40 protein-coding genes, 1 tRNA gene and 1 pseudogene (1 of these 42 cut by a window edge) are annotated in these 57,671 nt (G+C 37.5%); 21 read left to right on the plus strand and 21 right to left on the minus strand.

Translation table 11 applies throughout. The features are described 5' to 3' along the window. Together PVV60_RS00425 and PVV60_RS00430 are read left to right on the plus strand one after the other, a co-directional pair. Positions 1-300, plus strand: the final stretch of a protein-coding gene (locus PVV60_RS00425) for a translocation/assembly module TamB domain-containing protein (RefSeq protein WP_273722403.1). The gene continues 4,359 nt to the left of window position 1, outside the view; the window shows 300 of its 4,659 coding nt (coding positions 4,360-4,659); its start codon lies beyond the left edge, outside the window; the stop codon is at positions 298-300. Between the two features lie 453 nt (positions 301-753). Further along, positions 754-1,033: pseudogene (locus PVV60_RS00430) on the plus strand (Arm DNA-binding domain-containing protein); the annotation flags it as partial. A gap of 72 nt (positions 1,034-1,105) precedes the next feature. On the opposite strand, the gene PVV60_RS00435 reads toward PVV60_RS00430, so the two are convergent. The 5 genes from PVV60_RS00435 to infC form a co-directional block, all read right to left on the minus strand. Then, complete coding sequence (locus PVV60_RS00435) at positions 1,106-1,348, minus strand: hypothetical protein (RefSeq protein WP_273722404.1); 243 nt, start codon at positions 1,346-1,348, stop codon at positions 1,106-1,108. A 361-nt stretch (positions 1,349-1,709) separates the two neighbouring features. Continuing rightward, positions 1,710-1,934, minus strand: a complete 225-nt coding sequence (locus PVV60_RS00440) for a replication/maintenance protein RepL (protein WP_342752785.1) — start codon at positions 1,932-1,934, stop codon at positions 1,710-1,712. Further along, positions 1,855-2,280, minus strand: coding sequence for a hypothetical protein (locus PVV60_RS00445; protein ID WP_273722405.1), 426 nt, complete (start codon positions 2,278-2,280; stop codon positions 1,855-1,857). The genes PVV60_RS00440 and PVV60_RS00445 overlap by 80 nt, the downstream gene beginning before the upstream one ends. A gap of 1,286 nt (positions 2,281-3,566) precedes the next feature. Next, a complete protein-coding gene (locus PVV60_RS00450) occupies positions 3,567-5,333 on the minus strand; it encodes an ABC transporter ATP-binding protein (protein WP_273722406.1) in 1,767 nt (588 codons plus the stop codon). A gap of 591 nt (positions 5,334-5,924) precedes the next feature. Beyond that, on the minus strand, positions 5,925-6,443 hold the full coding sequence (gene infC / locus PVV60_RS00455; RefSeq protein WP_273722407.1) for a translation initiation factor IF-3: 519 nt from the start codon (positions 6,441-6,443) through the stop codon (positions 5,925-5,927). A gap of 196 nt (positions 6,444-6,639) precedes the next feature. Here infC and PVV60_RS00460 point away from each other — a divergent pair, with 196 nt between their 5' ends. The 3 genes from PVV60_RS00460 (at position 6,640) to dapE (ending at position 9,593) form a co-directional block, all read left to right on the plus strand. Next, positions 6,640-7,449, plus strand: coding sequence for a carboxylesterase (locus tag PVV60_RS00460; protein ID WP_273722408.1), 810 nt, complete (start codon positions 6,640-6,642; stop codon positions 7,447-7,449). 3 nt (positions 7,450-7,452) lie between these two features. Next, positions 7,453-8,193 (plus strand): M48 family metallopeptidase, encoded by a 741-nt coding sequence (locus tag PVV60_RS00465; protein ID WP_273722409.1) that lies wholly within the window; start codon positions 7,453-7,455, stop codon positions 8,191-8,193. Between the two features lie 227 nt (positions 8,194-8,420). Further along, positions 8,421-9,593: a succinyl-diaminopimelate desuccinylase gene (gene dapE, locus PVV60_RS00470; protein ID WP_273722410.1), complete on the plus strand. Its 1,173-nt coding sequence runs from the start codon at positions 8,421-8,423 to the stop codon at positions 9,591-9,593. A gap of 1,541 nt (positions 9,594-11,134) precedes the next feature. Here dapE and hemW read toward each other — a convergent pair. Together hemW and rdgB are read right to left on the minus strand one after the other, a co-directional pair. After that, positions 11,135-12,334: a radical SAM family heme chaperone HemW gene (gene hemW, locus PVV60_RS00475; RefSeq protein ID WP_273722411.1), complete on the minus strand. Its 1,200-nt coding sequence runs from the start codon at positions 12,332-12,334 to the stop codon at positions 11,135-11,137. Next, a complete protein-coding gene (gene rdgB / locus PVV60_RS00480; protein ID WP_273722412.1) occupies positions 12,331-12,978 on the minus strand; it encodes an RdgB/HAM1 family non-canonical purine NTP pyrophosphatase in 648 nt (215 codons plus the stop codon). Before rdgB ends, hemW begins: the two co-directional genes overlap by 4 nt. A 529-nt stretch (positions 12,979-13,507) precedes the next feature. On the opposite strand from rdgB, the gene hrcA reads away from it, so the two are divergent. Together hrcA and grpE are read left to right on the plus strand one after the other, a co-directional pair. Continuing rightward, positions 13,508-14,578 (plus strand): heat-inducible transcriptional repressor HrcA, encoded by a 1,071-nt coding sequence (gene hrcA, locus PVV60_RS00485; protein ID WP_273722413.1) that lies wholly within the window; start codon positions 13,508-13,510, stop codon positions 14,576-14,578. A 124-nt stretch (positions 14,579-14,702) separates the two neighbouring features. Next, the gene (gene grpE / locus PVV60_RS00490; protein WP_273722414.1) at positions 14,703-15,365 is read left to right on the plus strand and encodes a nucleotide exchange factor GrpE; all 663 of its coding nucleotides are present in this window, start codon (positions 14,703-14,705) and stop codon (positions 15,363-15,365) included. A gap of 108 nt (positions 15,366-15,473) precedes the next feature. On the opposite strand, the gene thpR is transcribed toward grpE, so the two are convergent. The 6 genes from thpR to PVV60_RS00520 all read right to left on the minus strand — a co-directional run bounded on the left by thpR (position 15,474) and on the right by PVV60_RS00520 (position 20,528). Continuing rightward, on the minus strand, positions 15,474-16,013 hold the full coding sequence (gene thpR / locus PVV60_RS00495) for an RNA 2',3'-cyclic phosphodiesterase (protein ID WP_273722415.1): 540 nt from the start codon (positions 16,011-16,013) through the stop codon (positions 15,474-15,476). A gap of 635 nt (positions 16,014-16,648) precedes the next feature. Then, positions 16,649-16,942: an HPr family phosphocarrier protein gene (locus PVV60_RS00500; RefSeq protein WP_273722488.1), complete on the minus strand. Its 294-nt coding sequence runs from the start codon at positions 16,940-16,942 to the stop codon at positions 16,649-16,651. A 17-nt stretch (positions 16,943-16,959) separates the two neighbouring features. After that, positions 16,960-17,358, minus strand: coding sequence for a PTS sugar transporter subunit IIA (locus PVV60_RS00505; RefSeq protein WP_273722416.1), 399 nt, complete (start codon positions 17,356-17,358; stop codon positions 16,960-16,962). Between the two features lie 135 nt (positions 17,359-17,493). After that, entirely contained in the window at positions 17,494-17,958 is a 465-nt protein-coding gene (locus PVV60_RS00510) for an HPr kinase/phosphatase C-terminal domain-containing protein (RefSeq protein WP_273722417.1), read from the minus strand. A 23-nt stretch (positions 17,959-17,981) separates the two neighbouring features. Next, the gene (locus PVV60_RS00515) at positions 17,982-19,766 is read right to left on the minus strand and encodes a sensor histidine kinase (RefSeq protein WP_273722418.1); all 1,785 of its coding nucleotides are present in this window, start codon (positions 19,764-19,766) and stop codon (positions 17,982-17,984) included. A gap of 39 nt (positions 19,767-19,805) precedes the next feature. Further along, positions 19,806-20,528 carry a response regulator transcription factor gene (locus PVV60_RS00520; RefSeq protein WP_005774392.1) on the minus strand — a complete coding sequence of 241 codons (723 nt, stop codon included), beginning with the start codon at positions 20,526-20,528 and terminating at the stop codon, positions 19,806-19,808. Between the two features lie 386 nt (positions 20,529-20,914). On the opposite strand from PVV60_RS00520, the gene lysM reads away from it, so the two are divergent. Beyond that, a complete protein-coding gene (gene lysM / locus PVV60_RS00525) occupies positions 20,915-21,370 on the plus strand; it encodes a peptidoglycan-binding protein LysM (RefSeq protein WP_273722419.1) in 456 nt (151 codons plus the stop codon). Positions 21,371-21,478: 108 nt separating this feature from the next. On the opposite strand, the gene PVV60_RS00530 is transcribed toward lysM, so the two are convergent. Beyond that, positions 21,479-22,033, minus strand: a complete 555-nt coding sequence (locus tag PVV60_RS00530) for a copper chaperone PCu(A)C (RefSeq protein WP_273722420.1) — start codon at positions 22,031-22,033, stop codon at positions 21,479-21,481. Positions 22,034-22,997: 964 nt separating this feature from the next. Between PVV60_RS00530 and dnaK the strand changes: the two genes are divergently transcribed. The 5 genes from dnaK (at position 22,998) to lepA (ending at position 32,990) form a co-directional block, all read left to right on the plus strand. Next, the gene (gene dnaK / locus PVV60_RS00535; RefSeq protein WP_273722421.1) at positions 22,998-24,890 is read left to right on the plus strand and encodes a molecular chaperone DnaK; all 1,893 of its coding nucleotides are present in this window, start codon (positions 22,998-23,000) and stop codon (positions 24,888-24,890) included. Positions 24,891-25,047: 157 nt separating this feature from the next. Beyond that, complete coding sequence (gene dnaJ / locus PVV60_RS00540) at positions 25,048-26,190, plus strand: molecular chaperone DnaJ (RefSeq protein WP_273722422.1); 1,143 nt, start codon at positions 25,048-25,050, stop codon at positions 26,188-26,190. Between the two features lie 1,683 nt (positions 26,191-27,873). Beyond that, positions 27,874-28,779: an acetylglutamate kinase gene (gene argB, locus PVV60_RS00545; protein WP_273722423.1), complete on the plus strand. Its 906-nt coding sequence runs from the start codon at positions 27,874-27,876 to the stop codon at positions 28,777-28,779. A gap of 32 nt (positions 28,780-28,811) precedes the next feature. Beyond that, positions 28,812-29,726: a DMT family transporter gene (locus tag PVV60_RS00550; protein ID WP_273722424.1), complete on the plus strand. Its 915-nt coding sequence runs from the start codon at positions 28,812-28,814 to the stop codon at positions 29,724-29,726. Between the two features lie 1,458 nt (positions 29,727-31,184). Next, complete coding sequence (gene lepA / locus PVV60_RS00555) at positions 31,185-32,990, plus strand: translation elongation factor 4 (protein ID WP_273722489.1); 1,806 nt, start codon at positions 31,185-31,187, stop codon at positions 32,988-32,990. A 570-nt stretch (positions 32,991-33,560) separates the two neighbouring features. Here the strand turns inward: lepA and dapD are convergent. Continuing rightward, complete coding sequence (gene dapD / locus PVV60_RS00560; protein WP_273722425.1) at positions 33,561-34,409, minus strand: 2,3,4,5-tetrahydropyridine-2,6-dicarboxylate N-succinyltransferase; 849 nt, start codon at positions 34,407-34,409, stop codon at positions 33,561-33,563. Positions 34,410-34,514: 105 nt separating this feature from the next. On the opposite strand from dapD, the gene PVV60_RS00565 reads away from it, so the two are divergent. Further along, positions 34,515-35,378: an LOG family protein gene (locus tag PVV60_RS00565; protein WP_273722426.1), complete on the plus strand. Its 864-nt coding sequence runs from the start codon at positions 34,515-34,517 to the stop codon at positions 35,376-35,378. A 32-nt stretch (positions 35,379-35,410) separates the two neighbouring features. Here PVV60_RS00565 and truA read toward each other — a convergent pair whose 3' ends face one another. From truA to def, 3 genes are read right to left on the minus strand one after another with little or no spacing between them, the layout of a single operon-like run. Next, entirely contained in the window at positions 35,411-36,154 is a 744-nt protein-coding gene (truA, locus tag PVV60_RS00570) for a tRNA pseudouridine(38-40) synthase TruA (RefSeq protein ID WP_273722427.1), read from the minus strand. A gap of 1 nt (position 36,155) precedes the next feature. After that, positions 36,156-37,085, minus strand: coding sequence for a methionyl-tRNA formyltransferase (fmt, locus tag PVV60_RS00575; RefSeq protein ID WP_273722428.1), 930 nt, complete (start codon positions 37,083-37,085; stop codon positions 36,156-36,158). Further along, a complete protein-coding gene (gene def, locus PVV60_RS00580; protein WP_273722429.1) occupies positions 37,085-37,621 on the minus strand; it encodes a peptide deformylase in 537 nt (178 codons plus the stop codon). Before def ends, fmt begins: the two co-directional genes overlap by 1 nt. 90 nt (positions 37,622-37,711) lie before the next feature. Here def and PVV60_RS00585 point away from each other — a divergent pair, with 90 nt between their 5' ends. Together PVV60_RS00585 and PVV60_RS00590 are read left to right on the plus strand one after the other, a co-directional pair. Beyond that, positions 37,712-38,893 (plus strand): DNA recombination protein RmuC, encoded by a 1,182-nt coding sequence (locus PVV60_RS00585; RefSeq protein WP_273722430.1) that lies wholly within the window; start codon positions 37,712-37,714, stop codon positions 38,891-38,893. A 111-nt stretch (positions 38,894-39,004) separates the two neighbouring features. Then, on the plus strand, positions 39,005-39,592 hold the full coding sequence (locus tag PVV60_RS00590) for a hypothetical protein (protein WP_273722431.1): 588 nt from the start codon (positions 39,005-39,007) through the stop codon (positions 39,590-39,592). Between the two features lie 1,172 nt (positions 39,593-40,764). On the opposite strand, the gene PVV60_RS00595 is transcribed toward PVV60_RS00590, so the two are convergent. Next, positions 40,765-40,840 (minus strand) — tRNA-Ala (locus PVV60_RS00595). Between the two features lie 118 nt (positions 40,841-40,958). Beyond that, entirely contained in the window at positions 40,959-41,339 is a 381-nt protein-coding gene (locus PVV60_RS00600; protein ID WP_273722432.1) for a TIGR02300 family protein, read from the minus strand. Positions 41,340-41,526: 187 nt separating this feature from the next. On the opposite strand from PVV60_RS00600, the gene aroA reads away from it, so the two are divergent. From aroA to pncB, 5 genes are all read left to right on the plus strand, one after another. Further along, complete coding sequence (gene aroA, locus PVV60_RS00605) at positions 41,527-42,855, plus strand: 3-phosphoshikimate 1-carboxyvinyltransferase (protein WP_273722433.1); 1,329 nt, start codon at positions 41,527-41,529, stop codon at positions 42,853-42,855. Then, on the plus strand, positions 42,852-43,499 hold the full coding sequence (gene cmk / locus PVV60_RS00610; protein ID WP_273722434.1) for a (d)CMP kinase: 648 nt from the start codon (positions 42,852-42,854) through the stop codon (positions 43,497-43,499). Before aroA ends, cmk begins: the two co-directional genes overlap by 4 nt. 133 nt (positions 43,500-43,632) lie before the next feature. Continuing rightward, entirely contained in the window at positions 43,633-45,333 is a 1,701-nt protein-coding gene (gene rpsA, locus PVV60_RS00615) for a 30S ribosomal protein S1 (protein WP_026500132.1), read from the plus strand. Between the two features lie 227 nt (positions 45,334-45,560). Beyond that, the gene (locus PVV60_RS00620; protein WP_273722435.1) at positions 45,561-54,131 is read left to right on the plus strand and encodes a GH36-type glycosyl hydrolase domain-containing protein; all 8,571 of its coding nucleotides are present in this window, start codon (positions 45,561-45,563) and stop codon (positions 54,129-54,131) included. Between the two features lie 132 nt (positions 54,132-54,263). Beyond that, positions 54,264-55,568, plus strand: a complete 1,305-nt coding sequence (gene pncB / locus PVV60_RS00625) for a nicotinate phosphoribosyltransferase (protein ID WP_273722436.1) — start codon at positions 54,264-54,266, stop codon at positions 55,566-55,568. A 1,439-nt stretch (positions 55,569-57,007) separates the two neighbouring features. On the opposite strand, the gene PVV60_RS00630 is transcribed toward pncB, so the two are convergent. Beyond that, positions 57,008-57,394, minus strand: a complete 387-nt coding sequence (locus tag PVV60_RS00630; RefSeq protein WP_273722437.1) for a YbaN family protein — start codon at positions 57,392-57,394, stop codon at positions 57,008-57,010. Positions 57,395-57,671: the final 277 nt, after the last annotated feature.

The raw sequence follows: 57,671 nt of genomic DNA on the forward strand, positions 1-57,671 counted from the left end.
GCTCAACTTGCAGCAGCAGTGGCGGATCTTGCAGGTGCTTCTAATACATCTTTATTGAATACTTTACGAACTAAAATTGGACTTGATGATCTTGATGTTATCGTTAATGAGAAGGGTAATACAGGCTTACGTATTGGACGCTACATACACAATAATATTTATTTGGGCTTTGAAGCAGGGTCTGATGGAACGACGAAAGGGACAATTAATTTAGATATTTCGCGTCATCTCAAAGCTAAAGGTGCCATAGGAAATGAACAAAATTCTAGTATTGGTCTCTTTTATGAAAGAGATTATTAAAGATTAAATTTAAAAAACAAATTCTTCGTTTTTTGTCTCTCATTTCTAAATCTGAGGAAGGAGACATAGACTAGAAATCCTACAAAAGAAGAAGCTTTTTTTGAGGCATAAAGAAATATATCTGAAATACTTGATTTTTGTTTATGCTATTCTCTAAAGGGGAAAAATCTTCACAAAAGACAGTGTGTTATTTTGCTGTTATATATTTATTGTAGAGAAATACCTTACCTTGTTCTCAACCCCATCTCATGCTGTTGCCTAAAGAATGTAATGTATGCAATATATTGATTTATAAAAATAATTTATCATTATTCAATTTGAATTAGAACTTTGAATATCATATGATTCTCTCATTGCGAATCTTTCTTATGTTGAATCAATCAAAAACCATTCGCCTTGCATGTTACAAGCGGGGAATCCTGTGTGGATAAAACTATTAAGAAATGACTAAAAATGCCTCTTATGAACCATTTCGAGAGTTAAGGCTGTCGCAACATTAGGGGCTGGCAAAATAGCGTGAATGGTGCGGGCTTGTTACTCCACAAGATTAAAGATAGGAGGTAATGGATTTATCGTTATACAATTCACGGACGTTATCGCGAAATGGGCTTGGGGAGGATTTTGAGGGAGGTCTCTTTAAAACAAGCATCTGAATTTGCAACACAATGACATTCTGTTTTTGCGTGAAGGACATGATTCCATTAAAGAACGTGATAAACAAAAGCATGAGGCAAGCGGTTAATCCATAAAGATAATCAATTTTATTGTCAAACGCATTTAAAGCCATATTTTTTAATAATAAACATTACCTATCTGGACTAGCTGTCATGACGTATTCAACTGCTAGCACAGCGTTTTTACGTCGTTTTTCTGGTAGTAAATTGCGCATTTTTCCCATTGCTTCACTGGATGATTGGGATACATGATGTTCATTGTTTTGTGTTTGATCCTTATCAGCATTTGGTGTTTCTCGTTCACGGTAGCAGTGTTGCAGAGCAGCAGCCACACAGTCCATTGTTGCTAGCTTTTTACAACCGCATGATCGCATATACCGCCATATCTGCCCCTATCTGTTATTCAACTGTTTTACTTGGGGCATCGCAAGGCGGTACCTCCGGTGGTCCACCATAAATTGTGTAACTCACTAGACTTTATTACATAAAGTCGTTTGTGGCTAAAGCCCTTTTTGATGCTGGCTAGCAGAAAAAAGCACTTCCTTCTTATCATGATTCTGGAGCCGTGCGGGAACGTAAAAACAATCCGTTAGGTTCTGGGTCAAGGTCGCCGTTAGGCGCCCCGAAGGGATTGCCTTGACCCTAAGAACCAAGGATTGTTAGTTCCCAAAAGCACGGCTTTTAGATCATGATTTTGGTGAGTGTACGGAGAGTTTGAGAGCCGGTAGCCTCTCATTACTCGTTTGAATCATCAAACATATCTAGGGTACTATCGTCCTTTTTTTCGTTTCTTCTTCGTTGAATAACGGTTGTAAAGGCAATTCTATCGCCATTGAAAATAAGGTTAGGATTGATAAAGTACCACCCTTGTCGTAAATGTTTAGCGATGATTTGAGCGCTTTCTAGTTCGGTTAAACCACATGCGAAAGTAGGAAGAGAAAGTGCTATTTTTTTCTTTATTGGTTTCGAGAAAGTCGTCTAAAGCTAGTTTATCTAATGGTACTAGATCTTTGCTTATTCCTTTTTCCTGCAACATCCAGACTAGTACTCCAAAAGCTTTTATTCCTGCTGTTTTTAATTCAAAAGTTAGAGCAATATTATTTGTGAATAGTTTTATAAACTCTTGCGAATCCACTCGTCGAAAAGTCGTTACATGAGTGCCTTGCATTTCACCAGTTGATTGATTGATTAAAACATTATCGTCACGTCCTAATCTTGATAATCGTATTCGTTGATTTTTTATAGGAACAGTCATTCCCTCAATAAATGGATTTTCTTCATATCGAATAGCTTTTATTTTTTTCATATAACGAATAGCCCTCCAAACAGAATACTCCAAAATATAACGCTATTGTGTTGCAAGTTCATGTGCTTGTTTTAAAGAAACATTTCTCAGTGTGCACTTAAGCCTATTTCATAAGATTGCTTGTGAAATGGTATAAAGGACTTCTTATGAATGCTATAAAATACATATTACCGTTATTAATAAAGGTATAAGTATTTATTAAAGGTATAAGTCGGCATTATCATTCTATTTTCCAGCGTCTCATGTTGCCGACAATCTTTTCATTTGAAAATGTAGAGGTATTTTTATTGCTTATCTTAAGAGTTTTTTTGCATATTCCTCTTATGATGTACACCAAGTGCTTTTGATTAATTCATCATAAATATAAAGAAAATTTGTAATGAACAAATTACACCTTATCTTTTATTTAAGATATAATATAATAAATTATGATTATAAATCAAAGTATTAATATGCATGCCAAAAGATATTTTTTGTAAAAATATTTATCAGGGTTATATATCATATTTTTCTATTTAGGCATTTAAAAGAAAGAGGAATATCACGTTAGTTTCTAGATATAGAAAAAACAGCAAAGCTTGCTTTAAAGCAAGCTACAACAGTAAAAAAGTTTTATAATAAATCCTCTCTTATTTTTTCAATGTTTTTTTCATGCTGAGTGTAGCTATAATTTGCAGCACAATTTATAATTGTCAGCCTATCCTGTTGTACCATAAAAGACTGCCATTTGAGGTGCGATAATATAAGGCATGTAAGTTTTGACAAAGTATTTTGAAAGCACGTGGTGAATATTTAGGGTAAGCCTTGTATAAGTGAATCACATAAGTTGTTATCAAGTGCAACGAACTCAATAAAAATCTGGATTGTTTACAAATCAGATTGGGTAGAATCTTTGTCCTTTAAGATGTGTGGAGAAAACAATTGTCAGTGTAGGGATAAACACAGATAAAGGTTGTATTAATTCAGATTCATCATCATAATCCGTGGCAATTTTTTCAAACCTTGATGCTCTCTCTTTTAGGATTCACAACACTTATGAATGTTTCAACACTTATTTGAGGAAGGAAAGGGATTTTTGAAGTTTCATTGTTAGAGTCAATTGTATTCAACAAAATAGTGAGTAAAGTTTTCATCTAAATTCAAGAAGTTTATTTTCAATAAACCATAAAATTCTCTGCCAATTCTTGGTTGAAGTAATACTTTTTCTTGATAACAAATCTTTTTTATAAACGGAGCATTAGCTTCTACCCATTTTTTATTTCAAGTCTTATTTAAGGATCTAGAAATTAGGAGGTATGTTTTTTGAACTGGATATTATGAAGTTTTTTATAAAACCCATGTTCTTTTTCTAGCAATTCTTTTTGAGTACCTTGTTCAATCAGTTGTCCATTTTGTATGACCACAATTTTATGAGCACGAGCAATCGTTGAAAGGCGATGAGCAATAATGATCGTTGTGCGTCCTTTGGTAAGGTGATGAATGGCTTCATTAATTTGTGCTTCGGTATGTGAATCGAGCGCGCTTGTTGCTTCATCAAGAATCAGAATTTCACTATCGTGAATCATTGCTCTAGCAATAGCGAGTCGTTGTTTTTGTCCCCCTGAAAGATTACAACCATTATCGCCTATCTGTGTATCATAACCATTTGGCAAATTCATAATAAAGTCATGAGCATTTGCTGCTTTTGCTGCTGCGATAATTTCATCATCACGAGCGCCTTCTTTTCCAAGCCCAATATTATATTTAACGGTTCCTTGAAACAGAAAAGTATCTTGCCCTACATAGGCCATTAGGTTTCTCAGAGAACGAAAAGTTGTGTAGCGAATGTCTTGATCATTAATCAATATGCGTCCTTTTGTGGGGTCATAAAGGCGCATAATAAGATTGATAAGGGTTGATTTTCCTGAACCAGACGGCCCCACCAATGCGGTCATTTTCCCGGCTTCTATTTCTAGATTGATGTCTGTCAATACCATTTTGTTATCAGTATATGCAAAAGAAACATGCTCGAAACGAATAGCTCCTTGCGTTTTATTCAGATCTTTAGCTTCTTTATGCTCTATAACTGTAAGGGGACGATCGAGTATTTCAAACATCGTACGAATATTGACCAAGCCAGATTCAATTTTAACACGGACATTTGCGAGTCTTTTTGCTGGTTCATAAGCTAAAAGTAAAGCAACAATAAAGGACATAAATTCACCTTGAACACCTGCGCGTTGGGTTGCAAGGTAACCGGAAAAGCAGATAATACCTGCAATGGCAACACCTGTGAGTGTTTCCATAATCGGATTGGTAATAGCTTCAAGTGTTGCAATATTGTTTGTTTGTTTTTCAACATCACAAATGGCTTTGTCCATCCTTTTTTTCATGACTTCTTCTAGTGAAAAAGCCTTGATGACTCGAATACCAACAGCCGTTTCCTGCACGATTTTTATAATTTCACCAAGTGAAAGAAGTTCTTTTTCCATAAGGCGGCGAACGCGTTTTAAAGCCATTCGAACACCTAAAAAAGCCAGTGGTCCTACGATTAAAGTAATGGAGATTAACACAAAGTTTTGAATAAACATGACAAGCAACAGACCACTAACAGAGAGCAAATCACGTACAAAAGTTGTGATAATCGTATCAATGATATTACGCACGGCTGTTGCATTATGGGTTACGCGAATAAGCAGATCAGATGACGTGTTATTATGATAAAAGGAGACACCTTGTTCCATAAGGCGCGCATAAATTTTGCGTTGTTGTTCAGCAATGATACTGTTGCCTGCTTTGCTTAAAAAGTAAGTTTGGGCAAAAGTTGCAATCCCTTTGAGAATAAAGATAAAAGCAATGAAGCTAGAAATCAAAACGATCATAGCAAAATTCTGCGCATCAACAATATAATTAACAACATCACGCATAATCCACGCACTGGTTGCAGTTGTGCAAGAAATGATGATCATTGAGATAATAGCTGCACTGTACCAACGCGCATGTTTATGAAAATTTTCCCGCAAAAGGCGGATAACAAGATGTTTATCAAAAGAAGAAAGTTGTTTTTTGGCCATGCAGTGCTTCTATATTTTCTTACTGTTTTATGCAAGATTGAAGCGTTCTTAATTAAAAAGCCCCTTAATCTTTTTTACAAAAATAACCTTTTCTTTCAAGGTTCATCACATCAATTTCACGACGTAGAGAGTGAAGAATATAGTGCAAAGTTTCTGTGACAGGTATAATGAAAATTCGTTGTTCATCATTATCTTTAGTTCAATAAAAGTACCGGCGAGTTTCACCATTGTATTTACCAATTCCCATATTGTGATAGCCTTTGACACTTGAAATAGCTCACAAAAAATATTTCTGCTTTTTTAATAATTTTTATGTATCGTCTCCATTTGTAATGTATAAGCAAACAATTCTGCTGCATTACATGATAAGAGAGCTTGAAATAAGCAGACCTTACGATGTTTAAGCTTTCTCATTTAATATGCAAAATAACGAATTCTTCTTTAAATCGATAAAGCATTATTAAACTCTTAAAAGGATTTATACACATTTATAAAAGCTTAAAAGCACCACAAAAACTCTATGTGGTGCTTCTAAATAATATCATACGCTCGTGTTGACGAGTTGCATGCAAATATTATTTCAATGCAAAACTATTTAGGTGCTATCACCATCATCATTTGCCGTCCTTCAAGCTTTGGCTCCAATTCGATTTTGGCAATTTCACTTGTATCTTCTTTCACACGCTGAAGAAGCTTTAACCCAAGGTCTTGGTGAGCCATCTCACGACCACGAAAACGCAAAGTAATCTTTACTTTATCACCATGATCAATAAAGCGATGAACAGCCTTGAGTTTGACTCCATAATCATGGACATCAACATTTGGGCGCATCTTAATCTCTTTGATTTCGATGACTTTTTGCTTCTTACGCGTTTCAGCAGCTTTTTTTTGGGTTTGATATTTTAATTTGCCCAAATCGATGATTTTACATACGGGCGGCTCCGCATTTGGCACAATTTCAACCAAATCAAGTCCCGCATCTGCAGCCATAGCAAGAGCTTCTTGTATCGCAACAATTCCCTGATGTTGTCCCTCATCATTGATAAGCTGAACATGAGGTACGCGAATATCCTGATTTGAACGTGGTCCGTCTTTTGGGGTAAGTGTCATTTTAAACGGTTTACGAATGGTTTATGCTCCTTAATTTTGATTCAACTACAGTTAATTTAATATACAATTATGCACCTAAAAACAACTATAATTCGTGTTATTTTCATTATTTGATTTATTACTTTTTGGAATGATTTAGATTATAAAAGTTTTTCTCTTTAATTTAGAGAAATTGTTTTATGGAGGTTACAGAATCATGGATCAAAATATTCCTTGTCAGTTTTTTTCGTTTGAGAACACTCCACTTGCAGTACGCTATCGCAAGAGGCGCCAATCTCCAGGTTTGGTGTGGCTTCATGGCTATCTATCTGATATGTCAGGGGATAAGGCGATGTTGGTTGATAGTTTTGCTCAGAAGAATGATTTGTCTTGTTTACGTTTTGATTACTCTGGACATGGAGAATCGGGAGGTGATTTTTTTCAAGGAACGATTTCACGCTGGGTGAAAGAAAGTTTAGCGGTTTTTGAAAATTATTGTGAGGGGCCACAAATTTTGATTGGCACCTCTATGGGCGGGTGGATTGCGCTCAAGCTTGCTATGATGCTAGCACAGAAAAATAAGAAGCTTGCTGGCATGGTCTTGATTGCGCCAGCGCCTGATTTTACACAAACATTGATAGAATCAGGGTTGGGTCGAAAGGGGTGGAAAATTTTAGAAGAAACAGAGCATATTGAACGATCTGCGATTAGTTATACGGAGCCGGTTCCCTTTACAAGAGTATTTATTGAAGATGGCAGAGACAACTGCGTCATGAAGGGATGTATAGATGTTGGATGTCCAATCCATATTCTACAAGGGATGGAAGATGTGGAGATACCCTATCAGCATACTATGACTTTACTTGATCATTTGCCTCTCCATGATGTAACATTGTCACTCGTTCGTGATGCTGATCATCGCTTTTCTCGTCCGCAAGATTTGGATTGCCTCGAAACGGTATTGAGGTCATTGATTGACCGGATTAATGCGGGAGAAGGGTCAAATTCATTGATGATGAAGATATAATGTATGAGCATTTCTAAACAGCATTTTATTTTTTCTGATCGCTCTGTACCTGTACAGGTGCGGGAAAATAAGTGCGCGCGCCGTCTTACCTTACGTATTGATGCGAGCGGACAGAGGATTTGTGTAACAACACCACCAGCGATAAGTCTCTGTACGATTCAAAGTTTTATTGAAAAGCATCGATCTTGGATTGAGGCACGTCTTGCTCGTGTACAAATCTCTCATGAAAATGCTTATCTCAAAGAAGGGGCAATGATTCCTTTATTGGGTGTTGCACATACTATAAGGCATAAAGAAGGGCGTGGGGTGACGGAAATTATTGCAGGAGATGCAGAACAAGAACCTCAAATTATCGTTTATGGTCAATTAGAATACCTCCCAAGACGCATTGCTGACGTTTTGAAAAAACAAGCAGCACGTATTATAACACCTTTGGTGACACATTATGCCTATAAAGTAGAGCGTAAAGTCAAATCAATTTGTTATAAAGATACGAGAAGTCGTTGGGGGTCTTGTTCAATAGATAAGCGTCTTTCTTTTTCTTGGCGCCTTGTTATGGCACCAAAAGAAGTTGTGGAATATGTTGTTGCTCATGAGGTTGCTCATCTTGTTGAAATGAATCACGGTCCAAGATTTTGGGCTCTTTGTGAAGAACTATGTCCTGGTAGTAAAACGTATCGTGCTTGGTTGAAGGAAAATGCTCATAGATTGCAAGCAATTAATTTTGATTCATATAATTTATAGGTGTAAAAAACTTTCCAATGAAGGCAATATTTAACGGAACTTTTTATTGAGTATTTTGTTGTGTGTGTACTTGCTCATGCATAATGAGGAAGCCATTGAAGCTCTCAGCACGATTGTTTTCCCCTGCTTGGTTTGCTGAGTGTCTTCAATGTTTTTGCTTTATCTTTTTGTAATTCAGCGTAATAATCTTAAGTTACGATAACTTATAAAAAATGGGAAGGGCTCCTATGCCTGTTCTTACAGATCCACTTCAGCTGTTAAAGAGACTTATCCGTTGTCCTTCTGTTACTCCTCATGAAGCAGGGGCTTTATCAACTTTGGAACAATTTTTGAAAAAAATGGGGTTTCATGTCGAGCGTCCTATTTTTACGGATAAAAATACAGATAATGTTGAAAATCTTTATGCAAAAATGGGAAATGAAGGACCCCATCTTATGTTTGCAGGCCATACAGATGTCGTACCACCAGGTGCATTGGAAGATTGGACTTATTCACCTTTTGAAGCTGTCATAGATCAGGGGAAATTATATGGGCGGGGTGCTGTTGATATGAAGGGCGGAATCGCTTGTTTTATTGCGGCGCTAGCGCGAGTTCTTGAGAAACGACCCATTAAAGGAATGGTAAGTTTTTTGATTACCGGTGATGAAGAGGGACCTGCTGTTAATGGTACCGTCAAACTTCTCAAATGGGCAGAAAAAAAAGGCGAAAAATGGACTGCGGCTCTTGTAGGGGAACCAACAAGTGTAAAGACTGTTGGGGATGTCATTAAAATTGGTCGCCGCGGATCGATTTCTGGTATTATTACCGTGAGAGGTCGCCAAGGTCATGTTGCTTTTCCAGAGCGGGCTGCTAATCCCTTGCCTTTAGCAAGTAAGCTTATTCAAGCATTGACACAAACTGCTTTAGATAAAGGGACAGAGAATTTTCAGCCTAGTAATTTAGAGCTAACAAGCATCGATACCGGTAATTTAGCGGTCAATGTTATCCCAGCGCAGACAACAGTTCATTTTAATATACGCTACAATGATCTTTGGACAAAAGAAACACTGATGCAGGAAATTGAAAAGCGTCTTGCTTTGGTGCAATCAAAAAACAATGGTTATCAATATCCCTCTTATCAGCTTGAATGGATTCCAAGCCTAGGAGATGTTTTTTTGACCAAAAATGATAAGCTCATTCAAACTCTATCCAATGCTATTAAAAGTGTAACAGGAAATATACCAGAATGTTCCACTTCTGGTGGTACTTCAGATGCGCGATTTATTAAGGATTATTGCCCAGTAGTTGAATTTGGCTTGCCAGGGCAAACCATGCATATGGTAGATGAGTGTGTAGCTCTTGATGCAGTGGAAGCTCTTACGACTATTTATGAGCGTTTTATTATTGATTTTTTTGCATAAAGAAATGAGTGCTGGTTCAAAAATACCTTTATCTTATCGTGCCATAAGACATTGCCATTTGAGGTGTGGTGATATGAGACACGTAAGACTTAATATATTAAGCGGTTTTAGAGTAAGTGATGAATATTCTTAAGTTGGGATTCTTGCCTGTAGAGTCTTTAGTTTAAGTGAATTACATAATTGGAAAGCCAAGTGCGACCTGCTTTAAGAAGCAGAACTGTTTACAGACTATATTGAATTAAAAATATTCGTTCTTTCAAGTGTAGGAAGGAAGTCAGTACGCAATCATATATGGAAAACAATGAGTATTATATCATCATTGTGTGATGACAGGTTGAAGCCATAAAGACACATAAAAACATGCTGCTATTGTAAAAAGTTCGTACAACATAAATGCGCTCATTCACAGTTCATGTCTTAATATGGTTTCTGCATTCTCATAAAAGGTACTTCTTGTTTCAATTAGCCTCTCTTAGAGTAAAGCCCATAGGAAACGCGTTTTAAGTTTGTTTTATTTCATATATTTTGCCTTGCTTTTTTGTCCCCAAGAACTTTCGTTGCAAAATCATTACGAGATAGAAGGTGAGCTTATTTAATCAGCTTTAATATTAGTTATGATAAAGATACACAGAAATTCTTTTGTAGCATCACGTTGACTTCTTTAGCTAAGGATTGTCCTAGTATTATTCTCAATTTTTTAATAAAATACCTTAAAGGATGCGTACAGACACTTATAAGCATGTACGCATAACAGTAAGATCATATGGGATTAATATCGTTTCGCTCGCTAACAAAGCAATCTCGATTCATATCTGGTATATTTGCCATTTGAGTGCATTATTTGTGTAATAAAGCTCATGATGTTGCTGTTACCTATAAATCAACACCAATCATACAGCCGCGTATCTTAAATAAATATTGGTTCAGTATTTTTTGCGACAACAGCTTTTACATGCTAAAATAGGATAAAGGTATAAAGGTGAAAATCAGCGTGCTTTTTTACACTCCTTTTTTATTCGGTTTTACGGTTTTCAAAATTATCTAGAGCAATATCTTTTTAAATAATCAGAGATCGATACATGGTTTTATGCTTATTTCCCTGGTTCTTGAAATGGTGCCACGATTTCATAAAGAACCATACATTATCGCATTATGCATTCACATACTTGTTTTAAAGAAATTTCCTCAATGTTTGTCACATTCGTGCCACTACGGTGCTTATGAATAGTGTACCGTGAAGTGTATAAAGTCTACAGTGCTTCACCATCTTTACGTTTATGAAAAAAAAGTTAGACCACCATACACTTTCTAGCTCAAAATATTGCGATAGCTTTTAGCACTTAAGAGTGCTCATAAGAGGCATTTTTATTTCTTTTTTATAGCTTTTATCAACACGCTTTTCTACTTTTAAGGTGTAAGCAAATGGTGGTAACTAATTTACTATAAATAGTTTTGAAATGAGAGAATCTCCGATATTCTAATCTCACCTTTGCTATGAAAAATGATGATTATGATTAAAACAGTATGCTGTTATAAAAACTTTAGTTTGCGAGTTGGCTGATGATGTGATCAAGAACAATACGTCCTTTGGTTGTTGCTTTTAAGCGTTGGTTATCTACCATTTCTACCAATTTTTGGTGTTGTAAATCGACCAGTTTTTCCATTGGGATGCGTTTAGGACTTAAGGTTTCATAACGTATAAGTTCTAAGCCTTCGCAAAGGCGTAATCCCATAAGGAGCATTTCATTTGCCTGTTGTTCAGTGGTTAAAAGTTCCGTTTCAATACAGCCATGTCCTGTTGTTTCTACCAAATTAAGCCACTGTTCGGGATGCTTTTCATTTATTGTGACATAACGTTCGCGGTTTTCAAGGTGTGATGACAATGTTTTTGAACAGGAAGAGGAATGATTCGGTGCGTGCTCAATGAAACGTCCATGTGCTCCTGGACCAAAGCCTGCATATTGGTGATAACGCCAATAAAGAAGATTGTGTGCTGATTCAGCACCGGGCATTGCGTGGTTTGAGATTTCATAGGCAGGAAGCCCATGCAATGTCGTTATTTCTTGGGTAAGATGATACAGATCTGCTGCTAGCTCTGATGGGGGAAGGATAAGTCTTCCTGCGTCATGAAGCCGTTTAAAGGCAGTTCCTTCTTCGATCGTCAATTGATAAAGAGAAAGATGGTCAGCTGCCAAATCAATTGCTTGTACAAGTTCAGATTTCCATTGCTCAAGGGTTTGTTCGGGGCGGGCATAAATGAGATCAAAGGATAAACGTGGAAAAATTTTCCGTGCTAAAGCAATGGCATAAAGAGCTTGTTCTACATTATGGAGTCGGCCAAGTTTGCGCAATGCTTTATCATTGAGCGCTTGTATCCCTAGAGATAAACGATTAATACCTGCCGCACGGTATCCACGAAAGCGCTCTGCTTCCACACTGGATGGATTAGCTTCTAATGTAATTTCAACTTTATCATCGACTACCCATTTTTTTGCAAGTGCTTGCAATAGGGCATCGACAGTTTGCGGCTCCATAAGAGAAGGAGTTCCTCCACCAATAAAAATACTTGTAATATGGCGTGGGCCTATTTTGTGGTATTGCGTTTCTATTTCGCGCTTAAAGGCGGTGACAAAACGTGGTTGATCAACACCATGGATGCGAACATGCGAATTAAAGTCACAATAAGGACATTTAGCTGCACAAAAGGGCCAATGAATGTAAATGCCAAAAGGTTCATTCATGAGAATGCTAAAAGGTTTTCTGCCAAAAGTTTGAAAGCACGTGCGCGATGTGAAAGAGGCGGAATATCATTACTTTTCCAGTTGTGTTTTTGCTCTGTTGACATTTCTCCAAAGGTATTTTCATATCCATCTGGTAAAAAAATAGGATCAAAACCAAAGCCTTTGTCTCCCCGTGGAGGCCAAATGAACGTTCCTTCAACGCATCCGCGGAAGTAATCTGCATAAGCATCAGGCCATGCAATGCAAACGACGGATATAAAACGACATTTTCGTTGGCTTTTTTCTCGCGCTCCGACTTTTTGGAGTTCATTTTCTATTTTTTCCATAGCTTTGGGAAAATTACGTGTACCATCGGCTTGAATTGCCCAATCAGCGGTATAAATACCTGGTGCACCCTCCAATACATCTACCTCTAAGCCTGAATCATCAGAAAGGGCAGGAAGTCCTGTTTTTTTTGCTGCTGAAAAAGCTTTAATATAAGCATTTTCTTCGAATGTTTTTCCCGTTTCTTTTGGTTCTGGCAAGCCCAGTTCTTTTGCTGATTGTATTATTAAACCGAAAGGCTTAATTAAAGTAGTGATTTCATGCAATTTGCCGGTGTTATGTGTAGCAATGACAAGTTTTTTATCTGCTATGCTTCTCATATAGATTTCTCCAAAAATGAAAGGGGAATTGTTTTTGTGCTAAAAACCGGCTTAAATGCTCATACACACATATTTTGCTAGATTTTACATGATATGATTATTTTACACGTTTTATGATATTTTATTCCAATAAAATTTTTTATCTTGTATGAAGATAACCTTGCAAAGGTATGAAAGACATGTCTTTTTTATGATAGCATTATTTATGGTAAATTTCCAATTTCTTGCTTGCTCTAAAGGGTAAAATTTTCTATTTACAGCGGTTTTTGAACAATCCATATTCTCTTGGTCAAATTATCTTGGCAAGTTCCTACAGCAGACCACTTTACAGATCAACTCTTAATCTTAAATATTTCTCACACACTCTAACAAAAAATACCTCCTGCGTAATTTATCAAGCATCACTCTGAAGCTAGCATTTTACGGGTTAATAGGATAATATGCTTTTATACTACTTTAGACTATTTGACCAAACCTTGGCAAAACTTATATAAGAGATGAGGATTTTAAAAGTAGTGAAACAATTGTGATGAAGCACAAAACTATTGATAATGAACTAAAATATCTTGATGAACGTTCGCGTGATATTTTTCGCCATATTGTTGAAGCTTATCTTAATGATGGTGAACCTGTGGGGTCACGCAATCTTTCGCGGCTTTTACGACAGACATTATCACCTGCGACGATTCGCAATGTGATGAGTGATCTTGAACATCTCGGTTTAATTTATGCACCACATGTTTCTGCGGGTCGAATGCCGACACAATCAGGTTTACGCTTTTTTGTTGATGCATTTATGGAAGCAGGTGATTTGCCAAACGAAGAGCGAGAAAATATTGAAATGCAAGTCAAAGAGGCTGGTCGTGCACAATCGGTTGAACATTTTCTTGTTCAAGCAAGCCGAGTTCTTTCAGATCTTTCACGTGGGGCAGGGCTTGTTTTAGCAACAAAACAAGAAGGAACATTGAAACATATTGAATTTGTGCGCCTTGATAGAGAGCACGCTCTTGCCGTTTTGGTGACTCAACAAGGTGAAGTTGAAAATCGTATTGTTCATTTGCCAGAAGGGGTTACCCATGCACAATTGACGGAAGCAACGAATTTTCTCAATGCCCATATCCAAGGGCGTACATTGAGTGAAGCTAAAGGGGAAATTGCCCGCTTATGCGCAGAAACACGGGCTGCACTTGATGATTTATCGCATCATCTTGTTGAAACGGGATTAGCTCTTTGGGGAGGAGAAGGTGCTGATCATAAAATACACCTCATTGTTCGCGGGCGTAGCAATTTACTTGAAGATGTGAAAGCAGAAGAAGATTTAGAACGGTTACGCCATTTGTTCGATGATCTTGAAACGCGCGAGAGTATGGCACAGCTTCTCGATTTAACGGATGAAGGTTCTGGGGTTAGAATTTTTATTGGTTCAGAAAATAAGTTATTTTCACTTTCTGGTTCTTCTTTAGTTGTAGCACCTTATCGTGATTCACAACAAAGAGTCATTGGTGCTTTAGGCGTTATTGGTCCTACACGGCTTAATTATGCAAGGATTGTGCCCATGGTTGATTATACAGCTCAACTTGTGTCACAGTTATTGCGTTAAAACGATGCAGGTAAGTATTTGTACTATAAAAGCTCATTGTATTATATACATCGATACCCCTTGATTTTTGTCTATAGAATTTCGATATCGAGAATAACGAATCTTATGAAGGAATAAAATTTTTATGTCTGATGAAAAAAACAAATTTACTGACGCTTCATTTGAAAATTGTGATTTAAAAAATCCAGCTGATCGTAATACACTTAAACAGGCAGCCGATGAATTTTTAAAAACACATAAAACAGAGGAACACGAAGACGTTGAAACAGAAAGCAATGAGGTTAGTGATCTTTTAGCGTCTTTGCAGGATGAAAATAAAGAACTGAAAGATCAGCTTTTACGTCTTGTTGCAGATATGGAAAATCTTCGACGCCGTACTATGCGAGATGTGGCGGATGCAAAGGCTTACTCCATTGCTAATTTTGCACGGGATATGTTATCGGTTTCTGACAATCTCAATCGTGCTTTGGAAGCTATTCCAGAAGGGGCACGGGAAAGTGATGCTGGTTTGAAATCATTGGCAGAAGGCGTTGAAATGACTGAACGTGCCATGATGGCAGCATTAGAACGTCATGGGGTGCAAAAAATCCATCCAGAGGGGCAAAAATTTGATCCTCATTTTCATCAAGCGATGTTTGAAATTCCTAATGCCGATGTTCCAGATAACACTGTTCAACAAGTTGTTCAGGCAGGTTATATTATCGGGGAAAGGGTGCTTCGTCCAGCTATAGTGGGTGTAGCTAAAGGAGGAGCAAAAGAAGCTTCTGTTGAAACTGATTCGGCTTAAAACACATCAATAATAAATCTCCAACATAAAATGCAGTATTCCCTGCAGTTTCATATATATAGGGTCTTTTTTCTCAAAGAGTTTTTAAAGGGTGTTACAAACACCCTTTTATTTTTGAAGCGCCCAACTTCCTTTTACAACATACACGGCATCGCTTGAGGGAAATGGCGATGAAAATAAAACAAAATGATCAACCTCAAAAGGAGGAAATGAAAAATTCCTTCGAAAGAACAGATAAGGAACAAGGTCTTCAGGTTTAGTATCAAGCAGTCGCGCAATAGTAATATGTGGAGTAAATTCTCTTTCATCAGGTGTTAGACCTAAATGGCTACGGATAGATTGCATCTTTTCGTGTAGAAGATTGAGAGCTTTACAAGGTTTAATGCGAATAACAAGAGAGGGGGCAGTATTTTCTGAACCAAAAATATCAAAACCATCTATTTGTAGCATAAAAGGAGAGAGCTTTATTGTGTCAAAGGCGTGCATAAGTATATCTGCGGTAGAACTTTCAACTTTGCCAAAAAAAGATAAGGTGACATGAAAATTTTGCGAATTAATCCACTGCGTATTTGGTAAGCCACTTTGCAACGACACAAGTTGTTGTGTTGTTTGTTGAGGAATCTGAAGAGCACTAAATAGACGACTCACAATATTACCTCTTTACAATGAAAAGATGCTACTCCAAGCACAATGATAGATAACGAGAGTGAGTTGTCTACCAAAGAACATAAGGCAATAGTATAGAAAAATAATGTCTAAAAAATGCTTACCATAATTATGAATGTACAAAGCTTATTTGTTTTAAGACAATGGTTATGATATTGGTAAGAATAGAAATTGCATTTTCATGATCTGTATCACAATGATGTGCAATGGAAGATTCCTTGTGTATTATAAAGGCCACAAAGTTAGCAGAAAATAAAAAAAGCTGGTAGATTTTTGATGTGCTAAATTATTTTGACATTTATCTTGAGCTTAAAATAAAGAATATTCTAATACAAGATGAAGAGTTCTCTTTTCTGTAAAGATTTAATTATACGATTAAGTCGAGTAATAGCTATAACATGCAAAACTATTCAAATTGGTCAAATAATGTTAGGAAAGGAAGAAAAAAAATCCAGCATAACAAAATTACTATAAGCTTTTACATTTATGATAATTATGCCAATCCATAATGGATATGAATACTGGTATAAAAGCGGGAAGAGAAATTAAAATTCAAAATAATGATGGAAAGTTCCTATTTTCTAAGAATCATCATCCTTGTTTATGATGAGAAAGCGCTAGCTTTCCTCTCCAAAGTTGTTATTGATGAGCTTTTCAAGAGCATTAAGAGCATCTGTTGCTTCTGGTCCTGAAACACGAATGGTGAGGTTGCAACCAGATGAAGCCGCTAGCATCATAAGTCCCATAATTGATGATCCACCAACGATTTTTCCATCCTTTTCAACTTCAACAGTAACATTAAAATTGTCAACAGTTTGTACAAATTTTGCAGAAGCACGTGCATGCAACCCACGTTTATTACAGATATTGAAATGACGACTTATACATGGGAGGGTATCTTTGGAAAACATGGGCATTTTATTATCCGCTATAAAGTCATACTTGGTACATTAATATATTTACGCCCTGCTTCTTGTGCTATTCTTAACGCGTCTGATAATGAAATATCAGGACATTTGCGAATAGAAATCAGTTTAATAAGCATGGGCAAATTAACACCCGCAATCATTTCAACGCGTCCTTTTTCAATAGCAGGAATAGCTATATTTGATGGTGTCCCACCGAACACATCTGTTAATATGATGACGCCATGATCCGTATCTGTATCGGTTACTGCGGCTATAATATCACCTCGGCGCTGATCTATATCGTCATCGGGATAAACGCATATTGTTGCGAACTTTTCTTGTACTCCAACAACATGTTCCACGGCATGTAAAAATTCGACAGCCAGCTCACCGTGCGTTACAAGCACGAGTCCAATCATTTACGCAAACTCCTGTTAACTAATAAGATCCAACCATATTGGTGGGAAAGACATTGTACAAGGCTTTATCTTGCTGCCAAGAAAAATTTGCAAAAAAAAGGCAAAAATTGTGATTTTTTTATCTTTAGAAAAAAATTAGACAGATTTCTGCCATATTTTTCTAAACAAAAATGCTTCAATAGCTTGACAAATGGCTGTACAATCGGCTTCACGAAGAGAGGGAAGTTTTAAAAGAGGAATGTGCAAATTTTCAAATTGAAAAGTTTTATTTGTGGAAAAACGTTCATATTCCGGACCGAGAAAAATAACGCAGTCGATAGTTGTGTGCTTTTCAAATTCTATCATATAAAGACCAACACCACGAATCTCGATACCGCCCTCTAAATTATCAGGAGTATATCCGTGAAGCTTTCCATTTTCCGCACGCAACATTGTATAATCATCACTGATAAGCTTCGCTTCACGTTTTGACCACTCAGCGCGGTCAAGCAAAGAAAGGGTAAGGGTTGATTTTCCTGATCCTGATGGACCTATAATTAACAGCCCCTTGCCGCCCAGTTGAAGGCAATTTGCGTGGAGTATTTCACATTTTGTTTTCATGTCTTTTACTTTGGATAAAAGATTTATTTAGCGAGGGGAAGCATAATAGTAAAACGTGCACCAGTTTTACACTTCCCAAGTGTCGGGTCAATAATATTTTCGGCTGTAATTGTTCCGTTATGAGCCTCGATGATTTGCCGACTAATAGAAAGGCCAAGTCCAGAGTTTTGTCCAAAAGCATCTTCGTTTGGTCGATCTGTATAAAAACGCTCAAAAATTCGTTCAATATTTTCTGAACGAATGCCTGGGCCATTATCTTCAATGGTTAAAATAAGGGTTGAAGCATGACTTTTCATAGTAATGCAAATTTTGCCACGATTTCGAGGAATAAAAGAACGTGCATTTTCAAGAAGATTTGAAATCACTTGCCCTAAACGGAGTTCATGCCCTAATACAAGATAGGCTTTTCCATGAGGACGTGGGACAATATTAAGGCTTATATCAATGGTTTGCGTATTACGATAGACTTCCTGAACAGCATGAACAAGACTTTCCAAAAGTGGTGTCATATCAACAATCTCTGCGGTTTCTCGTGCAAGCTCTGCATCGAGCCGTGATGCATCAGAAATATCTGTAATCAACCGATCAAGACGGCGCACATCATGTTGGATAATTTCAAGCAATTTCTCTTGTGCTTCCTCATTTTTAGCCAGAGGGAGCGTTTCAACAGCACTGCGAAGAGAAGTGAGAGGATTTTTTAATTCGTGGCTTACATCAGCAGCAAAGCGTTCAATGGCTTCAATACGCATATAAAGGGCATTGGTCATATCACGAATAGAAGTTGAAAGGTGACCAATTTCATCTTCACGCATTGAAAAATCAGGAATTTCTACACGCTGATTATTGCCATTACGCACTCGATTAGCCGAGGCAGATAATTTACTTAGTGGATGGGCAATCGTATGGGCCAAAAAGAGAGAAAGAACCAAAAGTACGCTGCCTACAACGGCAAAAACTTTAAAGATAACCAGTCTTTCGCCTTTTACAATGTTATCAATATCGGAACCAGTGGTTGAAAGAAGAAGAGCTCCAACCACTGCACGATAGCGTTGAACAGGAACGGCAACAGAAACAATTAATTGACCTTGCCTGTTGCGTCTTTTAGCCGTAGCAAGAGATCCGTTTAATGCGCGGTATACTTCTGGATAAGCAATACCACTGATTTTGGTTTGTTCTCTGTCAAGAGCAATACCTTTGCCATAAAATGCGCTTGAATACCATGAAGTAAGGCGATCCCACATGTTTTGTTCTGTTTTAAGTGGGGGTAAATCATAACTAAAAACTTCTCCACTAGAATAAAGAACGCGCGAATCAAGAAGGAGAGTAGCATCACGATCATAGATACGTGCTCTTGTCGTTTTAGGTGTGATGAGACGCCGTAAAAGAGGGGCAACTTGCTCAGGGTTAATAGGGAAATCCCAAGAATCGGTTGATTGAGGGGCGGGTGTAATGCTTTCACCAGTCTGTAATTCTAAAAGTTTTTGGGGGTCAATGAGGATAGAATTTGTATCTACTGTTGCAGAAGCAGCAATAGCCCCAGCAATAATTTTTCCTTGGGTACATAAACTTTTAATTTTTGCTTCAATTAAACCATCACGAAATTGGTTAAGGTATAAAATGCCTGTAACTAAAACGGCAAGAGCAGCAATGTTTAATATAACAATGCGACGTGTGAGGCTGGAAAAAAGCAATTGTCTAAAGAGACGTTGTGTTCGAAAATGCAAACGAGCAAACATAAGAAATGGTGTTGAAGATGTACCATTAACGGTTGTTTTTTGTAAAGCTTCCAGTTGAGAATTGTCTGTCATCGATTTGATTGCCGTTCAAATTTTTGCGACAAAGTAGTTTTACACCTCGTGGAAACGATAACCTACACCATAAAGTGTTTCAATCATTGCAAAATCATCATCCACTTGTTTAAACTTTTTACGCAGACGTTTAATGTGACTATCAATGGTGCGATCATCTACGTAGACTTGATCACTATAGGCGGCATCCATTAAAGCATCACGACTTTTTACAACTCCTGGTCTTTGTGCTAAGGTTTGCAGAATCAAAAATTCCGTAACAGTTAAAATAACAGGTTTATCTTTCCATGTACAGGTGTGGCGTTCTTGATCCATCACAAGATCTCCACGTTTGAGAGAAGAGGTGGAAGAAGTTCCTGTAGAAAGCGGTTGGTTACGTGCATTAGAACGGCGCAAAATGGCTTTCACGCGTTCAATAAGAAGACGTTGGGAGAAAGGTTTAGTAATAAAATCATCAGCCCCCATTTTGAGACCAAATAATTCATCAATTTCATCATCTTTAGAGGTAAGAAAAATAACTGGAAGATCAGACTTTTGACGCAAACGACGCAAGAGTTCCATCCCATCCATTCGGGGCATTTTAATATCAAAAATAGCTAAGTGTGGAGGGTGAAGTGTGAGACCCTTGAGTGCAGATGCTCCATCTGTATAGCTTTCAACCCGATATCCTTCTGTCTCAAGCGCAAAAGATAAAGACGTCAAAATATTGCGATCATCATCAACAAGTACAATCGTTTGCGTGATTGTTGGTGTATCTTTCATGGTTTCTTAGACCTTTCTATTGCTGTGGTAGCAAATTATCCACACTTATTTATATGGGAGTTCATATTTTTTTTGCAAAACAAATATGATACAAATTGTAGTGAAGAAAAAAACCTTTTGTCATTACTGTAAAATCTTGTTTTGCTTCCATAATTTATAATGTTTCTACGTCTATTAAGATCCCTTCGTTTGAGAGAAAATTTTCATAAAGGCTTTTTTTATCAAAGTTTATTACAAAGTTTATTATTGTATTTGTTCCATAATTGAACAGGTATAGTTTTGATTATTGAAGTTTAGAAAATCTGCCTATGTGTTTTAAGAGCAAAGAAAAGAATGTGGCAACATATGCACAAAAATTTGTTTCTGCTACACGAAAGGAGGTCGTAATGGGATTTTTTAATTTTATTAAAACTGTAGGGGAAAAGTTAGGTATTGGAGACCATGAACCAAAAGAAAAAGATTTTAAGAGAGCATTTGATCATTTTCAATTCGGTACAGAAAAAGTAAATATTCAAGTTGAAGACGGTAAAGCTATTTTAAGCGGTGAAGTTCCAGACATGGAAACACTTGAAAAAGCACTGCTGGTTGTTGGCAATTCACAAGGTATCTCTTCTGTAGATGTTGATCAATTAAAGGTTATAGATACAACGCCTAGAAAACCTTCTCGCTTTTATGAGGTTAAATCTGGTGATAATCTTTGGAAAATTGCTGAAGACGTCTATGGAAAAGGACAAGGTGATAAAAATACATTTATTTTTGAAGCCAATAAACCAATGCTAAAATCTCCCGATAAAATTTATCCTGGACAAGTTTTACGTATTCCTGAAATTGACCATAGTTAATTCATCAAAGGGGATACTTTTTACTGATGGCATTAAACAAAAAATGAAGAAGCGTAAAAAAATTCATGCTTCTTCATTTTATAAGTGTGTATTTATAATAAAAGGAGCTTAGTGAACAGGAGAGGATTTAGAAGGTGATGGTGCTTGCATAGCGTTTACAGAGAAATCAACATCTATCGTTCCTGCTTTCTCAAATGTCAATTTTGCGCTAATTTTATCCCCTAACTTGAATGGTTGTGAAAGCCCCATAAACATAATATGATCACCACCAGGCTTAAGCGTGATTTCGCCATTTCCCGGAATTTCAATGCCATTGTGCATTTTTTCCATTTTCATAATATCATTAACGACGGCCATAGAGTGTATCTCTGTTGTTTTTACTCCGTTTGTGGAAATAGAAACCAAACGGTCTGGGGTATTACTGTGATTAATAATGTAGAGATAACCGCTACCAACTCTTATACCTCTAGGTGTTTCGCGTGTCCAAGGATTGAGAATTTCTATGTCGCCAAGTTTATATTGTTGAGCATCTGCTGGCAGGGTTATACCAGCAAAGAGAAGAGCACACACGATATTTATGATAGCCTTTTTGTATGGATATTGCGTATGTCTTATATTCTTAAAGATGAGATTTGTTATTTTCTTAATAATAGATGTCATCATTGATTTACCCTCCGTCATAAGATTCACACTTTGAATATTTTTTTATTTTAGCAGAGCTTTTATTTAAAATAAAAGAAAGAAATGCTAGAATGAAATTGATTTGAATATGAGAATAAAAATCATAGAATTCCTAGATTTTAAAGGAAGACAGTAAGGTTTACAATGACAACACACCTATCAAGTTTCCCTATTCATCTCATAATAGTATTTGTAAATGGTATAAAACTATGATGCACTGCTATTTTACTTAATAAAGATATAATATAGAGCAATTATCAACCACTTTAACCAATTTTTAATATTATGACAGCTCTTGGCATTTTAAAGCGTTTATACAGAGGCATTTTTATATATTTTCAAGTTCAAAATTATACAGTTAAGAAAAAACGCTGTAGGTGAGTTTAAAGCACAGATTTCAAATAGCCGCAAACAATGAGACCGTTAGAAGGAGAATTTTTGAAAAGAGATTGATAGATAATACCTTTACTGATATGAGCATTAGATATGATGACTATTTTAGCCAAAGGAAAATTTGTAATATTTGTGATATAAATTATTTGCCTTTTAAAAAGCTTTTACGTGCGTATCTTTTATTAATGATGAGAAGATCAAGAACGAGAGTGCAGTCACTCTTTATATTTTTCAATTATAGAAAGATATATTTGTTGAGAATTGCAAGAAAAATATATTATGATCTCAAGTCTCTCATAAATATGGTATTTATGGGTCATTAGAGCGCCTATTTTAAAATAATTTTTTTATTTTGGAGATGTTTCTCTCATTATTCTCTTGTAGCAATAAAAGCCTGTTCTTATATACGAGGCAGCAAGGCTTGTTGCGACTTGCAGTTTATTATTATTTTATTGTTGCTTGAAGCAATATACGGGCTTTAGGTGTTATGAGGAGCTATCTTAAAAAGATGCTTTATGAAGGTTGAGGTAGCTTGCTGAATGGAGATTATAATATGGCAAAAGTAATTGGTATTGATTTAGGGACAACAAACTCTTGTGTGGCTGTCATGGATGGCAAAAACGCAAAAGTTATCGAAAACTCAGAAGGAGCACGAACAACACCTTCCGTTGTTGCCTTTACTGATGGGGGGGAGCGGCTTGTTGGGCAGCCTGCTAAACGGCAGGCAGTGACCAATCCTGAAGGGACAGTTTTTGCAGTTAAACGTTTGATAGGGCGCCGTTTTGATGACCCTATGGTTGAAAAAGACAAAGCACTTGTGCCTTATAAAATTGTTAAAGGTGACAATGGTGATGCATGGGTTGAAGAAGCGGGTAAGAAATATTCTCCATCGCAAATTTCAGCTATGATTTTGCAAAAGATGAAGGAAACAGCAGAATCTTATCTTGGTGAAAAAGTTGAACAAGCCGTTATTACGGTTCCTGCTTATTTTAATGATGCGCAACGTCAAGCGACTAAAGATGCGGGTAAAATTGCTGGACTTGAAGTTTTACGTATTATTAATGAGCCAACTGCTGCTGCTTTAGCTTATGGTTTGGACAAAAAAGACGGAAAAACAATAGCTGTTTACGATCTTGGTGGTGGTACATTCGATATTTCAGTACTTGAAATTGGAGATGGTGTTTTTGAAGTTAAATCAACCAATGGAGATACGTTTTTAGGGGGGGAAGACTTTGATATGCGTTTGGTTGGTTATTTTGCAGATGAATTCAAAAAAGAGCAAGGAATTGATCTGAAAAATGATAAACTCGCTTTACAGCGCTTAAAAGAAGCGGCAGAAAAAGCAAAAATTGAGCTTTCTTCGTCGCAACAAACAGAAATCAATTTACCATTTATCACGGCAGATCAATCAGGTCCCAAGCACTTAACAATGAAATTGACTCGGGCAAAATTTGAATCTCTGGTTGACGATTTAGTGCAGCGTACCATTGAGCCTTGTAAAGCTGCGTTGAAAGATGCTGGATTAAAAGCTGGTGAGATTGACGAAGTTGTTTTAGTGGGTGGTATGACACGTATGCCCAAGATTCAGCAAGTCGTGCAAAGCTTCTTTGGTAAGGATCCACACAAAGGCGTTAATCCTGATGAAGTTGTTGCAATGGGTGCTGCCATTCAAGGGGGTGTATTGCAAGGTGATGTCAAAGACGTGTTGCTTCTAGATGTAACACCTTTATCTTTGGGTATTGAGACCTTGGGTGGGGTTTTCACACGCCTCATTGAGCGCAATACCACTATCCCAACGAAAAAATCGCAAGTTTTTTCAACAGCTGATGATAATCAGAGTGCTGTAACTATTCGTGTTTTCCAAGGTGAACGGGAAATGGCGAGTGATAATAAGTTATTGGCTCAATTTGATCTTGTTGGTATTCCTCCAGCACCGCGTGGTATACCTCAAATTGAAGTTACTTTTGATATTGATGCGAATGGTATTGTTAATGTTTCGGCCAAGGACAAGGGAACAGGCAAAGAACATCAAATTCGTATTCAGGCATCAGGTGGTTTAAGTGATGCTGATATTGAAAAAATGGTACAGGATGCGGAAGAGCATGCAGCTGAGGATAAAAAACGCCGTGAAGGTGTTGAAGCCAGAAATCAAGCGGAAGCTCTTATTCATTCAACTGAGAAGTCACTCAATGAATATGGCGATAAAGTATCAGCTGAAGAAAAAGGACAGATTGAAACAGCAATATCTGATTTGAAATCTGCGCTTGAAGGCAGTGATACTGAAGAAGTAACAACAAAGATGCAAAAATTAGCTGAAGTTAGTATGAAGCTTGGACAGGCTATGTATGAAGCTTCACAAGCAGCGAGCGCTGACACTGAAACAGAAGCAAAGAATGATGATGTTGTTGATGCTGATTTTGAAGAAGTTAATGATAAGAAGAAATAGTGTCGGCATATGTGTTGATTAATTTATAAACCCGGCCTTTGAAATATAAGGCTGGGCTTTATTATTTGAGAGAGTTGCAACTTTGTTGCTAAAAATATAAATTAAAAGCAATATTATCCATAAAGATGGATGACAGAAAAATTATCAGGAATACATGATGAAGGTTGACTATTATGAAATTCTTGGCGTGACTCGCGACTGTGATGATAAAAAGTTGAAATCTGCTTTTCGTAAGTTGGCAATGCAATATCATCCTGATCGCAACGCGGGGGATAAAGAGGCAGAGCGAAAATTCAAAGAAATTGGCGAAGCCTACGAAGTCCTTAAAGATCCCCAAAAACGTGCTGCTTATGATCGATTTGGTCATGCGGCTTTTGAAAATAGCGGTAGTCAAGGAGGAGCAAATCCCTTTGGAGGTTTTGCTGCTGGTGGTGGATTTGCTGATATTTTTGAGGATTTTTTTGGCGAAATTATGGGAGGTGCGCACCGTAAGCGTAGTGATGGTCGCGAACGTGGTGCAGATCTGAGTTATAATATGGAAGTGACTTTAGAAGAGGTATTTTCAGGAAAAACTGCAGAAATTACTATTCCCAATTCTGTTACATGCGATGCTTGTGAGGGATCAGGAGCGAGAAAGGGCTCTAAGCCGCAAGTTTGTGGAACATGTCATGGATCTGGTCGTGTGCGTGCTGCACAAGGTTTCTTTTCTATTGAGCGAACATGTCCTTCATGTCATGGACGTGGTGAAACTATTACGGATCCATGTCCCAAATGTCAGGGGACACGACGCATAGAGAAAAAACGTTCATTGAGCGTGAATGTTCCAGCTGGTATTGAAGATGGAACGCGTATTCGCCTTTCTGGTGAGGGTGATGCTGGTATTCGTGGTGGCCCCAATGGGGATCTTTATATTTTCCTTTCCGTTAAACCGCATGAGTTTTTTCAGAGAGAAGGAGCAGATCTTCACTGTCGTGTTCCTATTTCAATGGTAACAGCTGCTTTAGGAGGAGAGTTTGAAGTTTCCGATCTTGATGGTGTTAAAGCGCGTGTTAAGATCCCAGAAGGAACGCAAAATGGACGTCAATTCCGCCTTAAAGGCAAGGGTATGCCCATGTTGCGTCGGCAGCAAGCAAGGGGTGACCTTTACATCCATGTCACGATTGAGACACCACAGAAATTAACGCAAGAGCAACGTGAACTATTGCAAAAATTTGAAAAACTTTCAAATCATGAGAATTCACCGCAATCACATGGCTTTTTTTCACGTATGAAAGAATTTTTTGAAAATATTTCTGGTTAAAATATATGAATGTTTTCAGAATAGATTAGAAAAAACTTTTGGAAAGTTATTTTAATTTAAGCTTTCTATAGTCTTATCATCTTTGAAAAGCATGTTTTTCTTGAAAAGAAAAGAGAGAAACGATTAATTTAGGGTAAGTGCCTGCCGCTGTTAGTTTTTTACATTTCACGAGTTTTATGGATAAGTCTTATTTTTGAGTGTCTATGATATTTTAAAAGGGCTTATCCATAAGACGGATGCAATTGAGTGACTGGTTTCCAGTGGCATGATAACTTCTTTTATGCATTCAGCATTTTTGTATTTATTGTTTTACTCAAAATCCCTATACTAAAACTGTAAAATAGGTAGTAGCTTACCAAGAAATGCTAAATAAGCTGTTAGACAATCCATCTTTTTCAAATAAAGCATCAACTTCTTATAAACGATTTTATTTTTGGCATTTTGGTAGTCTTAACTACTATCTCTCTTTAAAAAGGCAAATAAGGGGTATTTTATTCGGAATAGCTTTTACATGCCTCATACCAGCTTCATTTTCTTTTAGATTACGGATTTTGTTTTGTATTTCTGGTTCATAAAATACTTCTTCCAGATAATAAAAAACGCTATAACCAGATTTATTTTGTTACAAAGAAATTATGAAATGGGATAATGCATGTTGAATACTAAAGAAGACATAACAAAATATGTCTTGAGATGCTTGATGCATCTCTCTTTTGGAGAAACAGATTTCATGGAATTCACCTAGTTGAATTTATCGGCATGATAAAAATTTGGTGGGGAGAAAGGAGGAGTTACTTTCGAAAAGAAAAAATAAATACAACAAAAAAATGGCACGATATATTTAAAAAACAACACGATATATTGTTGAAATTGTTAGTAATATGGAAAGAGAAAATTATTTCATAAAATAACATTAAAAGAATTAAAAATTCTAAAAGACATTGAATAATCCAAGCATGTATTGCTATGCAGAAAGAAAAACTTAATGACAGATCATGAAAATGAGAAATTTTATAAAATCTTACGAAGAGAGTAATCTAAACAATTAAATGCTTTTACGAAGATGCTTCTGAAGAGCTATTCGCAATAAAGTCACAATATATGATAATTTTGCAAAGCATTTTTTCGATTTTATGATATAAAAAGATAAATTATTATTATAAATCAACTTATTATAATTCTCCATAAGGAGCGTTCAATTGACATTTTCTCATATTTAATGATTGAGAAAAAGTTAAATTTTTAAAACCAAAGTTATAATTTATTGAGATGAGCTATAAAGCGGTTGAGTGATTTCTTATCTTGGTGATATGTTAATTTTATTATTATAATAAACTTTGTTTTTATCTTACAAAATCAATAGTTGTATATATTCCTATTCATTGTTAAGTATCCATAGGCATAAACTAATGAGTTGAATGTACAGCATAGCTTCAAAAGTTGGCTTTTCAATTTTGTATATAAGATCGTAAAATAATGACGTTTTTTTACACCTATTTTGTTTAATTTTTCGCAGTCAATTTTTAAAGGAAGTTTTTGTATTTCATTTCGCTATTCTTTTTTCATAATTTAGAGGAAAATTGATGATTTTCAGAGGGTAGATAGAGTAAAGCTTTGTTTTATTGTTTTCACTTTTCCTAAATTCCATTAGAGATGGTAAAAAGTGATGAGGAGGCTCTATTAATGGATGATGCTAAAAACGGTGCTGTAGATGTTTTGGAAAAACAAGCAGCATTTTTATCGTCTGCTTTACCTTATATGCAAAAATATGAAAATGAAACGGTCGTGGTAAAATATGGCGGTCATGCTATGGGTGATCCTGCCTTGGGGCGAGCATTTGCGCGTGACATTGCTCTATTAAAGCAATCAGGGATTAACCCTGTTGTTGTTCATGGTGGAGGACCTCAAATTGCTGAAATTTTGATGAAAATGGGGATTGAATCACGATTTGAAAATGGTTTACGGGTAACCGACGAGCGGATCGTTGAAGTCGTTGAAATGGTTTTGGCTGGTTCCATAAATAAAGAAATTGTTGCTCTCATCAATGCTGAAGGTGAATGGGCAATAGGGTTATGCGGCAAGGATGGCAATATGGTTTTTGCCGAAAAGGCTTATAAAACTGTCATTGATCCTGATTCGCATATTGAACGTGTTTTAGATTTGGGATTTGTTGGTGAGCCTGTTGAAGTTGATCGCACATTGCTAGATCTTTTAGCATGTTCTGAAATGATACCAGTTCTTGCTCCTGTGGCTCCGGGACGCGATGGAAAAACCTATAATATTAATGCTGATATTTTTGCTGGGGCTATTGCTGGTGCATTAGAGGCTAAACGCCTTTTATTTCTCACTGATGTTCCTGGTGTTTTGGATAAACAGGGTCAACTTTTAAAAGAATTGACTGTTTCTGAAGCTGAAAAATTTATTAAAAATGGGACGATTTCAGGAGGCATGATTCCAAAAGTAGAGACTTGTATAAAAGCCCTTCAAAACGGTGTGGAAGGTGTTGTCATTTTAAATGGTAAAACTCCTCATTCTGTTTTACTAGAACTGTTTACCGAACAGGGAGTTGGAACGCTTATTGTTTCATAAATTGTAAGGAAAATTGGAAGAGAAAGTTTTTCATGACGAATATAAAACAGTTTAAATATCCTTTATTAAGTAAGCCAGAATTGGCAATATTTACCGCGACAATATTGTGGGGCATTACATTTTTAGTCATTCATATTGCGGTACGCTATAGCGGCCCTCTGTTTTTTGTTGGATTTCGTTTTATTGTTGCATCTCTTATATGTGGGGTAGTTTTTTGGCGCTCTATAAAAGGTATAACTGTTTATGAAGTTTTCGCTGGGATGGCGATTGGTTTAGCCATGTTTTTTGGTTATGCTTTTCAAGCAGCTGGACTTCAAACAATTATTAGTAGTCAGTCAGCTTTTATTACAGCGCTTTATGTGCCTATGGTTCCAATCTTGCAATGGATTGTTTTTAAAAAACCTCCCCGTTTTGCTTGTTGGGTTGGTATTGTTTTCGCTTTTATCGGGCTTGTACTTATTTCAGGACAAAAGCCGGGAAATTTTGATTTTTCAAAAGGCGAAATTTTGACTTTGTTAGGTGCTTTAGCGATTGCTGGAGAAGTCATACTTATTGGAATTTTTGCCAATAAGGTTGATAGTCGGCGTGTGACCATTATACAGTTATTTTTTAGTGGTTTTTTTTCATTTGCTTGTATGCCTTTGATGGGTGAAAGCATCCCTGAATTTTCGTGGGTGTGGTTTAATATTGGTATAGGGTTAGCATTAATGAGTGCCATCATTCAATTAGCTATGAATTGGGCACAAAAGTCCATTTCCCCTACGCGTGCGACACTCATTTACGCAGGTGAACCGGTATGGGCTGGTATTGTTGGGCGTTTGGCTGGAGAGCATTTATCTCCCTTAGCTTTATTGGGCGGTTTGCTTATTCTGATTGGGATCATTGTGGCTGAATTACAACCTTCACAATGGCGTAAAAAAAATAAAGCAATTAAAAAAATTGATTAGCTATGCACCCTTTCTAGTATGATTTTATTACATAGAATTTTTGCTTGTAGAGTTTTCATTTTTGAAGCTTTTTTTAATATGAAGATAAGGAGGCTTTATAAGCTATTCCAGCTTTTGTATAGCAAATTGGAGCAATAATATTTATCTGTTTGCTTAACTACTGAAACGGGAAAACAACCTTCATTGAACCAAAGCATGAGGTGATATAAAGGTAAAAATTAACGCCCCTCGTTACGATCATTTTTAAATTCGGCTTTACAACTTTCAAAAACACTCACGGTAATGTTTTTGCATAACGAAAATTATGTATTATTGCACATTATTCCTTTTGTTCTTCACGGGATCACGCTTTTCACGTAAAATAGAACGCCTAAAGCAGCCTCCTATAATGTTGTATATTAACGCGTTTTGTAAAAAGACAATTTTCTCAATATGCATCATATTCATTAACGGTCCGCGTGAAGTATATAAAAACCACAAAGCATCATCGTTTTACTTAAAACAAAAGGCACTAGCATTTTCTTTGTCCGTTCTCAATATTACGACAGCCTTTGGCATTTGAAAAAGAGAGAGGCATTTTTACTCATTTCTTAAACGTTTTTATCCATATACTAGCCCTGTTTTATAATGGGGAAGCAAAAAAATTGATTGATTCACTATGAGAAAATTTAAAATGAGAGGGGCTCGCGATATTCAGAGTTTTCATTTAAATTGCAAAACAATAAACGGTCATTATAAATCAATGCGTTATCCAATGAAAAGAATCGAAGAGGATTGGTGTTTTTTATCTTTAGTGGAGAGAGGAAGGAGTTATATAAACAGTACATAAAAACATCATTCAACAGAGCATATTTCTAAATTTTTAAAAATCGAGAAGAAGCTCCCTCGATATTCATGTTGTTTTATATAAGATTACTAAAAAAGCAGATTATTGCGTATAAATAAAAAAGCATTTCTTGCGAATTTTATTGCAAGTTTAAGTGATATACATGCCCATCATATAAATGTTATAACATATTGATTTATAATGGTAGTATAGCATTATTCACATTGAATTAGAATCCTGAATACTGTAAAATTTTCTCACTTCAAATCTTTTTCATGTTAAATCAATCCAAATCTACTTTCTTACACGTCACAAACGGGTAGGCCATGTGGGTAAAAACTGTAAAAGAAAGGCATATCTCTTATAAACTTTTTCAAGTATAAAGGATCGTCGCAACATTGGATATTGGCAAGGTGTGTGATGGTACTGGCTTATCCAGTATATGAGTCGTCAAATAAGGTGTGGAAAGATTATTTTAGCACCCTTGGATTCAATTTAGCAAATAAAAGCCTCATTTTTTAGATTATGAAAAGTTGTGTTTTGAGACGCTTTTTAAGTTTATATTCTTTTGATAGAAGCCAGAGCATAATTGGTCTTTGCGTTTTGTATTATTCTTTGCTAAATCGCCTTATATGACAATAGATCGTAATTATATTCGTAATTTTTCCATCGTGGCACATATTGATCACGGAAAATCCACTTTAGCTGATCGTTTGATTCAAATAACAGGTGGGCTTGATACACGTGAGATGAAAGAACAAGTACTCGATTCCATGGATATTGAGCGTGAACGTGGAATTACTATTAAAGCACAAACGGTACGTTTACACTATAAGGCAAAGAGTGGTGAAACCTATATTTTAAATCTCATGGATACACCTGGACATGTGGATTTTGCTTATGAGGTTTCGCGTTCATTGGCAGCTTGTGAAGGTTCTCTGTTGGTGGTGGATGCAAGCCAAGGTGTAGAGGCGCAGACGTTAGCAAATGTTTATCAAGCCATTGATAATTCCCATGAGTTGGTCGTTGTGCTCAATAAAGTTGATCTTCCAGCAGCAGAACCTGAGCGTGTTAAAGAACAAATTGAAGATGTGATAGGCATTGATACATCTCAAGCAGTAGAAATATCAGCAAAAACAGGCTTAGGTGTTCCGGATGTTTTGGAGGCAATTGTTACACAATTACCACCTCCACACACAGGCGATGTTGCAAATCCCTTGAAAGCTATGTTGGTTGATAGTTGGTATGATGCATATCTTGGTGTCATTGTTTTGGTACGGGTGATAGATGGTATTTTAAAAAAAGGCCAAACCATTCGTATGATGGGTACAGGAGCAAAATATCCAGTTGAGCGCGTTGGGGTGTTTACACCTAAAATGGTACAGGTTGATGAGTTAGGACCAGGCGAGATTGGTTTTATCACTGCCTCTATCAAAGAGGTAGCAGATACACGGGTTGGGGATACGATTACTGAAGAGCGTCGTCCTTGTGAAAATGCTTTGCCAGGTTTTAAGCCGGCGCAACCAGTTGTCTTTTGTGGTCTTTTTCCAATTGATGCTGCCGATTTTGATGATTTGCGTGCAGCCATGGGCAAATTACGCTTAAATGATGCGAGTTTTTCTTTTGAAATGGAAACATCTGCGGCTTTGGGTTTTGGTTTTCGCTGTGGATTTTTGGGACTTCTTCATCTTGAAATTATTCAAGAGCGATTAGAGCGTGAGTTTAATTTGGATTTAATCGCGACAGCACCTTCGGTTGTTTATCGCATGAATATGAATGATGGTTCTGTTAAAGAGTTGCATAATCCAGCGGATATGCCTGATGTGGTTAAAATTTCTTCCATTGAAGAACCATGGATTCGGGCGACAATCATGACTCCTGATAATTATCTTGGGTCAATTTTAGAACTATGCCAAGAGCGGCGGGGGGTACAGGTTGGTTTGTCCTATGTTGGAACCCGTGCTATGGTAACGTATGATTTACCACTGAATGAAGTTGTTTTTGATTTTTATGATCGGCTAAAATCGATCTCAAAGGGTTATGCTTCTTTTGATTATCAGATGACCGATTATGCGGAGGGGGATTTAGTTAAAATGTCTATTTTGGTAAATGGAGAGTCTATTGATGCATTGTCGATGCTTGTGCACCGCACGATTGCAGAAAAGCGCGGGCGTTCCATGTGTGAAAAACTGAAAGATCTTATTCCCCAGCATATGTTTCAGATTCCAGTTCAAGCGGCTATTGGTGGTAAAGTTATAGCGCGCGAAACAATTCGTGCTTTGCGTAAAGATGTAACAGCGAAATGTTACGGGGGCGATGTCACGCGTAAGCGCAAACTTTTGGAAAAACAAAAAGAAGGCAAAAAGCGGATGCGCCAATTTGGGAAAGTAGAAATTCCACAATCGGCATTTATTCAAGCGCTCAAAATGAATAAATAATGAAAAAAGGAGTATTTTCTCTCATTGATTGTGCTTTTGTCGATTGGTTCAGATGCTTAAAGAACACTTTTAAATAGAATTGCGCGGTGTTTCATATTTTTGTTTATTGCGTAATGGTGTCATGCTTCTCACGTAAAACAGAATGCTTTAAATGAAATACATTTATGGTGCATATTGGTGTGCTTTTTTTAGTGAATCATCATTCAATGCATCAAACCCCATTTCACAATGGGGGCTGTGAAAAATATAAAGTAACATATACTATGAATGATATAAAATCCATTTGGCATCACCGTCTTTACGCGTCATAAAGGTGTAAAGCGTATCCATCATACCCTTTTCCAGCTCAAAATATTATTACAATCCTTATCACTTAAGAGAAGTCATTAAAGATATTTTTACTCTTTTCTTAAAGTGCTTCTTACCCACACACCAATTGCGTTTGTAATGTGCAAGGGAATGATAGTGACTGATTCACTATGAAAGAATTTGAAGTGAGGGAATCCTTGTATTCGAGGTTATTATTCAAGTAAAAAAACGATGAAATATTATTATGAATTAATCTTCTGTTTAAGAACGTAAAAGATCATTAATGGATGTTTTTTCTCGTGTTTTTTGATCAACGCGTTTTACGATAACAGCACAATAAAGGCTCGGTCCTGCTTCACCATTTGGTAAAGGTTTTCCAGGGAGAGAACCTGGTACAACCACTGAATAGGCTGGTACTTCACCGATAAAAATTTCACCTGTTGTACGATCAATAATCTTTGTAGATTTTCCAATAAAGACTCCCATTCCCAAAACAGCACCTTCACGGATAATACAGCCTTCAACAATTTCAGAGCGAGCACCGATAAAGCAATGATCTTCAATGATCGTTGGATTTGCTTGCAGTGGCTCCAAAACACCTCCAATACCAACACCGCCAGAAAGATGGACATGTTTACCAATTTGTGCACAAGAACCAACAGTGGTCCATGTATCAACCATTGTGCCCTCATCGATAAAAGCACCAAGATTGACAAAGGATGGCATCAATATAACGTTGGGTGCAATGTAAGCAGAATGACGTACAATGGCTCCAGGAACGGAACGGAAATCAGCACTTTTAAAATCTTCCTCTTGCCAACCAGAGAATTTTGAAGGAACTTTATCCCACCAATGTGTTCCATTGATTCCACCAGTAATAATTTGCATAGGATTAAGCCGAAAAGAGAGCAAAACCGCTTTTTTCAACCATTGATGAACATGCCATTGTCCATTTTTTTGTTGCTCTGCAACACGGATTTCACCTTTATCAAGAAGGTTCAATGCATGTTCGACACTCTCACGGATTTCGCCTTTTGTGGTAGTATCGATAGAATCGCGATCGTCAAAGGCTTGTTCGATAATCATTTCAAGTTGTGTGAGATGGGTCATGACGAGAGTTCCGTTAAACAAGTTGAAGCTTCAAGATTTATCCTCTATGAACTACGCGAAGAAAAGTGTTCAGTCAATAAAACGATGAAGAAGTAGGACAGGTGCATGAAAAAAAACTGTAAAGAAAAAAGAAAAGCAGAGCAAGAAAACTGGACACCGCTTCTCCATACGAAGGATGCTCTACAGCAAATACATAAAATCTCTAATTCAGCCCAAATGCGTTCGTCTACTTATCGTTTAGCGTATATCGATCAAGATTTTATGATGCGTCCAGAGCTGCGCTCACAACGTATTGGTCTTGAATTTTTAAAGCCGGAAATAACCCTTAAAGAATATGATATTCAATCAACAGTTGTTTTATTTGGTGGTGCGCGTATTCCTGAACCTGGGCAAGCAGCGTGGGCTGCAAAAAATGAAATACAAAAGAAAAATTTGCGTGCTATGTCACATTATTACGATGAAGCAAGAGAGTTTGCGCGTTTGTGCTCACTTTATTCTGCTACGACAGAATATCGTGAATTTGTGGTTGTTACGGGGGGCGGACCAGGAATCATGGAGGCGGGAAATCGTGGTGCTTGTGATGTTGGTGCCCCAACGATTGGCTTGAATATTATTTTACCACATGAGCAAGAGCCTAATTCGTATGTGTCGCCGTATTTGTGTTTCAATTTTCATTATTTGGGGATGCGCAAAATGCACTTTTTAGTACGAGCGAAAGCATTAGTTGTTTTCCCTGGAGGATTTGGGACTCTGGATGAACTGTTTGAGACGTTAACTTTAGTACAGACGGGGCGTATGAAGCAGGTACCAATTTTATTGTTTGGCAAAGAATTTTGGAGCAATGCTATCAATTTTGAGTATCTGTCTGAACAAGGTACAATTTCTCCTACTGATGTTAATTATATGAAATTTGTCAATACAGCAGCAGAAGCTTTTGAAGAAATTCGTTCTTTTTATAAACTGCCTTAACGACTTTTAAGACGTTCATTCTTGAAGGATAATTAGTACTCTACTTTGGTTAAATAAAGTCCTGAAGGAGGAGCAACAACACCACAACGTTTACGATCTTTAGCATGAAGAGCTGCTTCGAGATCTTGAGCTGTCCAACGTCCAATACCCACTTCCATGAGGCTTCCTGCGAATGAACGGATTTGATGATGAAGAAAAGAACGAGCTTGCGCATAAAGGAAAATTTCTTCACCTTCTCTTTGAATATCGAGGCGTTCAAGGGTGCGAATAGGGCTTTTGGCTTGGCAATGTGCTGAACGGAAAGTGGTAAAATCATGTTTTCCTACAAGCTTTTGAGCAGCTTCATGCATGGCTTCAGCATTAAGAGGCTTTGGCAACCACCACACGCGTTTGGCATTTAAGGTTGGTGGAGAGCGACGATTAAGAATTTTAAAAAGATAATGGCGTTTGGTTGCAGAAAATCGTGCATCAAAGTCATCAGGGACATTTTGTACGTTTAAGACTGAAATCGCTTCTCCTTGTTTACGTAAAAGAGCATTGAGCGCATCACGTACAGTATGGGGATGCCAGTTTTTTATGAAATCAACATGCGCAACTTGTCCCGTAGCGTGTACGCCCGCATCGGTTCTTCCTGCTGTTGTTATGGTCAATTGTTGTCCACTAAAGGAAAAGATTGCCTGTTCAAGAGCTCCTTGTACAGTGTGAAGTTTTGCTTGACGCTGCCAACCAGCATAATTTGAACCATCATATTCAAGAGTGAGTTTAAAACGTGGCATCTTAAAAAACAGCAGAAATGTGAGCACCTCGCAAAAAGGTTGCGCTCTCAAGGACTTTACCGCCAGATCTTTGGAGAGAGGTTATTTCTATCCGCCCTTGTCCACAATGGACAATCAAAGAATCTGGTTCTATCCGTCCAATTTCAAGAGAAGGACCTGTTGTTAAGCGACTATCAAGAATTTTTACACGTTCTTCTCGTCCCCCAATATTCATGTTGCACCAGCAACCAGGAGAAGGAGAGAGCGCACGGATATGCCTATGAATAAACTCTGCAGGCTTTGTCCAATCAATGCGGGTTTCTTCCTTTTTGATTTTGGCAGCATAGGTGACGCCTTCCTCTGATTGTGGGGTCAGTTTCAGTTGTCCCTTTTCAAGAATTGATAAAGTTTCTACCATAAGTTCTGCGCCAATATGTGAAAGTTTGTTTAAAAGCTCAGCAGTGGTGGTGTTATTAGTAATGGGAATGGAACGAGAAAGAGCGATAGGTCCTGTATCAAGTCCTTCATCCATTTTCATGATCATGATACCTGTTTCTTTATCACCAGCCATAATTGCTCGTTGAATAGGCGCAGCACCACGCCAACGTGGTAAGAGTGAAGCGTGGGCATTAAAACAACCAAAACGCGGCGTTTCGAGAATAGCTTTGGGTAAAAGGAGCCCATAAGCTACCACAATAGCAGCATCAATAGAAAGTGCTGCAAATTGCTTCTGTTGTTCGATTGTTTTGAGTGTTTGAGGCGTGAAGACAGGAATAGATTTTTCTTTTGCTACGTTGTGAACAGCTGAGGGGATTAATTTAAGTCCTCGACGCCCAGCTGGGCGAGGGGGTTGACTATAAACAGCAACAACATCATGACCTGCATCCAATAAAGCATGTAAAATAGGAACAGAAAAATCTGGTGTCCCCATAAAACTTAATCGTAAAGCCATTATAAAACTGCTTCCTGCATGTTTTTTTCTTTTGCGCGTTTTTTAAATTTTCGTATCACCATATCGCGTTTGATCTTTGAAATGTAATCAATAAAAAGGCGCCCATCTAAATGATCAATTTCATGCTGCAAGCAAGTTGCCAAGAGATCGTCTGCTTCAATTTCTGTTTGTTTTCCTTCACGGTTTTGGTAGCGAACACGAAGGCGTTTAGGACGCTCAACCTCTGCAAAATAATCAGGAATAGAAAGACAACCTTCTTTGTAAATATTACGCTCATCTGAAAGCCATAAAATTTCAGGGTTGATAATAACAAATGGCTTTTTCTGCTCATCTTCAGAATTTCTAGAGACATCTATAACCAACATACGTAGCGGTATACCAATTTGAATAGCAGCAAGACCAACGCCTTTAGCATTATACATGGTTTCCAACATATCATCCGTAAGTTTTTGGAGAGCTGAATCGACCTGCTCAACAGGTTTGGATACTTCCCGTAAAATCGGATCAGGTAAAGTAACTAAAGATCTCACTAGCATAAGTAGAGATTAATCAATGGTTTGTTATTGGTCAATATTGAATAACGGATTCTTGCGTTTTTTTACAATAAGAGCGTTATATTACAATTTATGTTTGATTCGTTTTTTTCCATACTCGCTGGTGAGTTTTTTTCTAAACTAATGCTTTTGCTTTTATTTTTACTTGTCTGTTTGGCATTTTTTATGTTGATACATTCTCATCGAAAAAAAGCATTTTTAGAAAATGAAATTGCTGAACGCGCACGCGAGGCACAAATGCAGATGGCTAACTTGCTGAAAACACAAGCTGAAATGCAAGGGCGAATGCAAACGATGGCGGAAATTTTTGGTCAACGGCAGGCTGAATTGAATAAATCACTCAGTGAGCAACTCAATGGGATGACAACAAGCTTAGGTCAAACACTTCAGGTACAGACCAAATCCACTTATGAAAATTTGAATCGTTTGCAAGAGCGTTTAGCAGTGATTGATGCAGCACAAAATAATATTCAATCGCTTACGGGACAAGTTGTTCAGTTGCAGTCCATTTTAAGCAATAAGCAGACACGTGGTACTTTTGGTCAGGGGCGGATGGAAGCCATTATTGCCGATGCCTTACCAACAAATGCTTATGCTTTTCAAGCTGTTCTTTCCAATGGAAAGCGTCCAGATTGCCTCATTCATATGCCCAATAAAGCCCCTTCTCTTGTTGTTGATGCTAAATTCCCTCTGGAGGCGTGGAATGCTATGCGTAAGGCAGAATTAGCGCAAGAACGTCAAGAGGCAGAACGCCAATTTCGTACCGATATGGAAGTTCATATTCGTGATATTGCACAAAAATATTTGATTCCTGGAGAAACCCATGACACTGCTTTCCTTTTTGTGCCATCTGAATCGATTTTTGCAACAATTTATGAAGACTTTGAGGCATTGGTACAAAAATCCAATAGAGCTCATGTGATTATTGTTTCACCATCTTTGTTGATGCTCTCTGTCCAAGTGGTACAAACCATTATGAAAGATGCACGGATGCGTGAACAAGCGCATTTAATTCAATCAGAAGTAGCAAAATTGATGGAAGATTTTGGACGAATGGATATACGTGTTCGCGCACTACAGAAGCACTTTCACAAAGCAGGTGAAGATATAGAGGGAATTTTGATATCGTCTTCCAAAATTATGAAACGGGCAAATCGCATTGAAACTGTTGAATTAAAAGAGAATCACTCTGAACCAACAAAAATGACAACATTGGCTCAGTCGCAAACATTGCGTTTTGCTGATGAGGAATAAATCAAAGCAAGCTTCTTAAATATCACAAGTCAGAACATGTTCTTTATTGATTGGTAATACTTTTTTAGTATCTCTATCTTGTTTTATTTCTTAAACGAGAGGAATAGGAATATGCGACACCTTTTGTTTTTAGGGGCACTGGTGTTTCTGCTAGAGGGATGTGCAACAACCACTCCCTCACACACAAACAATGCTTGTGCTATTTTAGCACAAAAAAATGGTTTTTTTGATAATTGGGGTAAGGTGTCTCAAAGAGCAGAAATGCGCTACGGAATTCCTATGCCGATTATTCTTGCAACTATTAAGATGGAATCGAGCTTTCGTCACAATGCACGTCCTCCACGTAAAAAACTACTTGGTTTTATTCCATGGAAGCGTCAATCGACAGCTTATGGTTATTCTCAAGCGCTTGACAGTACATGGGCAATGTATCTTCGCTCTACGGGCAGATCTTTTGCATGGCGTACGAATTTTGCAGATTCTGCTGATTTTATTGCTTGGTACCATCGCCAAAGTGTTCAACGCAATGGGGTGAGATTTGATGATGCATATAGCCTTTATTTAAATTATCATATGGGACATGGTGCTTATGCGCGTAGTGGCGGGCATGCCTCTGCGGCGCTTTCACAGGCAGCACAGCGCATGGCAAGGATATCGAGGCTCTATGAACAGCAATTAAAGAGATGTGGATGGCGTTAGGGAAGGTTTTTGCAAATCTCAATTAGGGAATTGTTGTGGTAAAATTATTTAAGGGCAAAATTTCTTATGGTGTGACAAGGGGCTGTATCATTTTTTCGATTGTCAAATGAAGTGAATTGTTATTTTTTAGAATAAACTCAAGAGACCGAAGCTTTTGAATACGCAATATATTTGAGTGCACTTTCGATGTTTTGACTTCCTGTGTTTAAAAAATTTACAATGGAAACTATCTTCTATTTGGCGCTGGCATTTCGCACTGGGCTAAGTACTAGATATTATTGAAGAAAAATTTTGAAATATAATATCATTTTTTATTTTCATTATGCGTATTACTGGCTGATTATTACATGAATATTTTCTTTGTTAAGCGTATAAAATAGTAATCAAAAAAATGCAATTCGAGCATCATATTAAAGTGAGAATCTCGAATGGCGTAGGGTTTTATCGTTTCAGATCTCTTGAGGTTGAATCAATAAAAACATTGGCTTGCACATAACAAGTGCAATTGGCATGTGGATAAAAGCTGTGAAAGAAAAGACTAAAAATGTCTCTTACGAACATTCTCAAATGTAAGAATTATCGGAAACATTGGGAATTAGCACGTATAACGGTGGCGCCACTTTGCTCTCATACCTCAATCTTGCTTGTGACGTGCAAGGAAAAAAATTAATTGATTCAATATGTTATTTAAGCGTTAACATACCTCATTATTGACCAAGTAGATGCTACTCAAGGTGGGCAATTTTTTAACTTGTAGGACATCTGATCAGGCAAAAAATACACGAAAAAAGTCTTGATTCGCAATAATTGAGAAGTATATTTTATTCTATAATCTTTGTTTAGGTACTTCGTACCTTTTAGATATCGATAATCAACATATTATGATTTTGTGGAAATATTGTGATAAAGGAAATTCAAATTTTGTCTTTTAAAACAAGGCGTAAGTTAAACAGCTCATTTTCTGTTTCTGTGTAAAGCATAAAAAATTATCTACTTTCACAGTTACAACAGTAAAATTTTATAAAGCAACAAATGATTAAAAATGTATTATAATATCATTAAAATGCAAGGAACAGGCGCTATTGGAATGATGATTAATAGAACATAGACCTTTTAAATTGATGCACACATCTTTTATTATTTGATTCCCTTGATAGAACAGTTGGTCCTTTTGGTGGAGCTAAGCGGGATCGAACCGCTGACCTCTTGCATGCCATGCAAGCGCTCTCCCAGCTGAGCTATAGCCCCTATAAAAACAAATTTTCCCAAAAGGAAAGTATACAATTCCAGCTTTTCTAGAACGATCAAAATTGAAGATCAAGAAGAATTTACATTCAATGGAAAAGATGTCTTCTTTTTACTTCTCTTAAGAATCGTCATCATTAGAAACACCACCTCCGAGAATATCAGTAACATCATCATCTTCATCGTCACCATCATGAGACAAAAATGTATCATCATCATCACCAAGATCTACATCACTATCTTCTAAATCAGGAAGATCGTCCTCTTTAGGATCCTCATCATCATCTTCAAGAAGCATAAAAGCAGATTTTTCAAGTGCTGTATCAAGCTCTTCAGTATCAACTTCTTCCTCATTGTTTGCTTCAGCTGCTGCAACTTCAAAGTAAGAACGCGGATAAGAAATTCCTGTATAGGGCGACACAATAGGATCGCGATTTAGATCGTAAAATTTTTTTCCTGTTTCTGGATCAACACGTTTAGTTCCAAGTTCTTGTTTTGCCATAAACCGTGCCTCTTTGATTAACTATTATTCCATTAAAAGATAAATTTTATGGTGCTTAATCGAAAAATAATGCCTTTGTCAAAGATAAATACATTGTTCCACAGTGATTTTTTCATGACGTCTTTTAAAGCATGTGCTAAAGGATACACAATTTCATAAAAGTTAGATAGAATTAAATAGAATTTCCATGCAAAAAGCAATCCCTATAACCACCTATAAATCGAGTAGTCTCTCTGGAAAAATTCAAATACCAGGAGATAAATCAATCTCTCATCGCTCTCTTATATTGGGAGGATTAGCAAATGGTGAGACATATATTCATGGATTACTTGAAAGTGCTGATGTACTCAATACAGCTACTGCTATGCAAGCTATGGGTGCTTGTATTATTAAAAAAGATGACTTCTGGATCATACGAGGAACAGGGAATGGTTGCCTTTTAGCTGCACAAAAACCTTTAGACTTTGGAAACGCCGGAACAGGTGCTCGTTTGGTTATGGGAATGGTTGGTCCATATCATATGAAAACAACCTTTATTGGTGATGCTTCTCTCTCTAAGCGTCCAATGGGACGTATCCTTGATCCACTGCGTCTCATGGGGGTAGAAATTGAGGCAACGCACGACGATCATCTTCCTTTAACGCTTTATGGTCCAAAAATGGCCAATCCGATTCGTTACCGTGTTCCAATAGCTTCCGCCCAAATTAAATCAGCGATCCTGCTTGCTGGACTCAATACCGCCGGCATTACAACTGTTATTGAACCAGTTCTGACACGAGATCATACGGAAAAAATGTTAAAAGCATTCGGTGCGCAACTTGAAATAGAAAAAGATAACGAAGGTGCGCGTTTGATTCATCTGAATGGTCAGCCCCATCTTACTGGGCAAACGATTCATATCCCAGGGGATCCTTCTTCTGCTGCTTTTCCAATTATCGCAGCCCTTCTTGTAGAAGACTCTGATATCACCATTGAAAATGTTTTGATAAATGACTCTCGAATAGGACTTATCGAAACATTGTGGGAAATGGGTGCTCAAATTGAATTTTTGAACCGACGTCAAACAGGCGGAGAAGATGTTGTTGATCTACAGATAAAATCATCGGTCCTTAGAGGCGTTACGGTGCCCAAAGAGCGCGCTCCATCGATGATTGATGAATATCCTGCTTTGGCAGTAGCAGCAGCCTTTGCAGAAGGAAAAACAGTGATGTTAGGAATTGAAGAATTGCGTGTAAAAGAATCAGATCGATTGTCTGCTGTTGCTCAAGGACTCAAAGTTAATGGCGTAGACTGTGAAGAAGGTCAAGATTTTCTTATTGTTTATGGGAAAGGTTCTGCCAAAGGTTTGGGGGGTGGACATGTCTCCACACATCTTGATCATCGAATTGCTATGTGTTTTCTCATTTTTGGGCTTGTATCAGAGAAACCTGTTACCATCGATGATAAACGAATGATCGCTACGAGCTTTCCGGAATTTATTCCTTTTATAAAACAACTTGGGGGAAAAATCGTTTGAAGCCTTTTGTTATTGCCATTGACGGACCTGCAGCCTCAGGCAAAGGAACATTAGCACGCAAAATTGCTGCACATTATCGTCTTCGCCATCTCGATACTGGCCTTACTTATCGTAGTGTTGCTCATACGCTTTTACAACAAAATTTAGCTCTTAATGATGAAAAAAATGCTATTATTTATGCTAAAGAACTTGATTTTAATACCTTAAATTCTGCTCTTCTTTCTTCTCATGAACTTGGTGAAGCGGCTTCAAAAATAGCGATTAACCCTTCTGTACGCAAAATTCTTGTCGAAAAACAACGCAACTTTGCTAAAGTTTTGCCCGGCTGTGTGCTTGATGGGCGTGATATCGGAACTATTGTTTGTCCTGATGCCGATATCAAGTTTTATGTTCTAGCCAATGTTCAAACACGCGCCAAACGTCGCTATCAGGAGATTTTAAAAAAAGGTGTTCAGGCAAATTATCATGAAATCCTAGCTCAACTTGAACAGCGCGACAGTCGCGATATAACGCGCAAACAAAGTCCACTAAAACCAGCAAAAAACGCCCACTTGCTTGATACGTCAGAATTGAGTATAGAAGCAACATTCGAAATTGCATGTAGTTTTATTGATCCAATCATAAAAATGCATATAATTGGATAAATTCGTTAAGGTGACTTCTAGCCTAGCGCTAACTTTTCTTCCTTTATTCAAGGAAAAAGGCTAAGGAGTTGCTTATGTTAACACTAACCTAGCGCTCATACCTTATAATACAAGGTATATATTAGGAGTTCTTATGTCACAATACAATCCCACAACAGCGGATTTTGAAGCCCTTTTAACAGAATCTTTTCAAACTAATGATCTTAATGAAGGATCTGTTGTTAAAGGTCGTGTTATTGCAATCGAAAAAGACATGGCCATTATTGATGCTGGTCTTAAAGTCGAAGGACGTATTCCTCTCAAAGAATTTGGAGCTAAAGCAAAAGATGGTTCTTTGCAAGTTGGCGATGAAGTTGAGGTTTACATTGAACGCATTGAAAATGCGATGGGTGAAGCTGTTTTATCGCGTGAAAAAGCACGGCGCGAAGAAAGTTGGGTCCGTTTGGAGGAAAAATTTAATGCTGGTGCACGCGTTGATGGAGTGATCTTTAGCCAAGTAAAAGGTGGTTTTACAGTCGATCTTGATGGTGCTGTTGCTTTCTTGCCGCGCAGCCAAGTTGATATTCGTCCCATTCGTGATGTTTCACCTCTCATGCATAATTCTCAGTCCTTTGAAATTTTGAAGATGGATCGTCGTCGTGGTAATATTGTGGTTTCACGTCGTACTGTTTTAGAAGAAAGTCGCGCTGAGCAACGTTCAGAAATTGTACAAAATCTTGAAGAAAACCAAATCGTTGAAGGTGTGGTGAAAAATATCACAGATTATGGTGCCTTTGTTGATCTTGGTGGGATTGATGGTCTCTTGCACGTTACAGATATGGCATGGCGGCGTGTTAATCACCCATCTGAAGTGCTCACAATTGGCCAAACGATTAAAGTTCAGATTATTCGCATTAATCAGGATACGCACCGTATTTCTCTTGGAATGAAACAGCTTGAAAGTGATCCTTGGGAAAGCATCAGTGTTCGGTATCCAATTGGTAAAAAAATTACGGGTGCTGTTACCAACATTACTGATTACGGTGGTTTTGTTGAAATTGAGCCAGGAATTGAAGGGCTGATCCATGTTTCTGAAATGAGCTGGACGAAGAAAAATGTTCATCCTGGAAAAATTCTGTCTACATCACAAGAAGTAGAAGTGGTTGTTCTTGAGATTGATCCTTCTAAACGGCGTATTTCTCTTGGCTTAAAGCAAACATTTGAAAATCCATGGGAAGCTTTTGCCAATAAATTTCCTGTCAATTCGCAAATTGAAGGAGAGGTTAAAAATAAAACAGAATTTGGTCTGTTTATTGGGCTTGAAGGCGATGTTGACGGTATGGTTCATTTGTCTGATCTTGATTGGAACCGTCCTGGTGAACAAGTTATTGATACTTACAATAAAGGCGATATCGTTAAAGCTGTGGTCCTTGATGTTGACATTGAAAAAGAGCGCATTTCCCTTGGAATTAAGCAGCTTTCCAGCGATAAAGTTGGAGAAGCAGCTGCTTCTGGTGAATTGCGAAAAGGTGCTGTTGTAACATGCGAAGTGATTGCTGTTAATGACAATGACATTGGTGTGAAATTGATTGACCACAACCTTGAGACAACCATTCGGCGTGCTGATCTTGCGCGTGATCGTGATGAGCAACGTCCTGAGCGTTTCGCAATTGGGCAAAAAGTTGATGCGCGCATCACAGCATTTGATAAAAAAACACGTAAAATTTCAGTATCGATTAAAGCTTTAGAAATCGCAGAGGAAAAAGAAGCTGTTGCACAATATGGTTCTACAGATTCAGGTGCTTCTCTTGGTGATATTCTTGGTGCAGCTTTGAAAAAACAAGAACAAGATTAATCATCAATCACTAAAGTTAACGGTGTTATTAAGGTCACTCATTTTAGGGTGACCTTTTTATTTTCTAAAAAATTGTCTGTTTATTTTCTAATTATTGGCGTCAAAAATTATAAATGCTTGCAAATAAAAACAAAAAGTTTGTTTTTTGTCTATCAACGGTTCACTATTCAGATAAAATGCTTACAATTTAAATAAAAAACGATGTAATTGGATAACAATAGGACATTATGACGTGCATAATACCTTTCATAAAGTGCTTTTTTTCTCAAAAAGAGAAAAAAGACTATTTTATTAATACGGATTTTCCTCTTCGTGCAATTTATAAGGTACAGGAAGATCTTTATAACTTAGGGCATGATATAGCTTCTGGTAAAGAAATTTTACTCCCTGAATATGACGGAGTAGAAGATTTTCGCAAGAGATTGAATGAAAATGCTAAACTTATTCTTCATGCCTTTCATACCAGTGATTTTGCTGCTCGAAATGATGAAACCATCGCACCGTCTGCTCAATGGCTCATTGATAATCATTACACCATTGATAAAACCATACAAAAACTACGTCGTAATCTGCCCAAGTCCTTCATAAAGCAACTTCCTCTTTCTACACACAAAGCGGGAATACCACGAATTTTTGCTTTAACTTGGCTTTATATTGCGCATACCGATAGCAGTTTTTCACAAGAAACACTCACTGCTATAACCAACGGATTTCAAGAAGTTTGTGCGCTCACAATTGGTGAATTGTGGGCTCTTCCTTCTGTTATGCAAATGCTGCTCATTGAAAATATCCGTCGTCTTTCCGTCCGTATCGAAAAAGCGCGACATATGCGCCATCTTGCTAGTCAAGTGGCTGATAAAATTTCTCTTGTAGAAAATAAAACAAATCTACACTCTCTTTTTACGCAGTATAAACCATTTACTGTTGATCCAACTTTTTCGGCACATTTATTCTATCGCCTGCGCAGTGCATCTGTCGATTCAACCATAGCATTAACTTGGCTTGAAAAGCAATTGAAAAGCCAAGGCAGTAGCTTAGAGATTGTAACAGCCGATGAACATACCAGACAAGCAGCAGATGGTGTGACCATGGGAAATATTATCCGTGCTCTTAAAGCTATAGATGATGTTGATTGGACAGCGTGGTTTGAAACAGTGAGTTGTGTCGATTCTATTTTGCGTAAAAATAGTGATTTTTCTGAAATTGATTCTCACTCACGCAATATTTATCGACAAGTCATTGAAAAAGTTTCACGCTTTTCGCCTCTTAGTGAGCTGGAAATTGCACATAAAGTTGTAGAAATAGCAAATTCCACTTCTAAAGATATGCCTCATCATTCTTGTGTGGGGTGGTATCTTGTTGATGATGGTCGTGGCATATTTGAAAAGGCTTGTGGATATATCCCGCCCTTTCTCATAAAATGGATACGCGCTTCCTGTTGCTCAAAATTGAGAGTCATCGCCATTCCTGTCTCTTTTCTGACGCTCGCTCTTTTGTTTGTAATTTACGCCCTTTTACAAATATCTGGCATGACACAATGGATGTCTTTTTGCTTTACTGTATTGGCGCTTTTTCCTGCTATCGATGCTGCTTTTGCTTTATTTAACACTGTTGTTTCGTGGTTTGTCCCATCAAGACAACTCATTGGCTATGAATATAAAGAAGGTATTCCAAAACATGCACGGACAATGGTTGTTGTACCTACTTTGATGACATCACGCGATGATATTGATGAGCAAGTGCGCAATCTTGAAGTGCACTATCTTTCCAATCCTAAAGGTGCCATTCATTTTGCACTCATTACAGATTGGGTGGATGCTCTATTGAGAGAAACGCAAGATGATCTTGATTTATTGCACTATGCGCAAAAGAGTATTGATAAACTCAATAGTCGTTATCATCGGGATGAACTTCCTCTTTTTTTCCTTTTACATCGCCGACGCCTTTATAATGCAAGCGAAAAATGTTGGATGGGATGGGAACGAAAGCGAGGAAAACTTCATGAACTCAATCGGCTCTTAAGAGGCGATAAAAACACAAGCTTTTATCCCCCCAATCCACATCTTCCTATGGATTGCCGTTTTGTTATGACGCTGGATTGTGATACACGTCTTACTCCAGAGAGCGTCGTGAAACTTGTTGGAAAGCTTAACCATCCACTCAATCATCCCGTTTTTGATCCACAAAGTGGAAAGGTTGTAAAGGGCTATAGCATTTTACAACCACGCATTATTCCTTCACTTACAACAGGGAAAAAAACATCAATTCTCCAACGGGTTTTTTCTATCAACCGTGGCATTGATCCTTATGTTTTTGCTGTTTCTGATACTTATCAAGATCTTTTAGGAGAAGGCACCTTTATCGGTAAGGGTCTTTATAATATTGATGCATTTGAACAAGCGCTTGATGGCAAAATTAAAGAAAATACTATTCTTAGTCATGATCTCTTAGAAGGAGGTTATGCTCGTACTGCTCTGGTGAGTAGCATAGAAGTCATCGAAGATTATCCAACTGCTTATAATATTGATGTTATGCGTTATCATCGTTGGGTCCGCGGTGATTGGCAGCTTTTGCCTTATCTTTTTTCCCACCGTCAAATAAGTTCCGTGACGTGTTGGAAAATGCTGGATAATTTACGTCGTTCTCTCACTCCACTTATGTGGTTAATCGCATCACTTGCAGGATGGGCTTTTTTGTCTTTAAAGAGTGCAATCGTTTGGCAAATATTCTTGTTGGTTAGCTCCTTCATTTCACCCATTCTATGTGTATTAAAAACGCTTGTCTCATCCAATATAGATCATTCTTTGCGGGGACATTTTCAATTAATTTGGAACAAAACTGCTCTTACAAGCGCTGATATATTTCTTAAAACGACGTTTCTTGCTCATTCGGCGTATTTTATGACCGATGCGATTATTCGTACACTCTATCGTATGATGATTTCAAAACAGCATCTTCTTGAATGGAAAACTTCTGCCGCAACAAAATCAATGCCCAACAGTTTGCTTTTCTATGTTTTTACAATGGCACCAGCATCGCTTATTGGTGTCCTTACTATAGCACTCCCTCTTTTTTCTGATAGTTTTGCAAGCTTGATTGCTTTGCCTTTTGGGATAGCATGGTTTTTTTCACCCTTCATTGCTTGGATTGTGAGTCAACCTTCAACCTTTCAAGATAGCCTTCATCTTTCTTCAAAAGATGAAAAAAAACTTCGCTCTATTGCACGGCGGACATGGCTTTATTATGCAACCTTTGTCAATGCACAAAACAACTATTTGCCTCCCGATAATTTTCAAGAAGATCCTGAACCTCTTGTTGCTCAACGTACATCTCCTACGAATATTGGCGTTTATCTCCTTTCTATTATTGCAGCACGTGATTTTGGCTGGATTGGTTTTGAAGAGACTATTACCCGCATTGAATGTACATTACGCTCTCTTACAAAAATGGAAAAGTTCCGTGGTCATCTCTATAATTGGTATGAAACGGATACGCTCAGGCCTCTTTTACCTACTTATGTATCAACCGTTGATTCAGGAAATTTTGCTGGTCATTTGATAACACTCTCTTCTGCCTTAAGTGAATGGGCTGAAAAACCACATCTTTTTTTTCAAATTGATCGAGAAGGCTTATCAGATGTTCTTACTATTCTTGAAGAAACTGTCAGAGAAATTCCAAATCATCAACCTAGGTTACGCTCGTTACGCCAAAAAATCGAAGAAAACATCACTCGTTTTCATGACTCTGTCTTCACTTTTGCAGAACAAGAAAATACGCTCCCTTCTCACATCATAGATCTTTCACTTGCAGCCCACGATATTGTGCGCTTAGTCGGTGAACTTGACCATAAAATTCAAACGTTAGAATCTGCGCGTGCGCTTTCTTGGGCTAAATGCCTTATCGATACCTGTAACGCTTATCATCATGATGAGATTGCTCATTGTGATACTGAAAAATTACATAAAAAACTAAACAGGCTGGCTATAGTGGCACGGCAAATAGCCTTTGATATGAAATTTGATTTTTTAGAACAGCCTAAACGGCATCTCTTATCTATTGGATATCGTGTTCAAGAAAATAAACTCGATGAAAATTGTTATGATCTACTTGCTTCAGAAGCACGTCTTGCAAGCTTTTTTGCTATCGCAAAAGGAGACATAAAACTTAAACATTGGTTTCGTCTTGGTCGACTCCTCGTCCCCATAGGTTGGAAAGGTGCGCTCCTATCATGGTCTGGATCGATGTTCGAATATCTGATGCCATCTCTCGTAATGCATGAACCTTTAGGATCTCTCCTAGATCAAACAAATCGATTGATTATTCGTTGTCAAATACAATATGCCCATAAACGGGAATTGCCATGGGGCATTTCAGAAGCCGCATTTAACGCTCGCGATCATTTAATGAATTACCAATACGCTCATTTTGGTGTTCCAAACCTCGGACTCCAACGTGGTCTTTCACGCAATGCTGTCATTGCTCCCTATGCCAGCCTTCTAGCGGCACAATATGCTCCTGCTTGCGCTGTCGCTAATTTAAAACGACTCCGTGATCTTGGAGTTTTAGGAACATATGGTTATTATGACTCTGTCGATTTTACTCCTTCACGCGTGAAAACAGGGGAAAAATACGCTGTTGTACGCAATTATTATGCGCACCATCATGGCATGTCGATCCTTGCTCTTAACAATGTTATTTTTCAAGGACGAATGCGTGATCGTTTTCACCGTGACCCCGTTGTTGAAGCAACGCAACTGCTGTTACAGGAAAGAGCGCCTCATCTTATTCCTATTATTCATACCAAAGCTGTTAATCGTATGCGCAATAAGTCTCAAGCATTTGACGCTGCCCCTTTGCGCATTATTACAAATCCGTTGCTCAAACCACGAGCAACCTTACTCTTGTCTAATGGATTTTATTCTACCATGTTAACAGCGAATGGTTCTGGTTACAGCCGTTGGCACGATTATGCGATTACGCGCTTTATTCCTGATGCAACAGAAGATCAACAAGGTACTTTATTCTTCTTACGCGATACGCATAGTGGACGGTGGTGGTCTGTTACTGGTGAGCCAACACGTGTTATTGAAGAAGAAGCTGTCAGCATTTTTACAGATGAAAAGGCTGAATATACAAAAATGGTTGATGGTATAAAATCAACACTTGAATGTCTTATTACATCTGAAGGATGTGGCGAAGGTAGACGTATTCAACTGATGAATACGACAAATAAAGAGCGCCTCATTGAAGTGACTTCTTATGGTGAATTAGCGCTTGCCACAATGGGCACAGACCAAGCTCATCCTGTTTTTTCCCGTATGTTTATAGAGACAGAAATTGCTGAAGAAGGTAAAACAATTTTTGCCAAAAGGCGTAAACGCTCACCTAGTGATCCTGAAATATATGTTGCCCATTTTGTCTCCAGTACAACAGATACTCTCCGAGAGACAGAAGCTGAAACGGATCGCTCTCTGTTTATTGGGCGGGGGCGATCCATTCATCGGCCTGTTGCATTTGACCAAAATGCTCGTTTCAGTAACAGTCAAGGTTGCGTTCTTGATCCTGTTATGTCATTGCGATGCCGTATAAAAATTCCAGCCCATGAAAAAGCAGAACTTATTTTTTGGACTTTTGCTGCTCATACAAAAGAAGCGCTAAATAATCATATTAAACATTATCGACAACCTGATATGTTTCAAAAAGAACTTTCAATGGCATGGACGCGCTCACAAGTCGCACTGTATCAGAGCGGAACTGAGCTTAAAGAAGCTATTGTCTATCAAAAATATGCAACACCGCTTATTTATCCAGAACGAACGTGGCGTCTTCCTTCTGAAATATTAGCAAAAACGCTAGGAAAACAGTCTGATCTTTGGCCCATGTCTATCTCAGGAGATAATCCACTCTGTCTTCTTAGGTTAAATAACGAGGGAAATATAACCGTACTGCGCGAGCTCCTTAAAGCACACGAATATTGGCGTATGCGCGGACTCATCGTTGATTTGGTCATTCTTAACGAACAAACATTTTCCTATATACAAAATACACAACGCGCTCTTGAGTGGGTCTGTGAATCTTATTATCACCACACGCAAAAAGCAGATGAACGCCAACATATTTTCATGCTTCGACGCGATCAAATGAGTGAACAGAGTTTTAAAACGCTTCTTGCATCAGCGCGCATCGTTTTTGATGCCCAAAATGGCTCTTTATCTGAACAACTTAAACGACTTGATGAGAATAATGTTAATCTCACAATTCGTAAAAATTATCAAGAATCTTATGATCAATTAGACTTGCCAAGATATAACGAAGGAAAGCAAATTACAACACAAACTGAACAAAATCTTTTTTCTTCCATTGGTCTTATTGGCCAACAAAAACCCTCTTCTTTTCTCCCAAATGGAGAAGATCTAAGATATTGGAATGGTTATGGCGGTTTTAATCAGCACAATCATTATGTAATACGTCTACATGGACGTACCACCACACCGCATCCGTGGATTAATGTCATTGCTAATCACAGATTTGGTTTTCATGTCTCTGCTGAAGGTGCAATTTTTACTTGGGTTAACAATAGCCGCGATTATCAACTAACTCCTTGGGCGAATGATCCAACGTCTAACCGGCCAGGAGAAGCTCTTTATCTGGTTGATCGCCAGTCTTTAAAACGTTTTTCACCGGTTTCTGCTGTAGAATGTGATGAAAATATTGTCTATGAAGCTTGTCATGGTTTTGGATTTTCAACTTTTAAATCGACACATTCAGAAATTGCGTTAGAACTGACTCATACAGTCGATCCCGAAAAACCTATTCGCTTTTCACGTCTTACCCTCACGAATGAAGGGGAAAAGCCACGTAGTTTACGCCTTTATAATTATGTTGAATGGGTTTTAGGAAATGTCCGTACAAAATATGCCCCTTTTATTGTTTCCTCTTATGAGGCCAGATGGGGTGCACATTTTATTCAAAATCCCTATAACATCGAGAAATCTCAACAAGTTACATTTTTATCAGCATCCGAAATGCCAACCAGCACCACGACCAATCGCGCTGAATTTATTGGTGCAATGGGAACCGTAACGCATCCAACTGCGATCCGTAAAGCCGATGTTCTTTCGAATACCATTGAAGCAGGATGTGATCCTTGTTCAGCATTCGCCTATGATATTGATCTTCAACCAGGGCAAACAAAAGAAATCATCTTCTATCTTGGCAGTGCTGAAAACAGACAAGAAGCTGAAAAATTACTCAATCAAGTGCGTGCAAGTGATTTTGAAATTCTGCTCACAAAACAAAAACAGCAATGGAGTGATTTTGTTTCTCCTTTCCAAGTCAAAACACCTGACGCTTCTTTTAATCTTATGGTCAACCATTGGCTTCCTTATCAAATCTACGCATGCCGCATCATGGCACGCGCAGGCTTTTATCAAGCGAGTGGTGCATTTGGTTTTCGTGATCAGTTACAAGATAGCTTGTCTTTGTTATTGCTGGAACCACAATTAGCACGTGAACAATTGTTAAATGCAGCAGCGCACCAATTTCTTGAAGGTGATGTGCAACATTGGTGGTTGCCTGACACAAATGCTGGTGTTCGTACGCGTATTTCTGATGATATCGTTTGGTTTGCATATGCAACAGCTCTTTATGTTAATACCACTGGCGATGATGTCTTTCTTGATACGCTCATTCCTTTTATTGAAGGTGATGTTCTCAAAAGTGAGCAACAGGATGCTTATTTTCAACCTATCCAATCCTCAAAGGTTGCAACAGTTTATGAACATTGTGCTTTAGCTTTAGACCTTGCCATTAAACGCTGCGGACCACATGGTCTCCCTCTTATTTTAGGTGGGGATTGGAATGATGGCATGAATTTGGTAGGTGTGGAAGGAAAAGGTGAAAGCATTTGGTTAGGATGGTTTCTTGGGTACACATTACAAGCTTTTATCTCTTTAGCAAAAAAACGTGGTGACAATAGCCATATGCAAATATGGAGTACGTACCTTGAACATTTAACAAAATCCCTAGAAGAAAACGGTTGGGATGGTGCTTGGTATCGACGTGGTTATTTTGATGATGGAACACCTCTTGGCTCTAAAATCAATGATGAATGTCAAATCGATACCATTGCTCAATCTTGGGCTGTCATTTCTCAAATGGCATCGCCTGAACGTCAAAAACAAGCGATGAAATCAATGTTGGAATATCTCTATGATAAAAAAGGCGGACTCATTCGCCTTTTTTGGCCACCGTTTGATAAAAGTACACTCGAGCCTGGTTATATAAAAAGTTATCCTCCAGGAATCCGAGAAAATGGTGGTCAATACACGCATGGTGCCATTTGGAGTATTTTTGCGTTGGCTGAAATGGAACAAAACGATAAAGCTTATGCTTTATTTTCTATGATAAACCCAATTACTCATGGACAAGATCCTGAAATTTATCGTGTTGAACCTTATGTGATGGCCGCAGATATTTATTCTGTTGAACCACGGTGTGGTCAAGGCGGTTGGACTTGGTATACAGGTTCAGCCGGTTGGTTTTACCGCGCCGCAACACAAGCTATTCTTGGAATACAGCGTCAGGGAGACCTATTGTTTTTGCAACCACATTTACCCTCTATTTGGCCAAAATATGAAGCAACAATGAAGTTTTATGATGCCGTTTATAGCATTAAAGTAAAATGGGGACCTAAAAATATGCTCCATGTTAATGGCAAAGAATATACCGAATTTCATACAGGGATAAAGTTACAAAAAACAGGTCAGCATGAAATTATACGTATTATCAAATCTTAGAGATGAAAGATGAAAAAAGAGAGAAGACTTTTTATTCTTGCCCAAAACTGTAGAGTTGCTATATTGCACCGCCTATATTAGCCGTGTTGGTGCATAATATTTTAGATTTTATGAAACTGAAAGAAAAAGGTTATGAATCATCCGGATATTGCTAGACGTGTTTACAATCACACTTGGAAACTTGATCCCATTATTCGCTCACTTCTTGATACGGATTTTTATAAGCTTCTTATGGTGCAGATGATTTGGGGGTTATATCCTAATGTTAATGTTACTTTTTCCCTCATAAATCGCTCTAAAACAATACGTCTTGCCGATGATATTGATGAGAGTGAATTACGTGCTCAACTTGATCATGCTCTTAGTTTGCGCTTTACAAAAAAAGAAATGATCTGGCTTGCTGGTAATACATTTTATGGACGCAAACAAATTTTTGAACCGGATTTTCTTCAGTGGCTTGAGAGTTTTCAACTCCCAGAATATGAACTAACCCGTAAAGATGGCCAGTATATTCTTCATTTTTATGGTTCGTGGGCTCATAGCTCTATGTGGGAAATTCCAGCCCTTGCTATCATCAGTGAATTACGTTCACGTGCTGCTCTCAAAAAACTAGATCGTTTTGCTCTTGATGTACTTTATGCGCGTGCTAAAGCAAAAATGTGGAGTAAAGTTGAACGTCTCAGAAAATTGCCTGATATTAAAATATCTGACTTTGGGACAAGGCGCCGCCATTCTTTTTTATGGCAGCGCTGGTGTGTGGAAGCATTAAAAGAAGGCATTGGTAATTCTTTTACTGGAACTTCTAATGTTCTTCTTGCCATGGATACGGATTTAGAAGCTCTTGGAACCAATGCACACGAATTGCCCATGGTTATCGCGGCTCTCAGCAACAATGATGATGAATTACGCAGAGCTCCGTATCAAGTCTTGCAAGATTGGAACCGTTATTATGGTGGAAATCTTCTCATTGTTTTACCTGATACCTTTGGTACAGAAGCATTTTTACGCAATGCACCAGATTGGGTCGCTGATTGGACGGGTTTCAGACCCGATAGTGCGCCCCCTATTGAAGGTGGTGAACGTATTATTCAATGGTGGAAAGAAAAAGGAAAAGATCCACGCAAAAAACTTTTAATTTTTTCTGATGCTCTTGATGTCAATACAATTGAAAAAACCTATCATCATTTCCATGATAGAGTGCGCATGAGTTTTGGATGGGGCACGGATCTTACCAATGACTTTACAGGCTGTGCACCTCAGGAAATCGAAACTCTTGATGCTCTTTCCCTTGTTTGTAAAGCCACTCATGCCAATGGTCGACCAGCCGTAAAACTTTCAGATAATCCTAAAAAAACGATTGGTGATCCAAAAGAAGTACAACGTTATCTCAATTTTTTTGGTAATAAAAAGAGAATTGCTAGACCTATAAAGACCTAGTTTCCGGTTTTTTAAAACGAGTATATTGAATCATTATATTGTTTGTAAGATTGATTTTTGTCCTGCCCTAAGGATGAGGATTCTTAGCCTTTGCTGGTCCGTAAACAGTTTGGCTATTTTTTGAACAGATTGTACTTGGCCTATCACGTATATGCTTCACTTACATAAGAATCGACAGATAAAAAAATATTCACTACGCATTAAAAAATACTTAACGTGCTAGGGAAGTTTAACCAAGGAGTCTTTCTTATATCATTGTTATAAATAACGGTATTATACGGCATAACAAGATACTATCATTTTGCATGTATGAAGGTTTTCAATTTTAAGGGTTATTGTTGTAGTTTGATAGTAGGTTTTGTACTAAGTGGCAAGAGGTGGGATTAAGTATGAATACGTGGTAATTTATTGTTTTTATGTACAGTTTTGACCATTAAATGTACGTTTTATCAAAATAGATTTTGACACCTAAAATTGCAAAAATTACCGAAAATTAGAAAAAAGTGCGTTTCCATAGTAAAAATGAGAAAAGGTTTTGCAAACCCTTTGAGAACATCTTTAAACTCTTTGAAAAAAATAAATTGGTACAAAATCTAGTGTCAAAATATACAAAACCAGATGACAAGATACAATTGTAACATTACGAATTGCTAAGACAACATTGGAGGATGACAAATAACATGGGGACTATCAGTGTGCATTTTGCAAGGCAAGGATGATGGTGCCCAAATAGATTTTATACACTTTACAGGAGATTTTATTTTATCCATGTATGGTCTGCTATCATGGAGTTCGTAAGGCGTTGAGAAATGTTTTGTTTTACGTGAGGGGCATGACCTCATTAAAAAACAGAGAATGCAATAATATTTTTATTTCGAAAAAGCTTTATACGAAGACAGAGAATTTATTTATTCGCATATTATAATAAGAATGCGTGTATGCATAAAACCATTTGAAAAATTCTGTTGTTTCTTATGAATTATTCTTAAGTTAAGAACAGATGTAACATTAAAGATTGATATAATAGACCGGCTTCTTAACTGTATAAGTACAAAAATGATGGTGTTTAGTAAGCTTTGTACTATATCCTCATTAAGAGATATAAAAACAAACGAAATGTCTTTTTAGAAAGAAATAGCTATCATATCAATGACTTCTCAATAGAGAGATTCATACAAACATACCTAAAATAATGCTCTTTTCCATGAATGTGGTTTATCATTGTTTACCAAGTGAGAACATTTTGAGTGTTCGTAAACAGTCTTCTTTGTTCATAAAAATTATTTCACAAACATATTATTAATTAATTGCTTTCAAAAAGCTCGCTATTTCATATGCATTTTGGATATGGAGAGCTTATACTCACAACTTAAAAGTTCTCATAGTTTTTACAAATAAGCCGAAGCTAAAAAGAGTATCTCATAAAGCCTTTTTTATCATTATGAAGATGGACGTGTTCCAATATAAATGGCAATCAGCAATAATATAACCGCAACAAGTAAGGAAATCCATAAAGGAGGGTGTACCATTACAAAAAAGGATAAAAATCCTCCTGTCATACTAATCATTGCAAAAACTTTAATGAATGGAGATATTGCTTTTTTTTCTTCCCATCGCTTAATAGGAGGACCAAAAATACGATGATTGTTCAACCATTGATGAAAACGTGGAGAAGAACGCGTAAAACACCATGAGGCAACTAACAAAAAAGGCACAGTTGGCATAATAGGTAATACTACACCGATAATACCTAATATAACCATTATCCACCCTGCTATATAATAGCAGATACGCAAAGGGTGCGATATCTTAAAATTTTTTTTCATTTTCTCGTACTATTTTCCTCTACGCAAAGTCCTATACAAAAACATTGTATCTGTTTTTTGTTTACATGTCTGAGTGCACAATTACACTCTACCCCTTCATGCGTAAGCGTCTTTTCTGTTATAAGTTTCTTGAAAATACCGAATAGCTTACGCAATATGATAATTATTGTAAATGATTTCAAGAAAAGAGAAGAGATTTTAGAAAAACAAAAAAATAAAAAGGCTGCAAAATAAATCAATGCAGCCTCTTAATTAAGAATGCAGTGTTGGGGGGGGA

The sequence above is a fragment of the Bartonella sp. AU18XJBT genome (assembly GCF_028618595.1).
Taxonomy (GTDB): domain Bacteria; phylum Pseudomonadota; class Alphaproteobacteria; order Rhizobiales; family Rhizobiaceae; genus Bartonella.

Bases quoted from the DNA above. Each gene is read 5' to 3' on its own strand.
- PVV60_RS00465 (WP_273722409.1), top strand. From the start codon at position 7,453: ATGAGCATTTCTAAACAGCATTTTATTTTTTCTGATCGCTCTGTACCT.
- aroA (WP_273722433.1), top strand. From the start codon at position 41,527: ATGCAAAAAGCAATCCCTATAACCACCTATAAATCGAGTAGTCTCTCT.
- PVV60_RS00445 (WP_273722405.1), bottom strand. From the start codon at position 2,280: ATGAAAAAAATAAAAGCTATTCGATATGAAGAAAATCCATTTATTGAG.
- PVV60_RS00620 (WP_273722435.1), top strand. From the start codon at position 45,561: ATGACGTGCATAATACCTTTCATAAAGTGCTTTTTTTCTCAAAAAGAG.
- PVV60_RS00505 (WP_273722416.1), bottom strand. From the start codon at position 17,358: ATGATTGGACTCGTGCTTGTAACGCACGGTGAGCTGGCTGTCGAATTT.
- hemW (WP_273722411.1), bottom strand. From the start codon at position 12,334: ATGAATGAACCTTTTGGCATTTACATTCATTGGCCCTTTTGTGCAGCT.
- fmt (WP_273722428.1), bottom strand. From the start codon at position 37,085: ATGGCTTTACGATTAAGTTTTATGGGGACACCAGATTTTTCTGTTCCT.
- dapE (WP_273722410.1), top strand. From the start codon at position 8,421: ATGCCTGTTCTTACAGATCCACTTCAGCTGTTAAAGAGACTTATCCGT.
- pncB (WP_273722436.1), top strand. From the start codon at position 54,264: ATGAATCATCCGGATATTGCTAGACGTGTTTACAATCACACTTGGAAA.
- PVV60_RS00520 (WP_005774392.1), bottom strand. From the start codon at position 20,528: ATGAAAGATACACCAACAATCACGCAAACGATTGTACTTGTTGATGAT.
- PVV60_RS00460 (WP_273722408.1), top strand. From the start codon at position 6,640: ATGGATCAAAATATTCCTTGTCAGTTTTTTTCGTTTGAGAACACTCCA.
- lysM (WP_273722419.1), top strand. From the start codon at position 20,915: ATGGGATTTTTTAATTTTATTAAAACTGTAGGGGAAAAGTTAGGTATT.
- PVV60_RS00515 (WP_273722418.1), bottom strand. From the start codon at position 19,766: ATGACAGACAATTCTCAACTGGAAGCTTTACAAAAAACAACCGTTAAT.
- PVV60_RS00565 (WP_273722426.1), top strand. From the start codon at position 34,515: ATGAAAAAAAACTGTAAAGAAAAAAGAAAAGCAGAGCAAGAAAACTGG.
- dnaJ (WP_273722422.1), top strand. From the start codon at position 25,048: ATGAAGGTTGACTATTATGAAATTCTTGGCGTGACTCGCGACTGTGAT.
- dnaK (WP_273722421.1), top strand. From the start codon at position 22,998: ATGGCAAAAGTAATTGGTATTGATTTAGGGACAACAAACTCTTGTGTG.
- PVV60_RS00590 (WP_273722431.1), top strand. From the start codon at position 39,005: ATGCGACACCTTTTGTTTTTAGGGGCACTGGTGTTTCTGCTAGAGGGA.
- PVV60_RS00630 (WP_273722437.1), bottom strand. From the start codon at position 57,394: ATGAAAAAAAATTTTAAGATATCGCACCCTTTGCGTATCTGCTATTAT.
- grpE (WP_273722414.1), top strand. From the start codon at position 14,703: ATGTCTGATGAAAAAAACAAATTTACTGACGCTTCATTTGAAAATTGT.
- def (WP_273722429.1), bottom strand. From the start codon at position 37,621: ATGCTAGTGAGATCTTTAGTTACTTTACCTGATCCGATTTTACGGGAA.
- PVV60_RS00530 (WP_273722420.1), bottom strand. From the start codon at position 22,033: ATGATGACATCTATTATTAAGAAAATAACAAATCTCATCTTTAAGAAT.
- hrcA (WP_273722413.1), top strand. From the start codon at position 13,508: ATGAAGCACAAAACTATTGATAATGAACTAAAATATCTTGATGAACGT.
- argB (WP_273722423.1), top strand. From the start codon at position 27,874: ATGGATGATGCTAAAAACGGTGCTGTAGATGTTTTGGAAAAACAAGCA.
- rdgB (WP_273722412.1), bottom strand. From the start codon at position 12,978: ATGAGAAGCATAGCAGATAAAAAACTTGTCATTGCTACACATAACACC.
- PVV60_RS00450 (WP_273722406.1), bottom strand. From the start codon at position 5,333: ATGGCCAAAAAACAACTTTCTTCTTTTGATAAACATCTTGTTATCCGC.
- lepA (WP_273722489.1), top strand. From the start codon at position 31,185: ATGACAATAGATCGTAATTATATTCGTAATTTTTCCATCGTGGCACAT.
- infC (WP_273722407.1), bottom strand. From the start codon at position 6,443: ATGACACTTACCCCAAAAGACGGACCACGTTCAAATCAGGATATTCGC.
- PVV60_RS00510 (WP_273722417.1), bottom strand. From the start codon at position 17,958: ATGAAAACAAAATGTGAAATACTCCACGCAAATTGCCTTCAACTGGGC.
- PVV60_RS00550 (WP_273722424.1), top strand. From the start codon at position 28,812: ATGACGAATATAAAACAGTTTAAATATCCTTTATTAAGTAAGCCAGAA.
- PVV60_RS00585 (WP_273722430.1), top strand. From the start codon at position 37,712: ATGTTTGATTCGTTTTTTTCCATACTCGCTGGTGAGTTTTTTTCTAAA.
- dapD (WP_273722425.1), bottom strand. From the start codon at position 34,409: ATGACCCATCTCACACAACTTGAAATGATTATCGAACAAGCCTTTGAC.
- PVV60_RS00600 (WP_273722432.1), bottom strand. From the start codon at position 41,339: ATGGCAAAACAAGAACTTGGAACTAAACGTGTTGATCCAGAAACAGGA.
- rpsA (WP_026500132.1), top strand. From the start codon at position 43,633: ATGTCACAATACAATCCCACAACAGCGGATTTTGAAGCCCTTTTAACA.
- truA (WP_273722427.1), bottom strand. From the start codon at position 36,154: ATGCCACGTTTTAAACTCACTCTTGAATATGATGGTTCAAATTATGCT.
- PVV60_RS00500 (WP_273722488.1), bottom strand. From the start codon at position 16,942: ATGTTTTCCAAAGATACCCTCCCATGTATAAGTCGTCATTTCAATATC.
- PVV60_RS00435 (WP_273722404.1), bottom strand. From the start codon at position 1,348: ATGCGATCATGCGGTTGTAAAAAGCTAGCAACAATGGACTGTGTGGCT.